This window comes from Nocardia altamirensis NBRC 108246 (assembly GCF_001612685.1).
GTDB classification, from domain to species: domain Bacteria; phylum Actinomycetota; class Actinomycetes; order Mycobacteriales; family Mycobacteriaceae; genus Nocardia; species Nocardia altamirensis.
The window spans coordinates 1-46,313 of record NZ_BDAY01000094.1 but is presented as its reverse complement, the minus strand read 5'-3'; the positions used below and the strand labels follow the sequence as shown (position 1 = coordinate 46,313).

At 67.7% G+C, this 46,313-nt stretch carries 33 protein-coding genes; 10 read left to right on the top strand and 23 right to left on the bottom strand.

What is annotated here, in order from left to right:
• Nucleotides 1–440: 440 nt before the first annotated feature.
• The gene (locus NA11_RS37095) at nucleotides 441–1,769 is read right to left on the bottom strand and encodes a glycosyltransferase family 87 protein (RefSeq protein ID WP_218023452.1); all 1,329 of its coding nucleotides are present in this window, start codon (nucleotides 1,767–1,769) and stop codon (nucleotides 441–443) included.
• Between the two features lie 156 nt (nucleotides 1,770–1,925).
• Here NA11_RS37095 and NA11_RS37090 point away from each other — a divergent pair, with 156 nt between their 5' ends.
• Nucleotides 1,926–2,774, top strand: coding sequence for a DUF1206 domain-containing protein (locus NA11_RS37090; protein WP_069166761.1), 849 nt, complete (start codon nucleotides 1,926–1,928; stop codon nucleotides 2,772–2,774).
• 17 nt (nucleotides 2,775–2,791) lie between these two features.
• Here NA11_RS37090 and NA11_RS37085 read toward each other — a convergent pair whose 3' ends face one another.
• Nucleotides 2,792–3,805 (bottom strand): threonine synthase, encoded by a 1,014-nt coding sequence (locus NA11_RS37085; protein ID WP_167837808.1) that lies wholly within the window; start codon nucleotides 3,803–3,805, stop codon nucleotides 2,792–2,794.
• 242 nt (nucleotides 3,806–4,047) lie between these two features.
• Here NA11_RS37085 and NA11_RS37080 point away from each other — a divergent pair, with 242 nt between their 5' ends.
• Nucleotides 4,048–4,473: a YybH family protein gene (locus NA11_RS37080; RefSeq protein ID WP_069166759.1), complete on the top strand. Its 426-nt coding sequence runs from the start codon at nucleotides 4,048–4,050 to the stop codon at nucleotides 4,471–4,473.
• A gap of 45 nt (nucleotides 4,474–4,518) precedes the next feature.
• Entirely contained in the window at nucleotides 4,519–4,722 is a 204-nt protein-coding gene (locus NA11_RS45250) for a hypothetical protein (RefSeq protein ID WP_141718053.1), read from the top strand.
• A 240-nt stretch (nucleotides 4,723–4,962) separates the two neighbouring features.
• Here the strand turns inward: NA11_RS45250 and NA11_RS37075 are convergent, their stop codons facing one another.
• Nucleotides 4,963–5,355 carry a nuclear transport factor 2 family protein gene (locus NA11_RS37075; protein ID WP_069166758.1) on the bottom strand — a complete coding sequence of 131 codons (393 nt, stop codon included), beginning with the start codon at nucleotides 5,353–5,355 and terminating at the stop codon, nucleotides 4,963–4,965.
• Nucleotides 5,356–5,643: 288 nt separating this feature from the next.
• Between NA11_RS37075 and NA11_RS37070 the strand changes: the two genes are divergently transcribed.
• Nucleotides 5,644–6,153: a hypothetical protein gene (locus NA11_RS37070; protein ID WP_069166757.1), complete on the top strand. Its 510-nt coding sequence runs from the start codon at nucleotides 5,644–5,646 to the stop codon at nucleotides 6,151–6,153.
• Nucleotide 6,154: 1 nt separating this feature from the next.
• On the opposite strand, the gene NA11_RS37065 is transcribed toward NA11_RS37070, so the two are convergent.
• From NA11_RS37065 to NA11_RS37010, 12 genes are read right to left on the bottom strand one after another with little or no spacing between them, the layout of a single operon-like run.
• The gene (locus NA11_RS37065; protein ID WP_069166756.1) at nucleotides 6,155–6,946 is read right to left on the bottom strand and encodes an ABC transporter permease; all 792 of its coding nucleotides are present in this window, start codon (nucleotides 6,944–6,946) and stop codon (nucleotides 6,155–6,157) included.
• A complete protein-coding gene (locus NA11_RS37060; protein ID WP_069166755.1) occupies nucleotides 6,933–7,889 on the bottom strand; it encodes an ABC transporter ATP-binding protein in 957 nt (318 codons plus the stop codon). Before NA11_RS37060 ends, NA11_RS37065 begins: the two co-directional genes overlap by 14 nt.
• A complete protein-coding gene (locus tag NA11_RS37055) occupies nucleotides 7,852–9,549 on the bottom strand; it encodes an SDR family NAD(P)-dependent oxidoreductase (RefSeq protein ID WP_069166754.1) in 1,698 nt (565 codons plus the stop codon). Before NA11_RS37055 ends, NA11_RS37060 begins: the two co-directional genes overlap by 38 nt.
• Complete coding sequence (locus NA11_RS37050; RefSeq protein WP_167837807.1) at nucleotides 9,546–9,794, bottom strand: acyl carrier protein; 249 nt, start codon at nucleotides 9,792–9,794, stop codon at nucleotides 9,546–9,548. Before NA11_RS37050 ends, NA11_RS37055 begins: the two co-directional genes overlap by 4 nt.
• A complete protein-coding gene (locus tag NA11_RS37045) occupies nucleotides 9,784–11,526 on the bottom strand; it encodes an HAD-IIIC family phosphatase (RefSeq protein ID WP_069166752.1) in 1,743 nt (580 codons plus the stop codon). The genes NA11_RS37050 and NA11_RS37045 overlap by 11 nt, the downstream gene beginning before the upstream one ends.
• Before the next feature lie 2 nt (nucleotides 11,527–11,528).
• Nucleotides 11,529–12,485 carry a cysteine peptidase family C39 domain-containing protein gene (locus tag NA11_RS37040; protein WP_069166751.1) on the bottom strand — a complete coding sequence of 319 codons (957 nt, stop codon included), beginning with the start codon at nucleotides 12,483–12,485 and terminating at the stop codon, nucleotides 11,529–11,531.
• Nucleotides 12,482–14,242, bottom strand: coding sequence for a fatty acyl-AMP ligase (locus tag NA11_RS37035; protein WP_069166750.1), 1,761 nt, complete (start codon nucleotides 14,240–14,242; stop codon nucleotides 12,482–12,484). The genes NA11_RS37040 and NA11_RS37035 overlap by 4 nt, the downstream gene beginning before the upstream one ends.
• Entirely contained in the window at nucleotides 14,239–19,866 is a 5,628-nt protein-coding gene (locus NA11_RS37030; RefSeq protein WP_069166749.1) for a non-ribosomal peptide synthetase, read from the bottom strand. The genes NA11_RS37035 and NA11_RS37030 overlap by 4 nt, the downstream gene beginning before the upstream one ends.
• Nucleotides 19,859–22,846, bottom strand: coding sequence for a type I polyketide synthase (locus NA11_RS37025; protein WP_069166748.1), 2,988 nt, complete (start codon nucleotides 22,844–22,846; stop codon nucleotides 19,859–19,861). Before NA11_RS37025 ends, NA11_RS37030 begins: the two co-directional genes overlap by 8 nt.
• Nucleotides 22,843–27,858 carry a condensation domain-containing protein gene (locus NA11_RS37020; protein ID WP_084655392.1) on the bottom strand — a complete coding sequence of 1,672 codons (5,016 nt, stop codon included), beginning with the start codon at nucleotides 27,856–27,858 and terminating at the stop codon, nucleotides 22,843–22,845. The genes NA11_RS37025 and NA11_RS37020 overlap by 4 nt, the downstream gene beginning before the upstream one ends.
• On the bottom strand, nucleotides 27,842–31,144 hold the full coding sequence (locus NA11_RS37015) for a type I polyketide synthase (protein WP_084655391.1): 3,303 nt from the start codon (nucleotides 31,142–31,144) through the stop codon (nucleotides 27,842–27,844). Before NA11_RS37015 ends, NA11_RS37020 begins: the two co-directional genes overlap by 17 nt.
• 21 nt (nucleotides 31,145–31,165) lie before the next feature.
• Nucleotides 31,166–31,996: a CPBP family glutamic-type intramembrane protease gene (locus tag NA11_RS37010; RefSeq protein ID WP_069166745.1), complete on the bottom strand. Its 831-nt coding sequence runs from the start codon at nucleotides 31,994–31,996 to the stop codon at nucleotides 31,166–31,168.
• 708 nt (nucleotides 31,997–32,704) lie between these two features.
• Here NA11_RS37010 and NA11_RS37005 point away from each other — a divergent pair.
• On the top strand, nucleotides 32,705–34,135 hold the full coding sequence (locus NA11_RS37005) for an MDR family MFS transporter (protein ID WP_069166744.1): 1,431 nt from the start codon (nucleotides 32,705–32,707) through the stop codon (nucleotides 34,133–34,135).
• 38 nt (nucleotides 34,136–34,173) lie between these two features.
• On the opposite strand, the gene NA11_RS37000 is transcribed toward NA11_RS37005, so the two are convergent.
• Genes NA11_RS37000 through NA11_RS36990 form a run of 3 tightly spaced genes read right to left on the bottom strand, consistent with a single transcriptional unit; the run spans nucleotide 34,174 to nucleotide 36,785 of the window.
• Complete coding sequence (locus NA11_RS37000) at nucleotides 34,174–34,419, bottom strand: 2Fe-2S iron-sulfur cluster-binding protein (RefSeq protein WP_069166743.1); 246 nt, start codon at nucleotides 34,417–34,419, stop codon at nucleotides 34,174–34,176.
• Complete coding sequence (locus NA11_RS36995; RefSeq protein WP_069166742.1) at nucleotides 34,416–35,762, bottom strand: oxygenase MpaB family protein; 1,347 nt, start codon at nucleotides 35,760–35,762, stop codon at nucleotides 34,416–34,418. Before NA11_RS36995 ends, NA11_RS37000 begins: the two co-directional genes overlap by 4 nt.
• 3 nt (nucleotides 35,763–35,765) lie before the next feature.
• Nucleotides 35,766–36,785 (bottom strand): oxygenase MpaB family protein, encoded by a 1,020-nt coding sequence (locus NA11_RS36990; protein ID WP_069166741.1) that lies wholly within the window; start codon nucleotides 36,783–36,785, stop codon nucleotides 35,766–35,768.
• Between the two features lie 47 nt (nucleotides 36,786–36,832).
• Between NA11_RS36990 and NA11_RS36985 the strand changes: the two genes are divergently transcribed.
• Nucleotides 36,833–37,498 carry a TetR/AcrR family transcriptional regulator gene (locus NA11_RS36985; RefSeq protein WP_245746491.1) on the top strand — a complete coding sequence of 222 codons (666 nt, stop codon included), beginning with the start codon at nucleotides 36,833–36,835 and terminating at the stop codon, nucleotides 37,496–37,498.
• Between the two features lie 15 nt (nucleotides 37,499–37,513).
• On the opposite strand, the gene NA11_RS36980 is transcribed toward NA11_RS36985, so the two are convergent.
• Nucleotides 37,514–38,308, bottom strand: coding sequence for a helix-turn-helix domain-containing protein (locus NA11_RS36980; protein ID WP_069166739.1), 795 nt, complete (start codon nucleotides 38,306–38,308; stop codon nucleotides 37,514–37,516).
• A 66-nt stretch (nucleotides 38,309–38,374) separates the two neighbouring features.
• Between NA11_RS36980 and NA11_RS45980 the strand changes: the two genes are divergently transcribed.
• On the top strand, nucleotides 38,375–38,782 hold the full coding sequence (locus NA11_RS45980) for a DUF3224 domain-containing protein (RefSeq protein WP_069166738.1): 408 nt from the start codon (nucleotides 38,375–38,377) through the stop codon (nucleotides 38,780–38,782).
• A 16-nt stretch (nucleotides 38,783–38,798) separates the two neighbouring features.
• On the opposite strand, the gene NA11_RS36970 is transcribed toward NA11_RS45980, so the two are convergent.
• Complete coding sequence (locus NA11_RS36970; RefSeq protein ID WP_069166737.1) at nucleotides 38,799–40,217, bottom strand: amino acid permease; 1,419 nt, start codon at nucleotides 40,215–40,217, stop codon at nucleotides 38,799–38,801.
• Between NA11_RS36970 and NA11_RS36965 the strand changes: the two genes are divergently transcribed.
• Nucleotides 40,197–41,120, top strand: a complete 924-nt coding sequence (locus NA11_RS36965) for an MsnO8 family LLM class oxidoreductase (RefSeq protein WP_369691185.1) — start codon at nucleotides 40,197–40,199, stop codon at nucleotides 41,118–41,120. The genes NA11_RS36970 and NA11_RS36965 overlap by 21 nt on opposite strands.
• Before the next feature lies 1 nt (nucleotide 41,121).
• Here NA11_RS36965 and NA11_RS36960 read toward each other — a convergent pair whose 3' ends face one another.
• Nucleotides 41,122–41,949 (bottom strand): NADPH-dependent oxidoreductase, encoded by an 828-nt coding sequence (locus tag NA11_RS36960; RefSeq protein WP_069166736.1) that lies wholly within the window; start codon nucleotides 41,947–41,949, stop codon nucleotides 41,122–41,124.
• A gap of 138 nt (nucleotides 41,950–42,087) precedes the next feature.
• Here NA11_RS36960 and NA11_RS36955 point away from each other — a divergent pair, with 138 nt between their 5' ends.
• A complete protein-coding gene (locus NA11_RS36955; protein WP_069166735.1) occupies nucleotides 42,088–42,849 on the top strand; it encodes a siderophore-interacting protein in 762 nt (253 codons plus the stop codon).
• Between the two features lie 905 nt (nucleotides 42,850–43,754).
• A complete protein-coding gene (locus NA11_RS36950; RefSeq protein ID WP_069166734.1) occupies nucleotides 43,755–44,708 on the top strand; it encodes an NAD(P)-dependent alcohol dehydrogenase in 954 nt (317 codons plus the stop codon).
• Nucleotides 44,709–44,913: 205 nt separating this feature from the next.
• On the opposite strand, the gene NA11_RS36945 is transcribed toward NA11_RS36950, so the two are convergent.
• Nucleotides 44,914–45,777 carry an NAD(P)-dependent oxidoreductase gene (locus NA11_RS36945; protein ID WP_069166733.1) on the bottom strand — a complete coding sequence of 288 codons (864 nt, stop codon included), beginning with the start codon at nucleotides 45,775–45,777 and terminating at the stop codon, nucleotides 44,914–44,916.
• Nucleotides 45,774–46,313: NADPH-dependent FMN reductase (locus tag NA11_RS36940; RefSeq protein ID WP_069166732.1), on the bottom strand; the 540-nt coding region annotated here is incomplete at its 5' end. The genes NA11_RS36945 and NA11_RS36940, both read right to left, overlap by 4 nt.

The following is a 46,313-nucleotide window of genomic DNA, read 5'->3' as shown; positions in this document are numbered from 1 at the left end:
CCCGTCAACGAGGCCCCACCATTTGACTACCGTCGATGGGGTCGGCAACCGCCCCCAGGGGCATCGGCCGGTGGTCCGGCTCGGAGACCTCCAGAGCGATCTTGAAGCGTTGGCGTGAGAGAAATGGCGCGTGTCGCGACACGCGTCGCCACCACTTCACTCACGCCAATCAGGCTCAGCAACCATTTCTCTCACGCCAACGAGCCCCGGCAACCACTTCACTCACGCCAATGAGCCTCGGCAACCACTTCACTCACGCCGATGGGCCTCGGCAACCACTTCACTCACGCCGATGCGAGGCTTGCCACCTCGGAGTGGGTTCCGGCGTGAGAGTTGGTGCAGCCATGTCCCGTTCGCACGGGTGGAGGTTCACGAGTGGTACATGGTGGAGGCGTTTGCGGCGTGTCGCCTCCACCAGGTCCCACTCCTACGAGCGCGCCTCACCGAGTGGGACGTGGTGGAGGGGTGTGGCCTATTTGTGGGATGCCGCAAGTGGTTTCGGTTGGGCGTGGAGTGGTGGCTCGGGGCGGCGGAGGTAGAGGGTGGCGGCGGCGAATAGGGCTAGGGTCAGCCAGAGGTAGGCGTAATGCAGCGAGACGCCGAGGTAGCCGTGTAGGGGGTAGTCGAGGATGTTGACCAGGGTGGGATCGTAGAAGGCGAGTACGCCGCCCGAGGCGACTACGAAGGCAATCAGCCAGCCGGTGATGGTGGCAATGTCCTTGCGGTGCAACGCAAGATGGGTCAAGTAGAGGAGCAATGGCGCGAGCCAGACCCAGTGATGGATCCAGCTGAAGGGTGACACTGCGGTGCTGGTCAGTCCGCACAGCACCACGGCGGGCAGTTCGTGGCCGGTGAAGGACAGTCGTCGCCAGTGTCAGGCCGATCGCCGCGAACACGACCGCTGCTGCGAGCCACAGCAATTGGTGCACGCCGTCGACGCCGATCACCCGGGCGAGCACCCCGCGCAACGTTTCGTTCTGCGGGTTCTCCGGCACACCGACCCGGGCCGGGTCGACGAACGCACCGCTCCAGAACGTCCACGAATCCTTCGGCAGCACAGCAAGTCCGACCACCACGGTCGCGAAGAACGCGCCGATCGCCGTCCCCGCCGCTCGGTATCGGCCGGTGACCAGCAGGTAGATCACGAAGAACGCGGGTGTCAGCTTGATCCCTGCCGCGATACCGGTCAGCACGCCCTTCCACCGTGACGAATCCGGTAGCGCCATGTCCGCGAGAACCAGCAGCAGCAAACAGATGTTGATCTGGCCGAACGCCATCGTGCCCCGCACCGGCTCGCACCACAGCAGCAGGCCGGCGATGGGCACGCTGACCAGCAGCAACCGGACATCACGTCGATAGCCGAGCAGCGACAACGCGGCGAAAGCGGACGCGGCGAGCATCGCGACATTGCCGAACCCGCCGACATAGGTGAACAGGTCGCCGTGCAACGCGATCAGCGGCACGAACAGCAGCGCGGCGAACGGCGTGTACACGTACTCCCACACACCGCGAGTGTTGCCGAGCAGCGGGGTGTCATAGACCGAGGTGCCGTTGTGCACGCGATCACCCGCGATCTGATACACGCTCAAATCCTTGAGATGCATCATCAGCCCCGGCGCATCGATTACCTGTTTCAAGTAATATCCACCCGCTATCACACCTAGCGCGGAGATCGTCCAGAACGCGAGCGGCGAGATCGGCCTGCGCCCCGACACCCCCTCCCCAGCAGGCACTTCGGACTTCTCGATCGTCGCTACCGACACACTCACTCCCAGCTCACTCCCAGCTTTCGTGCTCTGTTCGCCAACCCACGCTAGTAGCAGTCCGACATCGCCGCAGCGGCTCGGGCAAGGCGGGCATTGTTTCGACGCCTCGGTGCCGGGTATCTGCCGGACGTTCACTGCGATCGGGAACGAGGTAGCTCGATGAGTAAGTTGTCAGTGGGATCCGGTGGATCCCAACGCACGAACGCTGGAGGCACCTCGACCGCGGAGCGGATCGCACAGCACAGCGTCTTCGAACGCTTCGCCCGCGCCGGGTTCGTGATGACCGGCATCGTGCACTTGATCATCGGTTATCTCGCGATCCGGATCGCTGTCGGCGACGGCGGCTCCGCTGATCAATCCGGTGCCATGGCGGAGTTGGGCGCCAAACCCGGTGGCACCATTGCCCTCTGGGTCGGCGCCGCCGCGTTTGGTTTGATGGCACTCTGGCGACTCGTCGAGGCGGCGCTCGGCAGCTCGTCCAAACCTGACGCCGACAGCAAGAAGTCCGAAGCCTTCCATCGAGCCAAAGCCTTTGCGCTAGCGGTGATCTACGGCGCTTTCGCGTTCTCCGCCTACGGATTCGCCCGTGGCAGCGGCAAATCGAGCAGCAGTGAAAGCGTCGGCCTCACCGCACGTCTCATGCAGAGCACCGCTGGCACGATCGCTCTCATCGCCGCCGCCATGGTCATCGTCGCGGTCGGCGGCTACCACCTCTACAAGGGTGGCAGCCAGAAGTTCCTCGACGACCTCCAAGGCACACCGAGTTCCTTCGTCCGCCGGCTCGGCACCATCGGCTATCTCGCCAAGGGACTCGCCATTGCCGCCATCGGCGTCCTGGTTGTCCTCGCCGCGACCCGATCGGAACCCGACAAGGCGGCAGGCCTCGACGGCGCCCTGAAAATCCTTGGCGCCCAACCCTATGGCGTGTTCCTGCTCGTCGTCGCCGCCGCAGGCATCATCGTCTACGGCCTCTACGCATTCGTTATGGCTCGCTACGCGAAGATGTAGCCGCGAACGAGCTCGGGTTACAGACCTTTGAAGGCGTGCGATGTCGCTATCACGGCCGCTGTTGCCGACGGGAGCACGCGCCCTTGGTCTTGCAGGAGATGAAGCGCGGCGAAGGCGGCGGTGGAGCTGATCTCCCAGCAGTGGCCGTGCGTCCACAGGGTGCGATGCCAGGTGCTTGCTGTCGCGGGGTCGACGGCGATCGCACCGCCGCCCGACCCGCGGGCCGCCGCGATGGACTGTTGCGTCGTGGTGCCACCGCCGATGGAGACGAGTCTGCCGTCGTCCCCCGGGAAGGCAATTCGCCAGTCCGCGTTGGATTCCAGGACAGCGTGCAGGCGAGGGAACGGCTCGACAAGGTAGAGCCGCGGCATGACGACACCCAAGTCCACGAAGCCTTGGTAGATCCCGAAGGCCAGGTCACCGCGCGAGCTGGGGATGACGACCACGTCGGGCGCGGTACCCCGCGCCGTGACGATCTCGTACGCAATGCCTTTCAGGTACTCGATGCCGAAAGGTGAGCTGCCGACCACGGGGGTCACGAAATTGGTCGCGTTGAAAGACTTCTGGTTCCGGGACTCGTCCGCGACGTAAGTCCAGCGGTCCTCGTCGGACTCGACGAGCACGACCTCGGCACCGAGTTCCCGCACGTGGTCGACGATTTGGCCGGGTACGGCATTCGACATCGCCATGAGGCACCGCAGTTCGTGCGCGGCGCAGTAGGCGCTGATGGACAGGGCCGCGTTTCCCGACGACGCGGCGACGACCGTGTCGAAGCCCGCCGCACTGGCCCAGCCGACCGCACCGAGGCTGAACCTGTCTTTGTGCGAGCCGGTCGGGTTGCGGCTTTCGTCCTTGACCCACACGTCGGAGCCGAGGCCGATCCGGTCGTCCAGGCGAAAGTAGGGGGTCTCGCCCGCGCCGAGGGTGAGCGGATCGATCAGCGGCAGGAGGCGGCCGTCATTCGTCGATCGGCGGTAGGTGCAGCGCAGGTTGGCGGGGTTACCGGCGTCGAAACATCGCGGACAGCCCACGGGATAATGGTCGACACCGTACTCCGTCCCGCACGAAATACATTGCATTCCAGTCAGATTGGGACTCACGGAAGTGCGCATGATCGATTCTAACGAGTGCGCCCTTCGGCGGGCCTGTTCGGGGTTTCCCTGAACTTGTCAGTGTGGTCTGGCAGGGTCACAGACCTAGAGCTCGTCGGCGAGTTGGTGCCGTTGGACGCAATCATCGATCGTTTCGGCGGTACCAGAGAGATCGGGTGGATATGAGCGATGCGGCGGAGATCCAGCGGGTGATCGACACGTGGGTGGGGGCGTTTCGTGATCGAGATGTGGCGGCGGCGCTGGGTGTGCACGCGGAGGATGCGGTGTCGTTCGACATTGTTCCGCCGCTGCGATACATCGGCACAGAGGCGTATCGACAGCCATGGGTGGAGACGTTCGAGAACTTCGTCGGGCCTATCGAGGTCGAGTTGCGGGATCTGGATATCACCGTCGGGACGGACCTGGCGTTCAGCCGGAGCCTCAATCGGATGACGGGGACCATGCGAAGCGGGGATCTGGTGGATCTCTGGTATCGGTGGACGGCTTGTTTTCAGAAGCGAGACGGGCAGTGGTTGATCGTGCACGACCACACCTCGGCGCCAACGAACTTCGCGGACGGAACGGCAGTACTCGATCTGGAACCGTAGCTCTGACAGAACGGACGAAACGTGCGGGCGGTTTGCTGCGATGGGGTGAGTATGCGTACCGACCTCACCTGTGGAGAGCGACGCCAGACCGTGCGGCGGCTGGTCGCGCTTTGCCAAGTCATGAATCAGCTCGTCGATCTCGCGGAAGCGGGCTCGTCGGAACCGGTAGTCACGCAGGCGCACCGCACCCGCCGACTATTACAGGATCTCGTCCTCGACATGGTCCGCACCGACGACACGACCGCCTGACGGACCGCGACCCGCCGGTGCGGCGAAATTGCCCGGGCGTGGCGACAATCCGGAGTGGTGTCCGAGCCGAACTTAGGTGTGTAGACATCCATGTTTCGGAATGAGGTCACCATGGGCACACATCGCACCGGCGACATCGGTGCCGCCGACCAGTCGGACGTCACGCAGTGAGCCGTGCACAGCGCATTCCCGCGCGGCACGGCGGTGCCGCACGACGGATCACTGCCGGGCACGCACCGTTCACACCAGTGCGTCGCGCCAGCACCACGTATCGGTGTACTGGTGCAACTCCCTGAGCTTGCCGTCGGAAACCCGCCAGATATGGGCGAACTCGGCCCGCACCTGCTTGCCTGTCGCGCGTGCAGTGCCGAGGTAGTGCCCGGTGACGACTACGGCACCGTCCTCGCCGTCGATCCAGGCCTCCGCGAACGGCGCGATATCGAAGTCACGGGACACCGGACCCCAGACTTCGTTCAGCGCGGCCGCTGGACTGCGTGGCGCGGTGTCGGTCACGCTGGGCATGCCCGGCGCGATGCGGGCCTCGAAGTCCGGGTGCAGCGCGTCGACGACGGCGGCGCCGTCCCCCGATTGGGTTGCCAGATAGAACTTCTCCACCACGTCTCGATTGCTCATGACTGCGCCCCGCTGACGCTCGGCTCCGTCGTGCGCACGGCGCGCTGGCACACGATTCGGTCATTTCGTTCGCTCATACCTCGATATTAGAGGGATCGCTCTACATCAGCCAGGCCGAAAATCACACTGTGACGAGATCGGTTGTGGGGCAGTCCATGACCGCATGATTCGCGCGGCGTTTGCGGTGTCGCGATGACGCCGTGCGGCTATCATTGAGTTAATTGTTCGTGCACGGGGGGTCGGGTGGTAGCCGAGAACGGTCGGCTAGGCAGACAAGGCAGGGGTTGAGTGGCCACGATCGCGCAACTGAGGGCAATTCTCGCGGTGCTGCACATCGACCCCGGCGATATCGATGCCCTCGCGTACACCGACACCGACAACGACCCCGCGGTCGAACGGGCCAAGCTGGCCGCCCTGCTGCAATGCGTCTTCAGCAGCGAACTGCGCAGCGCCGTCACCAACACCGCGGACCAGCACGAACTGGCCCGCCGCTGGACCGCGGCGAGCACCCAGCGTGCGCTCGACGGCGAAAATGCCACCGAACAGGCCCATTTCGACGCACACTGGCTGCACAACCGGATCGACGCCCTCGCCCCGCGGCACACCTCGGACCAGGCGCCGGTCCTACTCGACGCCGCCGCACGCGCCGCCGAGGCCGCGCAGGTGCTGCTTTCCCTCAGCGGCAACCCGCACGGCGACGGCACCGAATCCCTCTGGCAGACCGCGCTCGACGATCTGGCGTCCGCGTTTCACCTGATCAACGACGAGCACAACGCGATAACCCAGCCCATCGAGTGAACTAGCTGCGCCCGACCTTGCTGTGGCTGAGCCGGAACCGGAACAGGGCGATCAGCCCGCCGACGACGCCGACGCCGATCAGGATCAAGCACGGCGTGATGATGTCGCTGAACCCGGCCCCGCGCAGAATCACGTCCTGGTAGCCCTTCAACGCCCAGTACTGCGGCGTGAACGGCGACAACGCCTGCGCCCAGCCGGGCAACGTGCTCCGCGGCGTGATCGTGCCCGCGAGACCGCCGATGGCCAGCGAACCCACCTGCGCCATGATCGAGAGCTGATCGATGGTGCGGCACAACGACACAAGGGCGATGCCGAATCCCCAGGTCGCCACCATCAGCGAGGCACTGATCGGCAGCAGCAACCAGGTCGACCCCTTGCTGTGCAGATCCCACAGCGTGAAGGCGACCAACCACAGAATCCCCAGATGCACCGCCGAGAACAGCACCGAGGGCATCGACTTGCCGAGGATGATCTCCCCGGCCCGCACCGGCGCGGCCCGCAACCGATCCCAGGTCCCCCACTCGTGTTCGCGGAAGAACGAGGCGCCCAGCAAGGTCGTGATGAAGAACGCGAACATCACGATGGTGCCTGGACCGGCCTGTTCGATGCCGCTGGCGTTGGGGAACCCGCCGAAGAAGCGCAGCTGCGCCTTGTTGGCAGGGGTCAGGAACGCCATCATGCCGATCGGCAACACCGTGAGCACGATGAGCTGAGCCGGGTCGGATTTGATCCGGCGCAGGTCCGCCCAGGACAGCGCGCGTACGCGATCGACGGCTGAATCATGCAACAGCATCTCGGATCCCTTCCACGGGCTGATCGGCGGCGTCGGCCGCACGCATGATCGCCAGGTACGCGTTCTCCAGGTTGGGATGGTGGATTTCCGCGGCCAACAGATGTTCGGTATCGGTGTCCAACGTGGCGAACAACTGCGCGAGCAGCTGGCCGGGCGCGTTGGTCGGAATGTTCAGGCGCCGCGATTCGAGCACCGCGGCTCCGGGTGCGGCGAGGAACCCGTTGAGGCTGGCCGGAATGCCCGACGCGAACTCGAGGCTCACCGCCGCTTGCGCATAGCGCTCGACCAGTTCGGTGGCGCTGCCCTGGGCCAGGATTCGGCCCTGATGCAGCACGACCACCCGCGCGCTGAGCACCTCGAGCTCGGGCAGATAGTGCGTCGCGTAGACCACGGCCGCGCCCCGATCGGCGAGGCTGCGGACCTCGTCGAGCAGGTCCTGCCTGGCCGAGACGTCCGCACCGACGGTCGGCTCGTCGAGCCAGAGCACGTCCGGCTCGTGCAGCAACGCCATCGCGGTGTGCAGCCTGCGCTGCTGACCGCCGGACAGCTGGTGGGCCCTGGTGGTCAGGAACGGGGTGATGCCCAGGCGCGCGGCGACCTTGTCGATCCGGCTGGCCAGCTCCTTGCGGCCGACACCCATCAGTCTGCCAAAGAAGATCAGGTTCTCCTGCGCGGTCAGCGTGGGATACACGCCGAGTTCCTGTGGCGCGAACCCTAGCTTGCGCCGTGCCTGGCGCGGATCCCTCGCGAGGTCGATGCCGTCGACGCGGACCGTCCCCGAGTCGGGCGGTGTCAGGCCTGCGACGATCGAGGCCGTCGTGGTCTTGCCCGCGCCGTTGGGACCGAGCAGCCCGACGATCTCGCCCGGCTGCACGATCAGGTCCACGCCGGTGAGGACCTGTTTCTCACCGTAGGACTTGTTCAGATCGACGATCTCCAGCATCCTGCACCTCCTCACTCGACATCGGCGTGCTCGCGATCGGCTCGCCCGCCATTGACTTACTCGACACCGGCGGGCTCGCGATCGGCTCGCTCGGCAGTGGCTTACTCGGCAGTGACTGACTCGGCACCGGCTCGCTCGACACCGGCTCACTCGGCGCCGGCTCACTCGATATCGGCCACGGCGCGCCCCATCCGGCGGCGCCGAGCACCGAAACCTCGCCTGCGACAACGTCTTGCGCGGAGAACGCGCTGACGATGTCGGCGGCGACCGGCGCAATCGGATTGCTCACGGCCCGTCCGCCCGGCGTATTCGTCAGGTCGGTCCACAGCCGCGGCGGCCGCACCACCACGACATTCCACGGATGATGGCGCGCAACATATTCCGCGAGCCCTTCGACGGCGGCCTTCGCGGCCGCGTAGTGCGGCCACCAACGCGGCGGCGCGAGTACGGCTTCCGAGGAAATCATCACCACCGTCGCGCCCTTGCGCAGCCGAGGCGCGCAGACCGACAGCGGGCCGAACATCAGCCGCGTGCTCGCCGCCATGAACTGCGCGGCCGTTTCCACCGCGTCCGGCGCCAGCGGCAGCGTCGGAATCGCCGGGGAGGCAAGCAGAACCACGCCGTCGAGCGGACCCTCCGGCAATGCCGCGGACAGTGCCCATCCGTCGCTGGCGTCGGCGAGCACCGGCCACAGCCGGTCCCCGTAGGCGCGCGACGCCGCGGCGAGCACTTCCGGCGCCCTGGTGCAGCTCACCAGCACGCGGGCGCCCTGGCTGGCCAGACCGAGCGACACCGCGGCGCCGAGCCCGCGGCTGCCGCCGACCACGAGAATGGTTTTCCCGTCCAGCTTCTCCGAGGGCGGCAAGACGTTCGCCAGCTCGGCGGCGTCGGGGCCGGGCACCGATTCCCTGATCAAACTCTGGACGGTGACATCGGCGCTGGCGCCACAGCTCATACCGGCATGCAGCGTGACCAGCCCGGACCGCCGATCCACTTCGGGCTCCTCGGTAGCGAACTCGACCGCGCCGGAACCGGATCCGTGCAACACGATGCTGCACGCCACCAGCAGCGCATCCCGGCCGGGCGTGCACATCCCGGTCCAGTAGCTCGCCCAACCGAGCACGGCGGCAACATGTTCGGGAACACGACCGCCGATCACCCGCGAGACCAGCCCGGCGATGCGCGGATAGTCCACCGCGAAGGTGCCGCGCTCCTTGCCGACCGTGTTCTCGGAATCGCCTGCCAGATCAGCCAATTCGAGGACGCGCGGGATCTCTCTGCGCGGCTGCTCGTCGGCGGCCGGACCGCACCACGGCAGCACCGAGCCGAGCCTGCACCGGATGCCGACCACCTCGATGCCGCCGAAACTCACCCGGCCGCGCGCCTCGCTCTCCGAGACCGTCCAGTCGACCTCGTAGCGGCGGCCCGGAATCGTGGGCTGGCGGAACGTCGCCCGGATATCGCGCACGGCCATCGGGTCGGTCGTCTCGGCCAGCGCGGCCAAGGCGAGCGTCACCACCAGCGCGCCGTGCGCGACCGGCCTGCCGTAGGGCGAACGATGACCGAAGTCGTTGTCCACATGCAACGGATTGCGATCGCCGACCGCGGCGGCATAGGTCGCCACATCGGTGTCCGTCACCCGGAACACCCTGGTACTCACTGCACCCGCTCCTGCCGTGCGGCCACCACTGCGGCGGCGATCTCGGCAAGGGACTGTTCGGAGGTGAGCGTGCTCTCCGGAAGTTCCACCGCGAAGGCACGTTCCACCGCGTAGACCAACCGCACCTGGGCCAGCGAATCCCAGGTGTCCATGTCGCCGCGCACAGTGTCGCGGCCGTGTGCGGCAGGCTCGCCGACCACCTCGGCGAACAGCTCGAGCAGCTGCTCCATCACATCAGTAGCCATGTTGCATCTGTGCCTCTCGCACATGTGGGCTGCGCGTCAGCGCGCCACCCGAAAGGTCATAACCGAATACCGACCCCTGGTCGTTCTCCGCTTCGACACTGAAGCCGTGCTCGGGGTACAGCTCACGCACCAGCGCGTTGCGGACGGTCGGGACATACCGGCCCACCAGTCGCGAACTACCCTGTGCCAGCGCCCATTCCGCGGCGGCGGCCAGGAGATTGTTTTCCGCGTTCCTGCCGATGACCCGGCAGCTGAGCAGCAGGGTATCGATCTCGACGGTGCCGTCCAGCTCTTCGGCGAGGAGCACACCGACGATGCCGTGATCGGCGAACCGATCGCGCAGGCGCAGGGTGGCCGCGAACCATCGCGGATCCTCGGCCATCCGCTTGACCTGGGTCTGGGTGTGCCTGCGCGTGGTCAGGTTGAACTGGTTGGTCTTGGCGATCAGCTGCGCCGCCCGGTCCAGCGACGCGCTGTTGATCGGCTCGATGACGGCCACCATCTCCAGCCCGGCCAGGAATTCGTCCAGGTTGTCCGACGCGGTCCGTTCCGCGGCGGCCAGCGCCTGATACGAGGCCTGCCTGGTGAAGTCCTCGTTGGACAGCGCGCCGGGATGCAACCAGGGCAGGCCTGCCAGCTCGCCGGCGAACTTCGCGGGCGAGGCGGGCAGGCACAGCGCGCGCACCTCCGGGTGCACGGCGACCACCTGTGCGCATTCGGCCGGGTTGTCGTCGACGAAGACCATGCTGCCGAGTCCGAGTCGAATCTTGTCCGAGATCTCCTGGAGCTGTTCGGATTTCGGCCGCCAGTCGGCGACGATGTGGGTGAAGTCGTCGACGCCGAGCACCATGCCTGGCGCTTCGGCGATGGCGCGCAGCGCGAGATCGCGGTCGTTCTTGCTGGCGACGGCGAGCAGCACGCCCCGCTCGGTCAGCGCACGCAGGTAGCGCTGGAAGTCGGCGAAGGCCTCCCCCTCGGCGCCGGTGCCGACGCGAATGCCGTCGATGCCGTCGTCGCCGAGGATCCCGCCCCACAGCGTGCCGTCCAGATCGACGACCACGCAGCGGGCGGAGCGGCCCCGGTCGGCCGCGACCGTGTCGGCGATCGCCGCGGCCAGCCACGGCAGGCTGTCGGCCGCGTACGGCTGACGCACCCGATACCAGCTGCGCGGGTCCTCCCAGTGCGCCAAACCGACCTGGGCGGCAAGCTGTTCGACGTCGATGAACAGCACCCGGCCCGCCGCCTGCTCGGCCAGCCTGGCGTTGACCTCCCTGACGCGATACGAGAGCGATTGCGGCGCACGCCAGGCCGCCGCGCCGAACGCGTCCACCGCGGGCGGCGCGAACCCGAGCTGCACCACCCGCACCCCGGATCGCGCGGCCGCGTCCCAGAGTCCGACCCAGCGTTCGACGGTCTCCTCCACTGTCCCGGTGACGTCGTGGTGGGTGCCTGCCAACACCACGTAATCGCCTTCGCGGAAAGGACTTTCCGGCGCGAGCAGCACCTGCTCGACCTGACCGAACGGGAACACCAGCATTTCCGGCGTCAGGCCGGCCCGAGAACCGGCCAGCGGCAGTAGTTCGGCGAGGAAATCGATGGTGTAGGTGGCGAGCAGCGCAAGCCGCACCTCGATTCCTGGCACACCAGGTTCGCGCGCAAGCGCTTTCGCGCGCTGCGTCCACGCGACAAACCCGTCCGCGGGGGAAAGCTCTACTGCCACATTGATGGTCACGGCTACTCTCCCTCCGGGCGGGCGTGGGCGAAAGCCAGGTGCTTGCCTTCGAATTCGGCGAGCGTCAGCAGTGTCTCGGCGATGAGCGCGGTCTGCACGGTGCCGCCGGCGGCGGCGCGCATGCTGGCGTGCATCAGCAGCGGCGGCAGCTTGCGCCACTGCGCCACCGCTTGTTCCCAGTGCGCGCGGCCGTCGGCGTCGAGCACCGAGGCGTCGTGCTCGGCCGCCCACAGCAGCAGTTCGCGCTGCCGCAGCGCCTGCCACAGGTCGTCGATCTGGGTGAAATCCTCCGGCGTCGAGGCGAATTGGTAGCGGCTGGCGAGTGCGACGAGCGCGTCGGCGCCGACCAGCCGATCCGCGCGTGGCGGTGGCGGCGGCGCCGCATGGGATTCGAGCCACCGGTAGGTACGCCCGATGTGGATATCGTCGGTTCCGGCCAGCGCCGTCTCGCGCAGCAGCGCGACCGTGTCCTCCGCGCCGAGGCTGGTCGACCACTCACGCAGCTCGGCCGCCGAGGTCACCGGAACCCGTTGCCCGGTCTGCAGACCGAGCTCGGTGGTCATCGTCAGCGGATCCTCGATCTGCCAGCCGTCGATGGTCTCGACGATGGCCAGCCAGTGCGGCGCATGCCACTTCTGGTGGCCGTGCTGCCAGGGCAGGTGGAAGATGTCGGCGAGCACAACCACCGAACCATGCGCGGCCACTTGCTCTTCGAGCGCGTTGTAGGCCGTTGCCCAGTCGTCGTCGCCGTGCACCCGCAGGCCGAGCGCGGGCAGCCGTGGCGTCGCGTCGTGCTCGAACAGCAGCAGGTCGTCCGCGGCGGGCGTCACCGCGAGCTGCGGTCCGCCCGCGAGCAGCGGCCGCCACCAGTGGGTTTCGCCGCGGGCAACCAGCGCGCTCGCCAACGCCGCGGTGAAGCAGGTCAGCTTGTCCCCGTGGGTGGACAGCGCCGTGGTCATTTCGACCCCTGGACCCGGAGGGTGCCGTCGAGGTAGGCGGTACGCGAGGCCGAACGCTGGATCTTGCCGCTCGAGGTGCGCGGGATGGCGCCGGGATTGAGCAGCACCACCTCGTGCACGCCGACGTCGTGCACGGTGAAGATCGCCTCACGCACCGCTTGACGGAGTTCCTGCACGGTCGCCTCGTCCTTGACCCGCGCCTCGATGAGCACGACGATCTTCTCCTGCACGCCGACCTCGATGGAGAAGGCCGAGCAGCGGCCGGGCAGCACCAGCGGATGCGACTTCTCGGCCGCGTCCTCCAGATCCGGCGGATAGTAATTGCGGCCGTCGATGATGATCAGGTCCTTGAGCCGGGTGGTCGGATAGACCTCGCCCTGGTACAGGAACCCGATGTCGCCGGTGCGCAGGTAGTACTTGCCGTTACGCGGCGAAAGTTCGCCACGGAAGGTCTGTTCGGTCTCTTCGGGCCGGTTGAAGTACCCGGTGCAGACCGAAGGGCTGGACACCCAGATCTCGCCGAGCCGTCCCTCGGGCAGCGCGACCCGGGTTTCCGGGTCGACGATCTCGATCGTGGTGCCAGGGGCCGCCGCGCCGCCGCTGACGATGTCCGCGCCGTCCTCGGCGATGACCATCTGGCCTGCGGCGAGCGCTTCGCGATCGACCGTGACGGTCTGCACGCCCGACAGCGTGCGCCAGTTCCCGGACACCAGCAGCGTCGACTCCGCCAGCCCGTAACCCGCGATCAGGGTCGACTCCTTCAACCCGTGATCGGCGAAGGCCGCGTGGAACTTTCGGATGGTGCTGACGCGCACCGGCTCGGCGCCGGAGAGGGCGTAGCGCCAGTTGCTCAGGTCGATGCCCTCGAGCTCCGCGGCGGTGATCCGCTCGGCGCACAGCTCGTAGCCGACGTTGGGCGAGGCCGCGAAGATCTGCGCGGGAGTGTCGCTGATCGCCCGCAGCCAGCGCGCAGGCCTGCGCACGAACGAGGTCGGCGCCATCTGAACCACGCCGTGGCCGTTGATGATCGGCATGATGACGCCGACCATCAGACCCATGTCGTGGAACAGCGGCAGCCAGCTGACGAAGCCGACCTCGTCCTCGGCGGAGATTCCGACGTGATACATCATGTCGTAGGTCTGCCTGGCATTGGACAGCAGTCCGCGATGCGGCACCATCACCCCGGCGGGCGAGCGGGTGGACCCGGAGGTGTACTGCAGCAACGCGATCTGTTCCCGATCGACGAGCACCGGAGTCCAGTCGATGGCGAGCTTCTCGTCGACCTCACCGGTGGTCACGATGAGCCGCGTCGTGTCGGTCGGCGAATTGTCCAGCCACCCGGTGACATTGGCGAGCGCGCCGTCGGTGGTGACGATGCATGCCGGGTCGGCGTCGACGCAGACCGCGTCGATGCGACCGTTGGAGTTGTGCGCACTCGGCGGGTACAGCGGCACCGCGATGATCCCGGCGTAGAGGCAGCCGAAGAACGCCTTCACGTATTCGAGGCCGGGCGGCAGCAGCAGCACCGCTCGGTCGCCGGGGTGCGCGACCTGGAGCAGGGTGGCCGCGTATGCCCGTGCCGCACGGTCGATCTCGGCGTAGGTCAGCGACTCGGTCTCGCCGTACGCCGAGCTCGAATCCGGATAGCTCACGAAGCTGTACGCGACCTTGTTCGGCCGCTGGGTGGCCTGCGTGGTCAGTGCGCGCACCAGGGTGTCGTATTCGAGGTCACCCCCGGTCAGCAGCGTTGTGGTCATACTCCGACCTCCTGTGGTGACGGTGCGGCGAGGAAGCCGACCTTGCGGAAGTAGTCCAGGTAGCGGACGAACAGGTCGCGCGAGACCGGCGGGCACGGCACCCCGGCCAGCGCGGTGACGGCGTTGTCGACGTCGAACTGGATCGACGGGGTGAGCCCGTCGTTCGCGTTCAACAGGCTCAGCACGCTGAACGACGCCGAGCCTGCCCCCGCGGTCGCAGCGTGCGCGGCGATCGCGTCGCGCCACTCGGCGAGGGCGACCAGCCGGACCGGCCAGCCGCTCTCGCGCAGCCAGCCGATGGCGTCGGTGAACGCGCACGGCTGCGGGTTGCGCAGGTGGTAGATGTGCGTGCCGGGCTGCGGGTTCCTGGCCAGTTCGACCATGGCCGCTCCGGTGAAGTCGGCCGGGGCCAGATCCACCGCGAAGTCGACGTCCGGCGCGAGCCCGACCTCCTGGCTGGCCTTGACGAGCAGCCAGAAGAAGTCGCTGGTCTGGCAGGCGCCGGTGCGGCTGTCGCCGCCGATCCGGCCGAGCCGGAACACGCTGACCGGCAGGCCGCGTTCACCCGCCTCGGTGACCAGCCGCTCGGCGACCCACTTGCTGCGCAGGTAACCCAGCGACAGCTGCGAGGGATCCCGCGCCACCGCCGCCGTGCCGACCCGGCCCTCGACCGCGTCGCCGGGGCCGAGCACGTACAGCGAGGACACGAAATGCAGTGGCGCACCGCTGGTCCTGGCCAGCGTGATGAGCTCCTGGGTGCCGCCGACGTTGGCGGCCTCCAGCACCCGGTACGGCAGCGCGAAGTTCACGTGCGCGCCGTTGTGATAGATCGCTTCGATGCTGCGGCCGAGCAGCAGGAACTGCTTCTCGGACAACCCGAGTCGCGGCGCGCCCAGATCACCGAGGACCGGGATCACCCGATCGAACGCCGCGCGCGGCAGCTCGTAGCTGTCGAACGTGGCGGCGAGCCGGGCCAGCCCCTCTTCGCGACTGTCCGCCCGCACGAGGCAGTGCACACGGAAGTCGGTGCGCGCCAGCAGTTCGTGCAACAGGAACGCGCCGACGAAGCCGGTAGCACCGGTCAGCAGTACGTCACCGGTGGTTGGCGCGGTGCCGGTCCATGGTGCGGCAGGCCAGGATTCGATCGCGGCGGCCACTTCGGCCTCGAGGTCGATCGTCTCTTCCTCGGCGGTCTCGCCTGCGAGCAGGCCGACCACGCCGGCCACCGTCGGCCTGGCGAACAGCGAGCCGAGCGGAATGTCCTCGCCGAAGGTCTGTTTCAGCCGCAGGATCAGCTGGGCGGCCAGCAGCGAGTGGCCGCCGAGATCGAAGAAGTTGTCTTCGCGGCCGACTCGCGGGATGCCGAGCACGTTCGCGAAGACGCCGGCGACCCGCTGTTCGAGCGGGGTGCGCGGGGGCTCGTACTCCAGCGTGTTGCGGCGCAGCACCGGTGCGGGCAGTGCGCGCCGGTCCAGCTTTCCGTTGGTGGTCAACGGGAATTCGTCGAGCACGAGCACGGCGGCGGGCACCATGTGCTGCGGCAGCCGCCGCGCCAGGTGGGCGCGCACGTCGACGACCAGATCGTCGCGGGCCTTGACCCGCAACGGGTCCGAGACGACGAGATCGCCCGGCCACTCGACCGCACGGCCCGGGGCGCCGGGCAACGCGATGTCCCATCCGGTCGCCACCACATCGAATCGGCCGTCGGGGCGGCGCAGCGCCTCGATCCGGTAGGGCACCCGCTCGGCAAGGGCCAGATAGTCTTCCGGGCTGATGCCGCCGGATCCGGCCAGGGCAGCGCGGATCTGGGCCGCACCCGCGCGGCCGCGCCGCACTTCCGCGGCCACCGCAAGCGGACCGGCCACCCTGGCGTCGAGCACATCGGTGACCACTACGGCCGCCGGACGGTCCCGCTCGAGCACCTCGGCCAGCCGCTGCGGCGTCATCGACGCGTCGAACATCTTGGGCCGCACCGGGAGTGCCTGGCCCGCGTAAAGCACGGCGTCGTACCGGAAACGCGACATCTCGTTGAGGTAGGCGCCGCGCTTGAGCCGGATTCGGCTCCCGGTCAGCACCGGGCTCGCGGCGACGAAGTCCTCGAAATACTTGGGCGAGAGCACCAATTCGGCGTCTCGATCGAGGGCGGCCCGCAGGGCGGGCGCGAGTTCGCTCGCACCGGCGGTCGGCGCGTTGGTCGCCTCGACGGTCGCGTGGAACGACTCGCTGAGGGTGAGATCGCGGACGTCACCGACGAACAGCACGCCGTTGGGGGCGAGCAGTGCCGACGCGGTCTCCAGGACCCTGGTCAGGTAGTCGGCGCTCGGGAAGTACTGCACCACCGAGTTGATCAGCACGACATCATAGGAACCGACCAGATCGGCGGGCAGTTCGTCGGCAGCGCACTGGTCCAGCCGGACGTGCGCGAGCTCGGCATTGCCTTCGACGATCTTGGTCCGCACGTTCTCGATCGCCGACGCCGAGACATCCGTCGCGTCGTAGACGGTGCACAGCGGGGCGAGCCGGGACAGCAGCAGGCCGGTGCCGCAACCGATTTCGAGGACGCGCTGGGGTGCGAGGGAACGCACCGCGGCCACGGTCGCCTCGACCCACTCCCGCATGTGCTCCTCGGGGATGGCGGCGTTGGTGTAGGAGTCGTTCCAGCCCGAGATGTCGAAGTCGGCATCGCCCTCGCGGCCCTGCCGGTAGGTGCTGTTGAAGACGATCTGCCAGTTCGCCACCTGATCCTGTTCCGCGCCAGCCGCATCCGCGCTCGCGTCGCCTGGCGTGAAGTACGCGACCAGGGACACGCTGCCGCCGGTGTCCTTGCGGGCAAGCACCACCGCCTGATCGACGCCGGGGTGCGCGGTGATCGCGGCCTCGATCTCGCCGAGTTCGATGCGGAAACCACGCACCTTGACCTGCTGGTCGATCCGGCCCAGGTACTCGAGATCGCCGTCGGCACGCCTGCGGGCCAGGTCACCGGTCCGGTAGACGCGTCGGCCGCCGAGCACCGGGCTCGCCGCGAACCGCTCGGCCGTCAGCTCGTCGCGGTTGAGGTAACCGCGCCCGACACCGGGCCCGGACACCAGCATCTCGCCTGCCACGCCGTCGGGCACCGGCCGACCGGCCGGGTCGACGATCAGCACGCCGAGGTCGGGCAGCGGGACCCCGATCAGGCTGCCCGCCGCCGACACCACGTCGGCCGCGGTCAGCTCGCGATAGGTGACGTGCACGGTGGTCTCGGTGATGCCGTACATGTTCACCAGGCGCGCCGAGTCGCCGAAGCGGTCGAACCACGGTGCGAGCGAGGACAAGTCGAGCGCCTCACCGCCGAAGACGATCCACCGCACCGCGAGTTCGGTCTGCGGTGCGTTCTCCAGCGCGCGCAGCAGCTGAGTGAACGCCGACGGCGTCTGACTGAGCACCGTGACCTGTTCGCGGGCAAGCAGTTCCGCGAACTCCGCGGTGGACCGGCTGACCGAACCGGGCACCACGACGAGCCGTCCGCCGAAGAGCAGCGCGCCCCACATTTCCCAGACCGCGAAATCGAAGGAGTACGAGTGGAACATCGTCCACACGTCCTGCGGGCCGAAGTCGTACCAGTGCGCGGTGGTCGAGAACAGGCGAACGACGTTGGCGTGCTCGATGACAACGCCCTTCGGCACGCCGGTGGACCCGGAGGTGTAGATGACGTAGCAGGGATCGTGCGGGCCAGCCTGCGCGAGCGTGCCGCCGGGCAGCGGCTCAGCCGCCTCGTCGACGAGCAACAGCTCAGGACCCGATTCGGTGGCCGCTGAGACCAGCGAACTGTGGCTGATCACCAGCCGCGCACCGGAATCCGCGATCATGAACTCGATGCGGTCGGCCGGATACATCGGATCCAGCGGCACGTACGCCGCCCCGGTACGCAGCACCGCGAGGATCGCGACGACGACATCGGCGGACCGCTCCAGGTGAATGCCGACGAACGAGCCGCGGCCGATGCCGCGCGCATGCAGGCGTAGCGCCAATCGCTCCGCGGCGGCCGACAGCTCGGCATAGGTCATGGTGCTGTCGCCGAAGCTCAGCGCCGCCGCGTCCGGTGTCCGCGCCACCTGGGCCGCGAACAGTTCGGGCAGCGTCTGCGCGACCTCGGTAGCGGGCTGGCTCGGCAGTGCGGCGGCGATCGCGCGCTCCCGCTCGTCCGCCTGCAGGAAGTCGAGTTCCGGCAGCGCGGTATCGGGGTTGGCGACCACCGCGGTCAGCAGGGCGACGAAGTGCCGCGCGATGGCGGCGACGGTCGGCTCGTCGTACAGGTCGACGTCGTATTCGAAGGCGCCGACCAGCTCGACGCCGACCTGGCGCATGGTCACCAGCACGTCGAATTTCGTGGTGCCCGAATGCACTTCGACGTATTCGGCGCTGAGGCCGGGAATCGCGAGCTCGGGCAGCGTGGTGTTCTGCAGCACCACCGCGGTGCGGAACAGCGGCGAGTGGCTCAGTTCCCGGTCCGGGCGCACATGTTCGACGACGAGGTCGAACGGCGCCTCCTGGTGGTCGAACGCGTCGAAGACGACCCGCTGCTCCCTGGCGAGCAGTTCGCGGAAGGTCGGCGCGCCGGACAGGTCGGTCCGCAGCGCGAGCGCATTCACGAAAAACCCGATGAGCGGCTCGATCTCGGGGCGGTTGCGGCCTGCGATCGGGGTGCCGACGGTGATGTCCTCGGCGCCGGTGTAATAGCGAAGCAGCGCTTTGAATCCCGCCATCAGCGCGATGAACAGGGTGGCGGGGCGGTCGTTCACCCTGGTCGCGTCGGCCAGCTTGCGCAGCCCGGCGTGCACCTCGCCCGGGATCGTGAACAGCACTCTGGCGCCACGGTTTTCCGGCTCGAGCGCGCGCGGCCGGTCCGGATGGAAGGTCACCAGCGGCGGCTCGTCGCCGAGCACACCGCGCCAGTAGTCGAGGTCACCGTCGAACTTGTCGCGCTGCGCGAGATCCTGCAACCAGGTCGCATAGTCGGGGTACTGCAGCGGCAGCTCCGGCAGTTCTGGCTGATGCCTGCCCGCGGTGAGATCGGCGTAGGCCGACATCAGCTCGGTGGCGAACACGCCGAGCGACCAACCATCGGAGATGATGTGGTGCATGGCGACCGCGAAGATCGCGTCGTCGTCACCGAGCCGCACCAGCAGCACCTCGACCAGCAGCCCGGACAGATCGAAGACGGTCCTGCTGAACTTGTCGACCTGCTCCAGCGCGTCGGCGAGCGGCCGCCGCGGATCGAGCTGCGACGGGGCGATCATGGTCATCGGCAGCGGCGCCACCGGCCCGACCACCTGAACCGGAACGCCGTCGCGCACTTCGATACTGGTGCGCAGCGATTCGTGCCTGGACACCACCAGCGACAGCGCGCCCTGCAGTGCCGCGATGTCGAGATGGCCGCGCAACCGCAGCGCCAGCGGCATCGTGTAGGTCGCCCGGTCGGGGAACAGCTGCTCCAGGAACCAGATTCGCTGCTGTGCGGCCGAAAGCGGCGCGGCCGCGGTCGGATCGGGACGGCGCGGGATCTTCGCCTGCGGTGTGTTACCGGCGGCCCAGCGCCGCAACAACGCGCGGCGGGATGCGCCCGTGTCGACGGATTCAGGCATTGTTGCTCCGTTCTTCGGCCGCCCCCGGCTGGTTGAGCAGGAGTTCGACCTCGCTGTCGGACAATTCGTCCAACCGCTGGATGAGATGCGCGGCGATGGTCTCGGCCATCCCCGCGACGGTCGGGCTGACGAACAGCTCGCCGAGTGCGAGTTCCAACGGGAAGATGGCGCGCAGCTGCGTCGCCACGTGCACCGCGAGCAGCGAATCGCCGCCGAGTTCGAAGAAGTTCGCGTCGTTGCCGACCTCCTCGATGCCGAGCGCCGCGCTCCACACCGCGACCACCCTGCGCCGCACCGAAGCGACGAAATCGTCCTCCTCGGCCGCCGCCGCGGTGTCGACCGGCGCCGCGGCAACGCGCTGCGGCTGGACCGGGTCGGCGGTCCGCGTCGGTGCAGGCACGTACTCGGGCGGATCCACCCAGTAACGCTTCAGCGCAAAGGGATACGTGGGCAGGCCGACCTTCGTCGGCTGCTCGCCGCCGTAGATAGCATCGAAATCAACAGGGACACCCGACAACCAGAGTTTGCCTGCCGCCGTAACGATCTCGGTGTCGGGCGAACCCGCGCCGAGCCCTGCGCCGAGGGTGCCGACCGTCGCCGCACCACGATCCGCGGTGCGTAGGAACGAGACCAGTGACTTGCCCGGCCCCACCTCCAGCGCGACGATCCCCGGATTCCGGGCGACCAGCCCTTCGGTGGCCTCGCGGAAACGCACCGTGCTGGTCATCTGCCTGGCCCAGTACGCGGGATCGACCGCCTGCTCGGCGCTGATCGGCGCGCCGGTGACGTTCGACCAGAACGGCATCTCCGGAGCTTTGCGCGCCACCTTGCGCACCAGCTCCGCGAAGCGCGCCGCGGCCTCGTCCATCAGCGGGGTGTGGAACGCGTGCCCGACGGGCAGCAGCGAGCTGGCCACACCGTCCTCGGACAGCGCACCGGCCAAGGCGAACAGCGCCGACGGTGCGCCCGCGACCACGCAGCGGTTCGCGGAGTTGTCGGCGGCGAGCCACACGTCGTCGGGCAACCGGGTCGCGATGGCGTCCGCGCCCTTGGAGATCGCGAGCATCCCACCGGGCGGCGCGGCGGCCATGATCCGGCCGCGCTCGACCACCAGCAGCAGCGCGTCGGCCAGCTCGAAAACGCCAGCGATGGTGGCGCAGACGAGCTCACCGAGGCTGTGGCCGAGCAGTTCTCGCGGTGCGACGCCGAACTCGCGCCACATCCCGGCCAGCGCGTACTCGACCGCGAACAAGGCGACCTGGGTCTGTTCGGTGCCTTCCGCGGTGCGCACAGCGGCTTCGAGGTCGAAGTCGGCACGCTCGCGCAGGATGTCCGCGCAGGTGCGGAACAGGTCGCCGAACGGCCGGACCTCGGCGGCGAGCTCGAGGACGTCCGCGCCGAGCGCGACGCCCTGGCCGGGGAACAGCCACGCGAGCGCGGGTGCCGGGGCGGCCTCCCCTGCGGCGGGCTTGGCGAGAGCGGCTGCGGCTGCCGCGATGCTGCTCGCGACGACCATCCTGCGGTGCGGGAAGGTGCGGCGGCCGTGCACCAACGTGTGTGCGACCGCGGACAATTCGACGTCGGCGCCGTCGAGGTAGGTGGCGAGCCCAGCCACCGCCCGGTCGGCGTCCGCCGCCGTTCGGCCCGAGATCACCAGCGCACGCGGCCCCGACGACGCAGGGACGGGCGCTGCCGTCGGCGGTTGCTGCACGATCACATGGGCGTTGGTCCCGCCGATGCCGAAGGCGCTCACGCCGGCCCTGCGTACCTCGTCCGGCCACGTCCGCAGCTCGGTGTTGACGAAGAACGGGCTGGTGGCGAAGTCGATTTCGGGATTCGGACGCGAGTAGTGCAGGCTCGCCGGAATCTGGCCGTCCCGCACAGCGAGCACGGCCTTGATGAACCCTGCGACACCGCCTGCGGAATTCAGGTGGCCGACATTGGATTTCACCGAGCCGAGCGCGCAGTACTGGTTCGCGTCGGTGTGCTCCCGGTAGGCCGCGCTCAACGCCGCGACCTCGATGGGGTCGCCGAGTTTGGTTCCGGTGCCGTGCGCTTCGACGTAGCCGATGGTGTCGGCGCCGATTCCTGCCGCCGACAAGGCTTCCCGGATCACCGCGCGCTGGCCCGCGATGCCCGGCGCGGTGTAGCCGATCTTGTTGGCGCCGTCGTTGTTCACCGCGGAGCCGAGGATCACCGCGTGGATGCGATCGCGATCGGCGAGCGCGTCGGTGAGGCGCTTGAGCACGACAACGCCGACACCCGAACCGAATACGGTGCCACCGGCCTCAGCGTCGAACGCACGGCAATGGCCGTCCGGTGAGAGGATCGACCCCTCCTCGTAGATGTAGCCTGCCTCGTGCGGCAACTGCACGCTGGCGCCGCCCGCGATCGCGACATCGCAGTGGAAGTCCAGCAGTGCCTGCGCCGCCTGGTGCACGGCGACCAGCGAGGTGGAGCATGCGGTCTGCACCGCGACGCTCGGCCCGGTCAGGTTCAGCTTGTAGGACACCTTGGTGGCCATGTAGTCGGAGGCGTTGCCGTGCAAGGCATGCAGCTGCGAGCTGGGCGACTGGAACAGGCTCGCGTGCCCGACCAGATTGCGCAGCAGGTAGGTGCTGATGCCCGCGCCCGCGAAAACACCGACCGGCGTCGGGTTCTCGGCCGCGATGTGGCCCGCGTCCTCGAGCGCCTCCCACGCGCACAGCGTGAACAGCCGGTGCTGCGGGTCGGTGAGTTGCACCTCGCGCGGTGTCATCTCGAAGAACTCCGCGTCGAACTGGTCCGCGTCCGACAGCAGCGCACCGGCGTGCACATAGCCGGCAGGCGGGTCGGCGGGCATGGCTTCCTGCGCGAGTGGCCGGATCGATTCCCGGCCTTCGCACAGGTTGCGCCAGTAGTCCTCGATCGTGCTGGCGTCGGGGAAGCGGCAGGCCATGCCGATCACCGCGACCCGGAAGTCGTTGTCGTCGTGCGTCATCGCTGGCTCCCCACACTGTCCGGCACGGTCCCGGTCGCCTGGCGGTGGGCGCGACGCCGCGCCGCGGCCGCTCGGCGGTCCTGACCGCGATCCACGTCCTCCTGCGGCGCGGTCCGGCCTTCCAACGCCTTGGCGAGGCCGTCGACCGTCGGCGCGGCGAACAGATCCGTCATCGCCAGCGGCACGCCGAGCCTGCGTTCGAGCAGACCGCGCACCCTGGCCACCGCGAGCGAGTGCCCGCCGAGATCGAAGAAGTTCTGCCCGAGTCCGATTTCCCGGTCGAGCACCTCGGCCCACACCTCGGCGACGAGGCGTTCCATGTCGGTGGCGGGCGGCGTGAACACCGGCGGCGCGGCCGGGGCGATCTTCGGCAGCTTCGCGCGGTCGAGCTTGCCGGTGAGGCCGCGCGGCAGGGTGTCGAGCACCATGTAGGCCGACGGAATCATGTAGTCGGGCAAGCGAGTACGCAAGAAGGCCGACAGCTCCAGGTAGTCCGGCTCCAACGGGCCGTCCTGGGTCACATAGGCGACCAGCCTCGGCACCTCGGCCTCGGCATCGAGCACGACGGCGGCCTCACCGACGGTCGGGTGCGCGCGCAGGAAGGTCTCCGCCTCCCCCGGCTCCACCCGGTGGCCGCGGATCTTGACCTGCCGGTCCTTGCGGCCGACGAAGACCAGCCGCCCGTCGGGCAGCCGCCGCGCGAGATCGCCGGTCCGGTACTGCGGAACGCCGTCCGGACCGGTGCCGAACACCTTCTCGGTGAGTTCGGGGCGGTGCCAGTAGCCGAGCGCGACGTACTGGCTGCGCAGCGCGAGCTCACCGTAAACCTCGGTGGGACGGCCGACTCCGTCGATGAGCTCGACGTCGACACCTTCGACCGGATACCCGATGGGTACACCTGCACGGTCCGCGTCTTCGGGAGTGACGATGTGCTGCAACGCCACCGAGCATTCGGACGGGCCGTAGAGGCTCACCAACGCGCAGCCCGGCGCGAAGTGCTTGCCGAAGTCGGCGACGTCACCGCGCACCACTTCCTCGCCGCCGAGCGCGATCAGCCGCAGCGCCGCGGGCACCCACGGGCCGTCGGTGTCGCTGAGCAGATAGCGGAACACCGTTGGCGTGCAGTGCAACACGGTCACACCCGCACGCTCGATCTCCGCGCGCAACTCGGCGGGCCCGAACAGGTGCGGGTCGAGCACATAGAGTTCGGCACCGGCGACGGCGGCGCCGAACGAGTTCAGCACGCCCGCGTCGAAGGTGTAGCGGGCAGGCGCCGCGACGACGTCGTCGGGGCCCATGCGCAGCCGCCGCGCGTAGGTCACCGCGTGCGCCAGCGCATTGCCTCGGCTCTGTGCCACGCCCTTCGGCCTGCCGGTCGAGCCCGAGGTGTGCAGGATGTAGGCGAAATCGTCCGAGCTGATATGGGATTTCGACCAGGTGGACAGATCGTTGGTCGGCACCGTGCTCAGCGCGGGGTCCGGGTGGTCGTGGCGCCCGGCCACGGTGAAGACGTGCGCGCCACCCGCGATCGAACGGGCCAGCTCCGCCAGCGACGGATCGCACAGCAGCGCAGACACATCGGCTTCCGCCAGGATTTCGAGCAGCCGCGCCTGCGGTGCCCTCGGGTCGAGCGGGACGTAGGCGACACCGGCGCGCAACGCCGCCCACACCGCGACGAAGCTCTCCGGGGTGTGCTCGTAGAGCAGCGCGACCCGGCTGCCGTCCAGGCCTGCACCGATCAGCTGCTTGGCGATGACGGTGGTCAACAGGTCGAGCTCGGCGAAGCTCGTCGTCCGGTCGCCGGTGCGCAATGCCGGTGCGCTGCTACGCAGTTCGATCACGGCGTCGAGCCGGTCGATCAATCGCTCACCCGACTCCGCCAGCGGCACCACCGGATAGCCCGGCAGCGCCCACTGTGGCTGCGCCGCACGCTCTTCCGGGTCCTCCAGGCGCACCGCGCCGACGAGCTGGTCCGGGTTCGCCACGATGCTGGCCAGCGCGCCCGCGTAATGCCGAAGCGCCCGCGCCGCTGTCGGCTCGTCGTAGAGGTCGGCGCTGTATTCCAGGGTCAACTTGGTCGGGCCGTCGGTCTCGTCGACGGTGAGGTCGAAGTCCATCTTCGCCGTCGTCCGCGGCGCGTCCACCAATTCGACGTCGAGGCCTGCCATATCCAGCGACGGCGGGGGCGTGTTCAGGTAGTTGAACATGACCTGGGCCAGCGGAGTGCGGCTCATGTCCCTGGTCGGCACCAGCGCCTCGATGACCTTCTCGAACGGGCAGTCCTGGTTGGCGTGTGCCGAAAGCACCGTCTGCCCGACCTTGGCCACCAGATCGGTGAAGGTCTCCTCGGTGTCGACCTCGGTGCGCAGGGCCATGGTGTTCAAGAAGCAGCCGACCAGCGGCTCGATGGCCGAGCGGGTGCGGCCCGCGATCGGCGAGGCGACGATCAGATCCTGTTGGCGCGTATACCGATTCAGCATCGTGTAGAAGGCGGCGAGCAACACCGCGAAGGTGGTGACGCCGCTGCGCGCCGCGAGGGCACGCACCTCGGTCATCACCTGCGGGTCGACCGCGCGTCGCACCACCGCGCCCCGCGAGGTGCGGCGGGCGGGACGTGGCCGGTCGCCGGGGATTTCGGTGACCGTCGGATCCGCGAGCTCGGTGCGCCAGAAGTTCAGCTGCCCGTCGAGCCCGGCGGCATTGCCGCGTTGCCAGCCCGCGTAGTCCGCGTACTGCACGGCCAGTGGCGGCAGCGAGGCAGCCACACCGGCGATGCGGGCCCGGTAGTGCGCCGAAATCTCTTGGCTCAGTACCGCAACGGACCAACCATCGCACACGATGTGATGCAGCGCGAGCGCGAGCAGGTAGTCGTTCGGCCCCGACCTGATCAGGTGATACCGCCACACCGGGCCCTCGGCGAGGTCGAACGGCGCGCGGTACACGCTCGCCGCCAACTCTTCCTCGGCCGCGCCGCGCTGGTCGGCGGGCACCGCGCTGAGGTCGGTGACCTCTAGCGGCCGTGCCGCATAGGACCGGATGACCTGACGCAGCTGCCCGTCCTCGGTGGTCCGGTACACGCTGCGCAGCACCTCGTGCCGCTGCTCGACCTGCGCCAGTGCGTATTCCAGCGCGGCGACGTCGAGCTCGCCGTGCAGCCGGAGACCGCCGGGCATGATGTAGGTCGCGTTGCCGGGATCGAGGGTCTCCAGGAACCAGAGTCGTTCCTGCGCATAGGACACCGCGAGCAGCTCGCCGTCGGTGCGCGGCAACGCTTGCAACGGTGGCAGCGAATCCTGCTCCGTGGCAGCGGCTTCGATCAGCCGCGCGGCCGTCACGATGGTCGGGCTCTCGAACAGCTCGCGCAGCGAGATGCTGACGCCGAACTCGTCCATGATCTGTGAGATCACCCTGGTCGCCGCCAGCGAGGTGCCGCCGAGGAGGAAGAAGTCGTCGTTGCGGCCGATCTCGGTACGCTCCAACGCCGTTGCCCACAGTGCGGCCAGACGGAGCTCCCGGTCGCCGATGGGCGCCTCGTAGGCGACCTCGTCCGGCTCGGCCGCGTCCTCGTCGAAACCCGCACTGTCCACGACGTATTCGCGCACGGGGAGGGCGGACAGCAATTCGTCCACCTTGGTCGTCGGCGCCGCGGCCGCGGCCGCCGCGACCGTGCGGAAGTCGTCCGCCAGATCAGCGGCGGCGGTCGCATCGAGCAGTGCCGTGTTGTAGGTCAGGTGGCAGACGAGCTCGCCGCCCGTCTCCGCGACATGCATGACCAGGTCGTAGAGCGTGGTGCCGGTGTCGATGGTCTGCCAGTCGACGGTCAAGCCCCACCGGCTCAGGTCGGGGCGCTCGAGCACCTGCTGCACGAACAGGGTCTGGAATACCGGGCTGTAGGCCGGGTTCCACGGTCCGCCGATGGCCTCGACCACGCGCTCGAACGGGACGGTCTCGTCGTCGTAGGCGGCCATCGCAGTGTCGCGGGTCTTGTGCAGCAGCTCGAGGAACGTCTGGCCGGCCGCGAGATCCGCGCGCACCGGCACCGTGTTCACGAAGTGCCCGATGGTCTTGGCCAGCTCGCCGTATGGCCTGGCCGCCATCGGAATGCCGATGCAGAAATCGTGCTGCCCGGAGCGGTGCGCCAAAGTCAGCTCGTAGCAAGCCAAGAGGAAGACGAACGGCGGAATACCGTTGGCCGCCGCGCTCGCTCGGACCGCCTCGGACAGCTCGCGTGGGAACGCGCTCTCGACGCGGGCGCCGTTGTTGCCGACCCGGCGCGGGCGCCTGCCGATCGCCAGATCCAGCGGCGGCGCACCGCGCAGCAGCGCCGCCCGCCGCTCGACCGCGACCGCCTGCGTTGCGGGAGCACCGTGTTCGGCGCTCCACACCGCGTAGTCCGCGTATTGCCGTGGCGGCACCGGCAGCAACGACTCCTCGCCGCTGCGGACAGCGCCGTACGCCGCCCACAGCTGATCGAAGAGCAGCGCGATCGACAGTCCGTCCAGCACCAGGTGGTGCGCGACGACCGCAAGGATCCATTCCTGCTCGGCGAGCCGGATCAGCGTCCATCGCACCGGCGGCCGTTCCGCCAGGTCGAACGGCGCCGTCGCCAGCGATTCGAGCAGCTGATCGACCGCGCCGGCCCGTGCCTTCGCCGGCACCAGGCGCAAATCCGGTGTCTGCCAGTCGGCGCCGCCGGTCTCGACGACCTCGGCCCGCAGCCCCTCCGGCGTTTCGGCGAAGACCGTGCGCAGCGCGTGCTGCTGCGTGGTGACCGCGTCGGCCGCCATCCGCAATGCCGCCTGATCGAGCGGACCGGTGATCCGGATGCCGAGCGGCACATGGTAAATCGCGGCGCGATCGGCCAATTGCTCGTGCAGCCAGATGCCGCGCTGGGCGAGCGTCGTCGGGAACGGCCCCGCGCCTTCACGCAGCGGCACCGTCGTCGTGGAGATCCCGGCGGCCCTGCGTTCCCGCAGCCGTGCCAGGGCAAGACTGCTAGCTGGTGAGTTCATGTGCGCTCTCCAAAAGGGCCGCGTCCGCCTGCTCGATCATGAGCGCCTCCAGCACCGTCGCCACCTGGGCGACGGTCGGCTCCTGCAGCATGAGCCGGAGAGCGAACTCGATCTCGAACAGTTCCCGGAGTCTGCGGACGAACTGAGTAGCGGCCAGCGAATGCCCGCCGATACGGAAGAAGTTCTCGAAAACGCCGACCTGCTCCAGACCGAGCAGCTCCGCCCACATCTCGGCGACGACCTGCTCGTACTCGGTGCGTGGCGCGACGTAATCCACATCGGCGGTGAACAATTCGGTCGTCGCGCGCGCCACCGGCGCGGCGGTGACGTGCGGCGCGCCGTCGATGACCCGATACGACTTGCGGTCGTACGGGTACAGCGGCAGCCGCGCCTGCGGTCGCTGGACCGTGTCGACACCGGACCAGCGCACCTCGTGGCCGCGCACGTGCAGCTCGCCGAGTGCCGCAAGCATCACCGAGAGGTCGTCGACATCGCGGACCAGCGACGGCACCGCGACACCGGCGCGATCATGGTGGCGCAGCAGGCTTTTCAGCATCCCGTTGAGTGCGGGGTGCGGGCCGACCTCGACGAACGAGCTGATGTTCGCGTCGATCATGGCGCCGACGGCCTCGGCGAAGAGCACGGGGCGAACGACCTGGTCGGTCCAGTAGAGGCCGTTCAGGTGCGCGCCGTCGATGCGCCCACCGGTCACCGTCGAGTAGAACGGGATGCTGCCCTCCTCGGGCTGGATGCACGGCATGTCCGCCGCGAACTCCGGCAGGCAGTCCCGCATCAGCGGCGAATGGAAGGCATAGCGGCCAGGCAGGCGGCGGGTCATGACCTGCTCGCTGTCCAGTTTGGCGAGCAAGGCATCCACCGCGCCGGTGTTGCCCGAGACCAAGGTCCATTTCGGGCCGTTGCTGCCCGCGAGGTAAACGCGTTGCGGCAGTTCGAGTTCCGCGGCAGGCACGTTCACGACGGCCATGCAGCCGTTGTCGCGCAGCCGGGCGGTCGCCTTGGCCCTTGTCGCGATGAGCTGTGCTGCGGTGCGCAGGTCGATCGCGCCGCAGACATGCGCGGCCGCGACCTCGCCGACGCTGTGCCCGACCACGGCGGACGGCACGATGCCCCAGGACTGCCACAGCTTCGCGAGGGCGACCTGCAGCGCGAACAGCACCGGCTGGGCGGTGCCGGTGTCGGCGAGCGCCTCGGCATCGCGGCCGCGGTCGAGCACGGCGAAGGTCGACCAGCCGAGTGCGATGCGCAGCTCCCTGTCCACCGCGAGCAGCGCGTCGCGGAAGATCGGCTGGTGCCGAATCAGCTTGCGGCCCATCCCGACCCACTGATTGCCCTGTCCGGTGAAGACGAACGCCACCTTGCCTGCACCGCTGCGGGGCACCCGGCCCGCCGCCGCGCCGAGCGGCAGCGAGCCGCCGGAGATCGCGGTGAGCTGCTCGGCGAGATCCTCGTGCGTGCGGGCCGGAACGGCCACCCGGTACGGGTGCTGGGCTCGGCGCGCGCTGGAGGTCTGCGCGAGTTCGGCGATCGGCGCCGCCGACCCGTCGCGGAGCATGTCGACCCAGCTGTCGACCAGCGCCAGCGTCGACTGCTCGTTGCGGCCGGAAATCGTGACCAGATAGGGCTTTTCGACCTGTGCTGCGGAAGCAGCAGGCACCGCGGCGCCCGCGACACCGGTGAGCACGGCGTGCGCATTGGTGCCGCCGAAGCCGAACGAGCTCACCCCGGCCAACCTGCGGCCCGCATGATCCGGCCACGGCTGGTTCTCGGTGGGCACGCCGAACGGCAACTCGTCGAAAGCGATGTGCTGGCTGGGCCATTCGAAGTTCAAGTTGGCAGGCACCTGCCGGTGATGCAGCGCGAGCGCGGTTTTCACCACGCCGGTGAGGCCTGCCGCGGCCTCGAGGTGACCGACGACCGTCTTGGCCGAGCCGACCAGGAACTTGTCGTCGGCGGCGCGGTGCTCGGCGAAGACGGTGCCGAGCGCCCGCGCCTCGATGGCGTCGCCGAGGATGGTTCCGGTGCCGTGCGCCTCGATGTATTGCACGTCAGCGGGTTTCACCCCGGCCCGCCGGTAGGCCCGGCGCAGCACGTCGACCTGCGACTGATAGCTGGGCGCGGTCAGGCCGTTGGTACGACCGTCCTGATTGACGGCCGATCCGAGCAGCACCGCGTACACGCGGTCGCCGTCCTTTTCCGCTTGGGCAAGCGGCTTCAGCACCACTGCTGCGCTGCCCTCGCCGCGGACATAGCCGTCGGCACGATCGTCGAAGGTCTTGCAGCGCCCGTCGGTGGCCATCATGCCCGCGCCGGCCAGCGCCTCGGTGACCCGGGGATCGAGGGTCAGATTGACCCCGCCGACCACCGCGATCTCGCAGTCGCCGTCGTGCAGGCTGCGCAGCGCCAGGTGCAGCGCCACCAACGACGACGAGCACGCGGTGTCAACGCTGACGCTCGGGCCGCGCAGATCGTAGAGATAAGACAGCCGGTTTGCCGCAATGCTGCTGGCGTTGCCGGTAACCGCCGCGATCGGCATGCCCGACGCCGCGGCATCGCCCATGCCACGGGCGTAGTCGCCCGCGGTGATGCCGACGAAGGCGCCGGTCGCGGTCCCGGCCAGGCGCTCGACCGGGACGCCCGCGTCCTCGAACGCGTCCGCGACGGTCTCCGCGAGCAAACGGTGCTGCGGATCCATGGCCGCGGCCTCGCCATCGGCGATGCCGAAGTAGTTCGCGTCGAACGCATACGGGTCATCGAGGAACGAACCGAACCATGATCGCTTCTCTTTTTCCGCAGGCTGATCGCCCGACGGCGGCCAGTCGTGCCGGTCCTGCGGCGCTTCGCCGACCAGTTCCCGTCCGTGCCACAACGTTTCCCACAGCTGCGTCGGCCCGCGCAGCGCGCCGTACGCGCAGCCGATGCCGATGATCGCCACCGGTTCCTGCGTGGTCGTGACCCGCGCAGGGAGTAGCTCGACGTCAGGCTCGACGTTCGCCGCCACGGGTTCCGTGCTGTCCTGCACCGCGGCGAGGCCCTCGGCGAGCGCATGCACGGTCGGATATTCCCACGGTAGATCCGGCGGCAGCGGTTTACCGATATAAGTCGAAATCTTGCCGACGAAGACCAAGGCCACCGCCGAGGTGAGCCCGAAACTCGAAAAGGGTTCACCGACAGCCACGTCGTCCGTGGCAATGTCCAATAATTCGCTTAGCGTTTCCGTGAGAAACAAACTGATCTCGTCGGCCGTCCGACGGGCAATCTCAGACATCTAGCACTTTCCCTACTACCTCTAAACAGAAGTACGCGACTCCACTGAAGTTTCAGAATTGTCCGCGACGGCGGGGACAATCTGGTCTGCCAAGGTTTTCCCGGGAATCTCGGACAATCCACGCTCGGCCAGGTTCTGGCGAGCCTGCGCCAGCGGGAATGCGAGAACGCGCAGGTCGTGGAATAGCTTGACCGCGATAGTCGGCCAGATCGCGCCCGTCAGTTTGTACATCAGCGCGAGGGCGACACCACCGAAAATGACCTGCGCGGACACGGCGGGACGGAACCCGTGCCGCAGACCATCGATGACGCCACCGGCAACGATGATCAGGACCCAGAAGGGCGTGTCCGGCCACAGCAGCGCTACCGCGTAGATGGTGAAGCCGCGGTAGACGACCTCCTCGGCGGGCGTGCTGAAGGAGTTCGCGAGCCACCAGAACCGCTCGATCGAGTTCTCCGGGGTGATGAAGACGACGTACTCGATCTTCTTGGCGATCCAGTCCTTGCCCTTGCGCCCGCCGACCAGCGGGATCAGCACGGGGCCAAAGAGATACGAGACGTAGACGGCGATGATGGCGAGGCTGATGATCTTCTCGGCGAGGGAGAAGCCGCGGAAGATCGAGAAGTCGAAGTGGGTCAGCCCGAGCTCGCGCACCGAGGTGCCGCTGACGACGAACGCCACGAGGATGACGGCCAGTGTCGCCCAGGTCCGGAAGACGCCGCCCTGGTACAGGCGGGTGCGCGCGTCGGGCCGTTCGCCGAATTCTCGCGTGAAAAGGCGGACCGAGAATATTTCGAAGAATGGTTCCGCGAAGACGAGATAGACGAGGAGGATTATGCAGAAGATTTCCATCGGGAGGCCCCGTTCAACTTACTGTCTGGTCGAATCTTTACGATTTCACTGGATTGGGGGTCGTCCGCGCCCTCACACTAGGACAACTATTTACTGACAGGCACAGAGGATGCTCGCTCTGATTCCGGCAACCGCTCGAGCGTTAACATCACCTACCTGTGAAGTCGTCCTGAACACACCGCAGGACAGTACAACTGCACCGAGAGAACTGTCTACAGCTTCCACCTGGAAGCGTCTGTGAGCTCGGCCACCGGCGCTATACGGAGTAAATGCCTCCGGATGCAGCACGGCTGTAACGTCCGATTCGTACCGTTTTTTGTCCGGTTACGACGGGATCGACCGACCTCGTTAACAATGCACAGCACTTCATTCAACTACCGGAAACATTAGACACCAAATCAGTGCAACAACAAGTAACGCCAAATTGATTGCTAAATGTTTGCTGAAAGCGTGCGGGGGCCTAACTAAGTGTGTACCACTCCACAACACTCGTCCCAGCCCGCGAGAGACCTGGGCCACATTCTGGAGGGTAGCTGTTCAGCTCAGACTCCCGGCAACCCCACGCGTCCCCCGCCCGGTCGGCCTACGGCCTACACCGGTAAACCACCACGCCACAGTCCCAGTCACGAAAATATTCCATGCGGGAATAGCTCGAAACGCGATACGTTTCTTCGTGGTGGTTAGGCGAACAAACGAAAGGGGTCTCGCGTGTCGACCGAGACAGTGACAGCATCGGTCGGCCTCCGTTCGGAACGGGGTGCGGTACTCGGCGCATTGATGCTGACGACGTTCCTGGTCGCGCTCGATTCCACCATCATCGCCACCGCGGTGCTGACCATCACCAGCAATCTCGGCGGGTTCGCCCAGTTCCCCTGGCTGTTCTCGATATACCTACTTGCCCAGGCGGTCACCGTGCCGATCTACGGCAAGCTCGCCGACACGATCGGCCGCAAGCCGGTGATCCTGCTCGGCATCGCGATGTTCGCGCTCGGCTCACTACTGTGCGGGCTCGCGACGAGCATGCTCGGGCTGATCATCTTCCGCGCGGTGCAGGGCATCGGCGCAGGCGCGATCCTGCCGATGACGATGACCATCGCCGCCGACCTCTACACGCTGGCCGAGCGGGCCAAGGCTCAGGGCTATCTGGCCAGCGTGTGGGCGTTCTCGGCGGTGAGCGGGCCGCTGCTCGGCGGCGTCTTCGCCGACTACCTCAGCTGGCGCTGGATCTTCCTGATCAACCTGCCGCTTGCCGCGCTGGCCGGCTGGACGATGGTGCGCAGCTTCACCGAGAGCGCGCCGCGCCGCAAGCAACAAGTGGACTACCTCGGTGCCGCGTTGCTGACCGTCGGCGCGGGTGCGCTGATCCTCGGGCTGCTCGAAGGCGGGCAGGCATGGGCGTGGGACTCCCCCGCGAGCATCGGCATCTTCGTGGGCGGCGTGGTGCTGCTCGTGCTGTTCGGGTTCGTGGAGCACCGGGCGGCGAACCCGATCCTGCCACTGTGGGTGCTGACCAGGCGCGTGCTCGTCGCAAGCAGCGTGACGTCAGTGCTCGTCGGCGCCATCCTGCTCGGATTGACCTCCTACATCCCGACTTTCACGCAGGGCGTGCTCGGCACCAGCGCGCTCGTCGCCGGGCTCACCCTCGGCGCGCTCACCCTCGGCTGGCCGATCTCCGCGTCGCTGGCCGGAAAGGTGTACTTGCGCATCGGTTTCCGGGCGACCGCGCTCATCGGCAGCGTGCTGGCCACGGTCGGCGCCGCAACCACCTTGCTGATCACCGAGGATTCGACGCTGTGGCAGGTCGCCGCCTCGTGCTTCCTGATGGGCGCAGGCATGGGTCTGGTCGCGTCGCCGACACTCATCGCGGCACAGGCGAGCGCGGAATGGTCCGAGCGGGGTGTGGTCACCTCGGCCAACCTGTTCGCCCGCTCGATCGGCAGCGCCGTCGGCGTCGCGGTGTTCGGCGCGATCGTGAACGCGCGCGTCGGCGACACCGATCACCCTGCGCCGTCCACCCTGTCCTCCGCGGTGCACCTGGTCTTCGTCGTGATGGTGGCGATGGCTGTGGTGATGCTGATCGCCTCGGCATGCATGCCTGCGCGGAAATCCGTCCCAGCCGGCAGCGCGGGAACGGCCTGATCTGTCTTCCCGCCAGGTGATCTCGGGGCTGGTTCGAGTCAGAGATCGAGGACCAGGCGGGTGAGCGAGCCGGGGGCGGTGACGCAAAGGCGAAGCGGGCCTGGGTAATCCGTGCCAGGGGTGGCGGACAGCGCGAACGTTTCGCAAGTGCCGCAGATACCGGCCCGGCACATCGAGTCGACGGGGACGCCGTCGTCCTCCAATGCCTCGAGGACGGTCAGCGCGGGCGGCACCGTGATGGTGCGGCCCGAACGGCGTAGCTCGACGACGAGCGGCGCGATCATCGGACCGGGCAGCGGGCAAGGCCTGCGGCCGAATTATCGTGCTGGTCGTACGGGGTGCCGTAGATGCCGACGCGGGCCGCCATCAGCTTGGCCACCTTCGTGTTTCGACGCCAGACCGGGTCGTCGGCGGCCGCGCGCCGGATCCTCCGCCGCCTGGCGCCGGGCAGTGCGTCGTCGAGTGCGCGCAGCCGGACATCGAGGGACGCGGCGACACCGGTCAGCGCGGACCACGGTTGTACCGGCACCGCACGCAGCGGAGTGCTCTTGACCAGCTCGCGGACAAGTGCCTCGCTGCTGAAATACGCGAGCACGCCGAGCAACGGCGCCGTCGCCTGCACCTTGAGACGATCGATCAGGCTGGTCCCCTTGGCAAGTCGGTGCGTAGCTGCGCCCGCCATGTTCGCGGTCCACTCCGGCGCCACCCCCGCGGTCGCGACCATGTAGTCCGACATCTCCATGCCCTCGAGGGCCGAGCGCGGGATGAGCTCATCGGCGACACCGAAGACATAGGCGATGTAGGCCCAGTAATGCATCACCGCATCCAGTTGGGCCTCAGTGCATGTGCGGCCGTGCACGTGGTCGAAACACATCGGGGACAGGCCGAAGGTCACCGCGGCGCCCATCATCGTGCTGTTCGAGATCGGGTTGCCGTGCGCGGCGAAATGCTCGACGCCCCAGGCACGCTGCAGGCCGGCCCGGACCTGGGCGTGCATGAGCCGCACGCGCACCGTGTCTTTGAAGACCGGCGACCAGCGGTCCATGCCGCCGCGGACGGTCACGTTGCGGAACCAGGTCGAGGTCTCCAGGTTGCGCCGATAGGGATCGTTGACGAACCGGCCGGTGGCACCCGTCGCGGACGCGACCTCAGCACCGACGAACGTGCCCATGAAGTCCTGCACGCCCATCGCGAGCTTGCCCGAGGTCGACACGTTGATCCACAGCTTGCGGCCGTACTCCCACAGGTCGGGGTCGTACCAGTCCGGCGGGTTGTCGAGCGTGGCGAACAGTGCGACCAGTTCCGGTGGCGGGTCGTCCAATGCGTCGATGCCGTGGTCGAGTGCCTGGTCGAGCAGGCGCCTGCCCTCGGCGGTGCCGATCCGCCGGAAGGCCGCGACCAGCTGATCCATCGGCTCGTCGCCTTGCCACAGATGGTCGGCCATCAAACGGGTGCGCGGTGTCTCTTCCGGGATCGGACGCACCTCCAGCCACGGTGACAGGATCGATTTCCTTGGCTCGAACCACAATTCGGAGGCGACCGCGCGCGGTGGCGCGGGCCGCAGGGGCATGCCGGGCCGGTAGTAGTAGTCGAAGGGATGCGCTGCGGCGGTATTCATCTCCAGCATCGGTCAAAATCCTGTCAGTTGCCGGAATTTCGTGGCTGCGGTCGAGCCGTGGTCGGCGTGCACCGGGCAGTAGTGTTTCGGGTCGGCGCGGTGTTCGGCTGCAGGCCAGAGCAATTCGGGTGCTTCCGGCGGCGGCAGCGTCGCAGGACGCAGGCCGCGTTCGCGGCGGCGCCCGGCCCGGATGCGGGGGAAGAAGTAGCGGATCTCGTCCGGTGTCACCCGGTTCATGGCGGTGAACAGCGCGCACCAGCGGTCGAACCAGAACTGATCCCGTGCGGTCCAGGTGAAGCCCATCGTGCGCCGGATCGCCGGATCGCACAGCCCGACAGTGAGGAATTGGTAGAACCGCGCGCCCAACGGCCGAACCATTCTCTCCCACAGCGGTTTCGGCAGCATGTCGAGCACCGGGAACGGTGGCACCGGCACGTTCTCGGCCAACCGGTATATCTCCCACGCGGCCGGGGTCGCCTCCAAGATGTTCTCGCACATGTCATTCCAGTAGTCCTGGAACTCGGCCCAGCTCTTCGGGACTACGCGCATGCTCATGCCGTACATCTCGTACCACTGATACTGCTCGCGCCACAGCTGTTCTCGCTGCGCCTGCGTGAGGCCGCCCATGAGCAGCTCACCCGAGCGCAGCGTCTGGACGAAGAACACCGCGTGCGCCCAATAGAAGGTGCCGGGATCCAGCGCGTGATAGCGCCTGCCCTGCTCGTCGATGCCCTTGATCGTGCGGTGGTAGTCCACGATCTCGCGGGCGGTCTGCCTGGCCCTCGGACCGTCGAAGACCACGCCGACAATCGGATACGCCGACCGGAACACCCGCTGATAGAACTCGCCTTTGATCTCGGAGTGGTACTGGACTCCCGCGCCGAGGCCGGGATGCATGTTCTGGACCATGCCGAGGAAGAGCCCGCTCGGCGCGAAGTACAACGAGCCGAAGATCTTCCAGGTCAGCGAGTCCGGTCCGAGTGGCACGGGCGCGTCTTGGCTCTCGTGCACCACGTCATTGTGTGCAACCATGCATTGATGCTGACACGACTATTTACTCGCATTCAATTCGTCTTCTGATGCCGCCGAAGACTCGCAAAACGCCGCAGCAGGAGCGTTCTCGCGCCATGGTGGCGCGCATCGTCGACGCGGGCCAGGCGGTGCTCATCGCGCACGGATACGACGGCGCGTCCACCAATCGGATCGCCAAGGCCGCAGGCATCAGCCCCGGATCGCTGTACCAATACTTCCCGGACAAAGACGCCATCGTCGCCGCGGTCATCGATCGCTACAACCGGGAAGTAGCGAGCACCGTCTACGCCAGCGCACTCACCAACCTCCGCGAGCCACCCGAAATCGCCATCCCGACAACGATTTCCGCACTACTCGACGCCTTGGGCAGCCATCCGGCCCTCTTGCGGGCGGTCATCGAGCAGACACCCCGCCTCAGCGGCGACAACACCGTCTTCGCCTTCGAACAGCAGGTCGGCGAACTGGCCCGCGTCGCGCTGACCATGCACCAGGACTCACTCCCCGCCGACGTCGACTTCGAATCGGCCTCCTGGATGCTGGTCCGCGCGGTCGAACACCTCACCATCCGCTACATCCTCGACCAGCCGCCGACCTCCCGCGAACGCTTCCTGGCCGACATCACCCGCCTCGTCGTCAACTACTTCCAGCCCCTGCCAAACCCACTACCAGCGAAAACCCCTGATCAGGGCCGTTCACGAGCGAAACGCGAGTAGTCGATCACCGTCGACCTACTGTCTGCGGTAGGCGACTGGTGGGCGGCCTACTGCGGATTTGAAGTCTCTGGTGAAGTGGGCTTGGTCGGCGTAGCCGAGTTCGGCGGCCAGGGTGGCCGGGTCGGTCTCGGGATCTTCGAGGCGCTGGGCGGCCTCGTGCAAGCGGTAGCGTTGGATGACCCACTTCGGGGAGACGCCGATGTGGTCGCGAAACAGCTTCTGCAACGTGCGTTTTCCGAGGCCGAAGCGGTCGACTAGGTCGTCGACGCGCACGATGTCGCGATCGGTCATGACCAGTTCGACGATCTCGTTCAGCATCGTTGCGGTGGGTGTGACCGTGGAACGATGTTCGCGGACAAAGGCTTCCGCGATGGCGGTGCGTTCATCGACCTCATGGACGCGTGCCATTCGCGCGGCGAAGCGGTCCGCGTCCTTGCCGAATATCTCCGATCCGGCGACCACCCGATCGGTCAGCTCGGTCACCGGTCTGCCGGACAGCGAGTGAAATCCCGCGGGGCGGAACGAGGTACCGAAGATCGAGCCACGACCGGCCAGGGTGTGCTCGAACCTGCCGCGAAGCACGCCGTGCACCCGACACTGTCCGTCCTCGACGACCAGCACCACCGACGGACTCGGCAACACTTCGACGACGTACGGCTCCCGCGCACGCAGATCCCACCGGACTGTCCAATGGTGCGCAACGATATTCGCGAGGTCCTCGGCTGCCGGAATGAGCGCTTCTCGATACACGCCGACGCCGGAACGCGGGTCGAGCACGCCCCGTGGCGGCGCGTCCGTGGTCGAGTCCATGCTCCATTATCACGCGTTCGCGTTTGTTCAAGACCACCATCGGCGACCAGCCATATCGTCGTCCGCATGACCACAACGACACTCGCCACCGGGACGATCGAATCGAAATCCTGGGACCAGACCGAATTCGCGGTCGTCCCGGACGCACCGACATTGGGCGCAGCCAAGGGGTACGACCTCTACACCGGCGACATCGAAGGCGACGCCGAATGGCAAGGCCTGACCTGCACTTTGCCCGACGGCAGCGGCAGTTTCGACAGTCTGCAGCGCACGCGCTGCACCCTGGGTGGCCGCTCCGGCAGCTTCATCCTCCGCATGACCGGCACGTTCGATCCCACCGGGAATTCGCGCGCCGACTGGTCCGTCGTCCCCGGCTCGGGCACCGAGGGGCTGACCGGGATCAGCGGCACCGGCGGCTACCGAGCCGACGACGGGACCAACACCTACACGCTCACCTACCGCTTCGACAGGTGAGCGTGCGTGGCCGGAATTACTTTGCTGCGCTTTCCTTTCCGAGCCGGGTGAGGGCCAGGTAGCCGGCCGAGACCAGCACTGCCCACACCACGCCGACGGCGATCGCGGTGCGGCCGCTCTCGGTCCAGAACAGCAGGACGACGACCAGGGCGAGGAAGGCGAGGGCCGCGATGGTGGTGTAGGGCGCGGCGGGGAGTCGATAGTCGGCCGCGGGGAGCTCACCGCGGGCCACCTTGGCACGGTAGGCCAGATGGCAGACCAGGATGATGCCCCAGACGAAGATGATGCCGATGGTGCTCACCGACGTGATGTAGGCGAACGCCTTGTCCGGCGAGATGACGTTGACGATCACGCCGATCACCATGAAGGCCGCCGACGCACTGATGCCGACGTAGGGCACGTGGCGGGTGCTCAGTTTCGTCAGCACCGACGGCGCCTCGCCGTGCAGCGACAGCGTGCGCAGCATGCGCCCTGTCGAGTAGATGCCCGAGTTGCAGGACGACAGCGCCGCGGTCAGCAGCACGAAGTTGATGATGCCCGCCGCGCCGGGGATGCCGATCTGCTGGAACACCTCGACGAACGGGCTCTTGCCCGCGTGGAAGTTCCGCCAGCTCGACACCGACATGATCACCACCAGCGCGCCGACATAGAACAGGCCGATTCGGAACGGCAGGGTGTTGATCGCCTTGCGCAGGGTCTTGCGCGGCTCGCGCGCCTCGCCTGCGGTGACACCGACCAGCTCCACACCGACGTACGCGAACAGCACGATCTGCAGCACCAGCAGCGACTGGCCGAAGCCGTTGGGGAACACGCCGCCGTCGGCCCACAGGTTGGTGACGGTCGGGTTGGCCGCATGACCGAAGCCGATGGTGAGCACGCCGATGCCGAGCAGGATCATGCCGATGATCGCGGTGACCTTGATGGCGGAGAACCAGAATTCACCCTCACCGAACAGCCGCACCGAGATCAGGTTCGCCGCGAACATCAGCGCGAGCACCACCAGCGCGGTGATCCACGGTTCGATGTCGAACCAGTATTGGACGTACTTGCCTGCCACGGTGATCTCGGCCATACAGGTCGCGACCCACACCGCCCAGTACGACCAGCCGGTCACGAAACCTGCGTAGCGGCCGAGGAATTCGTGCGCGTACTCGGCGAAGCTGCCGGACACCGGCCGATAGGTGAGCAACTCCCCCAGCGCGCGCATGATCACGAAGATCGCCAGGCCTGCCGCGAGGTACGCCAGGATCAGCGCGGGCCCGGCCTGCTCGATCGCGCCGCCCGCACCGTAGAACAGACCGGTGCCGATCGCGCCGCCGATGGCGATCATCTGAATGGTCCGCGGGCTCAGGCCGCGTGAGTAGCCTTCCGAGTCGCCTGCACCGGCCTGGTCGAGTGTTCCGGCGTCCGATAGATGACGGTCGGCGGCTGTCATAGTGCGGTCCTTCTCTCTTGCGGCAACGACGCGACGTCCGGGTCCCACGTCGGTGATCCCGGACACAATTTCATGGGATCATCGCATGTCCAGGCAAACGATCAGTGCGTCACGCTACCGGTCCGCACGGCCAGAGGTCGCATCGTCGGAACCCCATCGCAGGGAAGATCGCAGGTCAGACGACTCGAAATATGTCGAGTGAACCCTGCGTTGCCAAAGGGGGTCGCCACTTCGGAGGAGTCACATGATCGACGTTCCGCTGTCCGTGCTGGATCTCGCACCGGTGCAGTCCGGCCGCACGGTGGGTGCTGGGCTTGCTGCCACCACCGAGTTGGCGCGGCGCACCGAGGCGATGGGATTTCACCGGTTCTGGGTCGCGGCATCGGCGACGAGCCGGAGGTCTGGCTGCTCGGCTCGAGCGGGTACAGCGCGCAGGTCGCGGCCGCGCTCGGGTTGCGGTTCGCTTTCGCGCACCATTTCAGCGCCGCCAATACCGAGCCTGCGCTGGCGCTGTATCGCGAAAACTTCCAGCCATCGGAGCATTTGGCGCGCCCGCACGCGATGATCGCGGTCGCCGCGGTGGTCGCCGACACCGACGAGCAGGCCGATATCCTCGCGATGCCGCGCGAACTGGCCTTCCTGCAGCTGGCCGCGGGACGGCCGCAGGCGCTGCCGACACCGGAGCAGGCCGCCGCGTTTCCGCTCGGTGCGCGCGAGCGGCACTTCATCGAACAGCGCAGGGAAGGACAGCTGCTCGGCTCGCCTGCGACGGTCCGTCAGCAGCTCGATGACCTGGTCGCCCGCACCCAACCGGACGAGATCATGCTCAACACACTGGTTTACGACCTCGAGGACCGGATCCGCTCGTTCGAACTGTTCAAGGAGAAGGTCATCGCGGCCTGATCTACTTCAACCGGAAGCCATGATTGGCGAGCGATTCACGCAGTCGATGACGGCCGTTCAGGCTCTCCTCGGAGGCGAGGCGGGCCAGCACCCGCTCGGTCCAGGAGTGCGAAAGCTCCTGCTCGGCATAGAATTCGGCGATGCGGGACTCGTAGTCGGCGACATGGTCACGCTGCGCAGCCAGGTCGTAGGTCTCGTGATGCAGCACCGCGCCCTGCGGCAGCCGCGGCTTGACCCTGGCGTCCTCGCTCGGATCCGGATGGCCGACAAGCAGACCGAAGACCGCGAAGACCTGGGGCGGCAGGTTCAGTTCCGCCGCAACATCTTCCGGGTTGTTGCGCAACGCGCCGAGGTAGACCGTGCCGAGCCCGAGGGATTCCGCGGCCACCACCGCGTTCTGCGCGGCCAGGGCGGCATCAATGAACCCGACGTAGCTCGATTCGAGGTAGTCCGCGCCGTCCAGCGGCGCCTCCCGATCCGCGGCGAGCTGGCGCAGGCGGGCGAAATCGGCTGTCCAGACCAGCAATACCGGCGCCTGCAGGATGTGCACCTGGTTGCCTGGCAGCGCCGCCAGCCGCGCCCTGCGCTCGGGATCGCGCACCGCGATCACACTCCACACCTGCAGATTCGAGGAGGTCGGGGCGGACTGCGCTGCCGAAATCAGCAGGCGCAGTGTGTCATCCGTCACCGGATCGGTGAGATAGCGCCGCACCGAGCGGTGCCGGTGCAACACGTCGAGCACGGGATTCCACTGGGTCGGCCCGCTCGGTTCCGGCGCACGATAACGTTGTTGCACCAGGTGGGTCGGCGTCGGCGCAGTCTGAGTCATTCCGTCATCCTGACCTTCCGCTGCCTCTTCGTCAGCGATTGCCCGCACCGTGAACCGAACGTACCGCGATACCGCCGAACCGAAACCCGGAGTAGGGTCGGTTAGGCGACCCTAACAACATACGTGGGAGGTTTACCTATGGCCCGACCCCGCACCACCCTGACCGTGCAGCGCACCGAGTGGCTCAGCCCGCACCTGATCCGGGTCCACCTCGGCGGCCCCGGCTTCGCCGCATTCCAGACCAACGGATTCACCGACTCCTACGTCAAGTTCATCTTCGACCGCGAGGGGATCGAGGTGCTGCGCACCTACACCGTCCGTTCCGTCGACGCCGCAGCGGGCGAGATCGCGGCCGACTTCGTCTATCACGGCGCTGAGGGCATCGCGGGACCGTGGGCGGCGGAGGCCAAGCCGGGCGACACCATCGACCTCTACGGCCCCGGCGGCGCCTACGCCCCGCGCGCCGACGCCGACTGGCACCTGCTGGCCGGCGACGAGTCCGCGCTCCCCGCCATCGCGGCCGCGCTGGAAGCGATGGGCGCCGACACGGTCGGCAAGGTCTTCATCGAGGTCGCAGGCCCCGACGACGAACTCCCCCTGCACAAGCCCGACGGCGTCGAGCTCACCTGGCTGCACCGCGGCACCGAGGCCCCCGGCGAGGTACTCGCCGAGACCGTCCGCAACGCCCCGTGGGACGACGGCCGGGTCCAGGTCTTCATCCACGGCGAAGCCCAGGCCGTCATGCACGACCTGCGTCGATACGTCCGCCGCGAACGCAATGTGCCCGCCGAATGGGCCGCGTCGATCTCCGGCTACTGGCGTCGCGGCCGCACCGAAGAAGGCTTCCGCGAATGGAAGGCCGAGCTCAAGGCACAAGAGCCCGCCTCGGCTGCCAGCTAGGTACGGCGGGTGACGGCTGCGGCGTAGATCGTGCTGCGGTCGGCGGCGAGCTGGTCGCGCGGGGCAGCAATGCCCGCAGCGACGCACAGAGGGTCGAATCTCGGTTCAGGAGTGGGTGATTCGGCGAGGGCCTCGGTGAGAACAAGGGTGCCGAGGTCTTGCGGCCATGCCCAGTGCCATCGCCGCGGTCCATTTCCGCATACCGACCCCCGTTACTTGACTGCCACCGATCATTCTGTCGCACAGGGCCAGACGCATCTGGTGACGCTACATTCGTCGAACCGTCGAAGATGGTTACAGCACAAGGCATCTGGACGTGATCGACCTGTCAAGGTTCGCACAGAACATCGGTCTGCGAAGGCGATTCCGGCGTGCGTTCGCGTACGCACACGCCCTGCGGCTAGTGCCGGACGCTGCCTGCTTTCCTCTATCGCAGGGCGAATCCTCGCCCGAGATACATTGCTGGACAGTTGATCACTGGGAACTGAGGTAAGTGGCCTCTCGGCCGATGCCGCCATCAGTTCCCACTGATCACCCGACCAGTCGCGGTCGCCGCACGCACAGCGTGCATCTCCGTGCGCTTCTAGTGATTGAGCCGCTCCCTGTCGACCGAATTAGAGCCTGGCCAGGACAGGCGTGATCCGTACGGCCCGTGGAACTTCCGCAGACCTGCGTTGCTGCTTCGGACCGCGCGGGTTGCTGCACTACCGCTCACTCGTTCCGAATGAAGTTGGCATGGGATAGACGGCATGCAGAACGCCTTCTGCTGATGAGTAGACGCTGAGAATCCAGACCCGATAATGATGTTCGCGATTAGCGATGACGATCTCGACGCGATCGAAGCCCTCGCCGACTAGAGTTTGTGAGGTGTCAGGCTGTCGCTCGATCCTCGGTGCTGGAATCGCATGAGGGCCGTCGTGTACGACCGCTACGGCGGCCCCGAGGTGCTGTCGATCGCGGAGGTCCCAACGCCTTCCCCGGGGCCGAAACAGGTGCTCGTCCAGGTGCACGCGACGTCGGTCAACCTCTCCGACTGGGAAACACTGCAGGGGACGCCGCTGTATTCACGCATCGGCGGGCTCCGGACACCTAGGCGCCCGGTTCTCGGATCCGATATCGCCGGACGGGTCGAAGCCGTCGGCTCCGAGGTCACCGTGTTCGCACCGGGTGACGAGGTCTACGGCGACAATCTCACGCTCAAGGGTGGGTTCGCGGAATATGCCGTGGTTCCTGAATCGGCGCTGGCGCACAAACCGGCGTCGCTGAGCTTCGCCGAGGCGTCGACGCTGCCACAGGCGGGGGCGATAGCACTGCAGGGCACGGCAGGCATCACAGCCGGTATGTCGGTGTTGATCAACGGAGCGGGCGGCGGGTCCGGAGCATTTGCGATCCAGTTGGCCAAGAGTGCCGGGGCGCAGGTGACCGGCGTGGACAACGCCGCCAAACTGGCGTTCATGCGCACGCTCGGCGCTGACGAGGTCATCGACTATCGCGCTGAGGATTTCACCCGAACCGGACCGTACGACCGGGTGCTCGACCTCGTTGCCCACCGGTCGGTCTTCGCCTATCGCAGGTCGGTCGCGCGTGGCGGCCGGTATCGCTGCGTCGGCGGCACCACGAGCGCGTTGCTGCGGTTGACGACGGTCGGAGTGGTCGCCGGAATGGTGACCGGCCGCGGGCTCGGGGTGCTCGCGGTGAAGGAAGGGCCCGCGCACTTCACCCCCCTCGCGGAATCGTGTGTCGCGGGACGGATCGGAATCCACATCGACCGCAGTTTCCCCCTCGACGAGACCGCGGACGCGCTGACCCACGTCGGCGAGGGACACGCCCTTGGCAAAGTGGTGGTCGAGATCCGCTGATCGGCACCACCGGATGTTATGAGCCGCAACCGATCTGGCCCGCCAGCTCGCAATCGCCACCGTAACCGGCGCCTCCGGCAATCAATCCTCGCCATCCCAGCTCGCCAACGCGTACGGCGCCGCGTTCACCGCCACCGCCGTCATCGCCGCGGCCGCGGCCCTGCTGACCGCCATCCTCCGCGACAGCTCCGCGGACTGAACGTGCTCAGCGGGACCGTTTCCGGGTGACTTCGGCGACGCTCGCCCAGTCGAGATCCGCGCCGATCTGCTCGACCGCGGCGGCGAACACGTCGTGCAGGGCCGGTCCGGCCGGTAGTGCGACGCCGAGTTCGGCGGCGGCGCTCAGCGCGAGGTTCAGGTCCTTCAATCCGAGCGTGGTGGTGAACCCTGGCGGCGTGTAAGTGCTCGTCGCGATGGCGTTGCCGTAGCCGCTGTACACCGGGCCAGGAAAGACCGAATCGTTGATCATTTCGACGAACCGCCCCGCATTCAGATCGGCGTGCTCCAGCAGGGTGATCGATTCGGACAGTGCCTGCAACGCGTGCAGGATCAAATAGTTGATCGCGATCTTCACCGTCGGTGCGGCGTCCACCGTGTCGCCGAAGTCCCACACCTTTCGGCCGAGCGCGGCGAGCATCGGTGCTGTCGCGGCTCGGACGTCCGCGTCGCCCGAGATCAGCACGGCGAGCTTCCCGGCCACCACCGCCTCGGGTCGGCCGACCACCGGGGCGCTGAGGTATCCCCCGCCGGCCGCGGCGAACTCGCGCGCCGCGGCCGGGCTGACGGTCGCGTGATTGACGTGCACGAAACCCTCTGGCGCGGAGCGGATCCGGTCCTCGGTGAAGACCTGCCGCACCGCTTCCTCGTTGCTCAGCATCGAGAAGACCATTCCGGTGGCGATCGCGTCTTCGGGGCGGTCGGCGAGCCGCGCACCGCGTGCAAGCAGGTCGTCCGCCTTGGCGGCAGTCCGGCTCCACACGGTGACGTCGTAACCGGCATCGAGCAGTCGGCCCGCGAGGGCGCCGCCCATCTTCCCGAGCCCGATGAAGCCCACCTGGCGGGTTGTCATGATTGTTTCTCCGTTCTCCGCAAGGGCTGCGGTGACGAGTTGTCGTCGAGTGCGCGGGACATTTCCGCACCGATCTTGCGCAGCAGTTCCCGGTTCGGGTGCAGCGTGGCGTCGAGGTCGCGCAGCTGCCAGTTTTCGTCCACGTCCTGGTCGGTGATGACGACTTCGACGTGGGTGTCGAGCAGTCGCATGTGCAGTCCGTGCAGGACGCCGATGAGCTGGTCGGCGCCCCTGTTGCCGCCGTGGGTGCCGTAGGTCAGCAGGCTCGCGGGACGGTCGCGCCATTCCCAACAGAGGTAGTCGAGCGCGTTCTTCAGGACGCCGGGGTAGCCCCAGTTGTATTGCGGGAACACGAAAAAGAAGCCGTGGTAGCTCTGCACGAGCCGGCTCCAGGCTCGGGTGTGTTCATGCTCGTACTGCTGTAGCGCGGCCTTGCGGGGTTCGTCCAGGAACGGCAGCCCGACCTCGGCGAGATCGAGCAGGTCATAGTGCAGATCGCTGTCCTCGCGCAAGGCGTCGCGGGCCCAGGCGGCTAT

What these genes read in the sequence shown, in the direction of transcription:
- NA11_RS37030 (WP_069166749.1), bottom strand. Translation starts at nt 19,866, where the DNA reads ATGCCTGAATCCGTCGACACGGGCGCATCCCGCCGCGCGTTGTTGCGG.
- NA11_RS36965 (WP_369691185.1), top strand. Translation starts at nt 40,197, where the DNA reads ATGACGGTCGGCGGCTGTCATAGTGCGGTCCTTCTCTCTTGCGGCAAC.
- NA11_RS36960 (WP_069166736.1), bottom strand. Translation starts at nt 41,949, where the DNA reads ATGACTCAGACTGCGCCGACGCCGACCCACCTGGTGCAACAACGTTAT.
- NA11_RS36985 (WP_245746491.1), top strand. Translation starts at nt 36,833, where the DNA reads ATGCCGCCGAAGACTCGCAAAACGCCGCAGCAGGAGCGTTCTCGCGCC.
- NA11_RS37010 (WP_069166745.1), bottom strand. Translation starts at nt 31,996, where the DNA reads ATGGAAATCTTCTGCATAATCCTCCTCGTCTATCTCGTCTTCGCGGAA.
- NA11_RS36995 (WP_069166742.1), bottom strand. Translation starts at nt 35,762, where the DNA reads ATGCTGGAGATGAATACCGCCGCAGCGCATCCCTTCGACTACTACTAC.
- NA11_RS37040 (WP_069166751.1), bottom strand. Translation starts at nt 12,485, where the DNA reads ATGACCACGGCGCTGTCCACCCACGGGGACAAGCTGACCTGCTTCACC.
- NA11_RS37015 (WP_084655391.1), bottom strand. Translation starts at nt 31,144, where the DNA reads ATGTCTGAGATTGCCCGTCGGACGGCCGACGAGATCAGTTTGTTTCTC.
- NA11_RS36950 (WP_069166734.1), top strand. Translation starts at nt 43,755, where the DNA reads ATGAGGGCCGTCGTGTACGACCGCTACGGCGGCCCCGAGGTGCTGTCG.
- NA11_RS36990 (WP_069166741.1), bottom strand. Translation starts at nt 36,785, where the DNA reads ATGGTTGCACACAATGACGTGGTGCACGAGAGCCAAGACGCGCCCGTG.
- NA11_RS36945 (WP_069166733.1), bottom strand. Translation starts at nt 45,777, where the DNA reads ATGACAACCCGCCAGGTGGGCTTCATCGGGCTCGGGAAGATGGGCGGC.
- NA11_RS45980 (WP_069166738.1), top strand. Translation starts at nt 38,375, where the DNA reads ATGACCACAACGACACTCGCCACCGGGACGATCGAATCGAAATCCTGG.
- NA11_RS36980 (WP_069166739.1), bottom strand. Translation starts at nt 38,308, where the DNA reads ATGGACTCGACCACGGACGCGCCGCCACGGGGCGTGCTCGACCCGCGT.
- NA11_RS37020 (WP_084655392.1), bottom strand. Translation starts at nt 27,858, where the DNA reads ATGAACTCACCAGCTAGCAGTCTTGCCCTGGCACGGCTGCGGGAACGC.
- NA11_RS37025 (WP_069166748.1), bottom strand. Translation starts at nt 22,846, where the DNA reads ATGACGCACGACGACAACGACTTCCGGGTCGCGGTGATCGGCATGGCC.
- NA11_RS37065 (WP_069166756.1), bottom strand. Translation starts at nt 6,946, where the DNA reads ATGCTGTTGCATGATTCAGCCGTCGATCGCGTACGCGCGCTGTCCTGG.
- NA11_RS37090 (WP_069166761.1), top strand. Translation starts at nt 1,926, where the DNA reads ATGAGTAAGTTGTCAGTGGGATCCGGTGGATCCCAACGCACGAACGCT.
- NA11_RS37080 (WP_069166759.1), top strand. Translation starts at nt 4,048, where the DNA reads ATGAGCGATGCGGCGGAGATCCAGCGGGTGATCGACACGTGGGTGGGG.
- NA11_RS36955 (WP_069166735.1), top strand. Translation starts at nt 42,088, where the DNA reads ATGGCCCGACCCCGCACCACCCTGACCGTGCAGCGCACCGAGTGGCTC.
- NA11_RS37000 (WP_069166743.1), bottom strand. Translation starts at nt 34,419, where the DNA reads ATGATCGCGCCGCTCGTCGTCGAGCTACGCCGTTCGGGCCGCACCATC.
- NA11_RS37075 (WP_069166758.1), bottom strand. Translation starts at nt 5,355, where the DNA reads ATGAGCAATCGAGACGTGGTGGAGAAGTTCTATCTGGCAACCCAATCG.
- NA11_RS37035 (WP_069166750.1), bottom strand. Translation starts at nt 14,242, where the DNA reads ATGACCACAACGCTGCTGACCGGGGGTGACCTCGAATACGACACCCTG.
- NA11_RS37050 (WP_167837807.1), bottom strand. Translation starts at nt 9,794, where the DNA reads ATGGCTACTGATGTGATGGAGCAGCTGCTCGAGCTGTTCGCCGAGGTG.
- NA11_RS36970 (WP_069166737.1), bottom strand. Translation starts at nt 40,217, where the DNA reads ATGACAGCCGCCGACCGTCATCTATCGGACGCCGGAACACTCGACCAG.
- NA11_RS37060 (WP_069166755.1), bottom strand. Translation starts at nt 7,889, where the DNA reads ATGCTGGAGATCGTCGATCTGAACAAGTCCTACGGTGAGAAACAGGTC.